The following is a 55,390-nucleotide window of genomic DNA, read 5'->3' on the forward strand; positions in this document are numbered from 1 at the left end:
GGAGGCGACGCGCTTGATCGATCCTGCCCGCACGTCGCCAACCGCGAACACGCCGTCGATGGTGGTCGCATAGGGCGAGGCGAGGGGGCGCCCCTCCGCATCCAGGCCGGTGGGCACGAAGCCGGCGGGATCGAGCGTCAGGCAGTCCGCCACCCATTCGGTATTGGGCGCCGCGCCGATCATCACGAACAGCCCGCGTACCTCGCGGGTTTCGGTCGTGTCGCTCGCGCGGTCGCGCCAGCGGAGCCGGGTGAGGAATGCGTCGCCTTCGACCGACGTCACCTCGCAGAAGGGGTGGAGCTGCACATTGGCGCTGTTGGCGATGCGCTGGACGAGATAGTCGGACATCGTCGCGGCGAGGCCCGGACCGCGGACCAGGATATGAACCTTGGCGCAGCTGCGCGACAGGAACATCGCCGCCTGGCCCGCCGAGTTGCCGCCGCCGACCACCACCACTTCGGCACCTGCGCAGAGCTGCGCTTCCATCGGCGTGGCTGCATAATAGATCCCCCGGCCCTCGAGCGCGGCATAGCCCGGCAGGTCGAGCCGCCGGTAGCGGGCGCCGGTGGCGATGACGACGGCGCGGGCGGATACCGTCTCGCCGCCCGCCAGCGCGATGCGGAAGGGGCGGGCGCCGCAATCGAGATGCTCGGCCCGGCGCGACACGCGCAGCACCGCGCCGAACTTGTGCGCCTGGGTGATCGCCCGGCCGGCCAGCGCCTGGCCGGAAATCCCGGTAGGGAAGCCGAGATAATTCTCGATCCGGCTGCTGGTGCCCGCCTGGCCGCCCGGCGCCTCCGCCTCGACGACGAAGGTGGAGAGACCTTCCGACGCGCCGTACACCGCCGCCGCCAGGCCCGCCGGGCCCGCGCCGACCACTACCAGATCATAGGTCTCGCCGCCGCCCGGTGCGGCGTTGAGACCGAGCAGGTCGGCGAGCTGCGCCGAGGTGGGGCGGGACAGGACCTTGCCCTCGGGCAGCAGCACCGCAGGCAGTTCGGCGGCCTCCAGCGTTTCGGGCGCGGCGGGATCGCGCAGGTCGACGAAGCGGTGCGGATGGGCGTTGCGGGTGAGGAACTCGCGGATCCGATGCGTCTCGGGGTCCTCCGCCGACCCGACCAGCGTGATGCCGCCGAAGCCGGTGGCGAGCAGGTCGACGCGGCGCAGGATGAAGGCGCGCATCACGATCTCGCCGATGTCCGGCTCGGCCGAGGCCATGCGACGGAAGGCGGCAGGCGCGAGGCGCAGCAGCCGCGTGCCGGCGGCGGCACGCCCGTCGAGCAGCGAGGCCCGGCCGCTGAACAAATGGAGCTCGCCGCTGAACTGGCCGGGCAGATAGCTGCGGACATAGCCGCCATCGGCATCGAACAGGTCGATCGCGCCGTCGAGCACGACGAAGAAGTCCGGCCCGCGATCGCCGCGGCCGAACAGCAGGGTGTCGGACGCCGGGGACTCCTCCGCGCCATAGGCGGCGATCCGCGCGATCAGCGGCGCGGCCAGGCGCGGGAAGATCTGCTCCTCGCGCGCATGGACCGGCGGCTCGGGGCGCAGCGGGGTGTCGACGTCCGACATCGGCTCAACCGAACACGTAGTGGTCGATGTCGATCGACACGACCAGCGGTTCGGGCACGCGCTGGCCGTCGGGCTGGCGCGGGTAGATGCGGCGGCGGGTGGGCAGGCGGATGCCGTCGACCTCGGTACAGTCGGTCAGATAATGCGCGCCCGGGGTGCCGCCGGCGATCTCGACGTCATAGTCGTGGCGGGCAATCAACCCCTCCTCGGTGACGTAGAGCGTCTGCACGCTGCTGTGGCTGACGATGTCGGACGGCAGCGTCACGCGCAGGCGGCGCCAGCGGTTGCCGTCTTCCTCCCAGTCGGCGAGCTGCTCGGTCTCCACCCCGTCCCAGGCGAGCAGGAACGGCATGTTGAAATAGGTCCACATCGCGCAGCCGGCGAAATAGGCGAGCTGCGGCGGGGTCCAGGGCGTCTCCAGCGTGTGGCCGGCGAAGCTGTCGCGCGGCTGGTCGAGTGCGGCGATCTCCGCGCCCTCGGCATCGAACAGCGCGACCCGGTCGGGGCGATAGTCCGAGCGGGCGGCGATGGTGCCGAACGGCGCATGGCCGGCGTGGATCTCGCGCAGGCTGACGGTGACGCTGGTATCGTCGAGCACGCCGCCCTGGCCCTTGAGCGGCCAGAGCACGCCGCCCTGGGTCAGGTGCGCGGTGAGGCTGTCGTGGCGCTTCCAGCGCTCCAGGCCGCCATGGGCGTCGATGATTTCTGCGGCAAGCTTGAACATGGTGTCGGTCCCTTCCGGTTTCCCCAAAGCTTAGGGGCGGGGGACCGAGGCGCCATCATACGCCGGTAGGAGCGGCGGCCCGCGGGGCGGGGGGCTCGTCGAACGGCATCGCCTGGGCGCGGCGCGGGCTGCGCGGCTGGGGGCTGTCGAGCAGGATGCGTACCGCCCAGGGGCGGCCGGCATTGCGGGCATAGTTGACGCGCATCGTTCGGTCTCCTCAAGTGTTGCACCCATAAGCCCCAGGCCGGGCGATCGCTCCATTCTACGCATGGCGTGGCGGCGCCATACGTGCGTTTAGGTTAGCGCGCCGGGGGGCGGTTTCCCGCGATCCATACCGCGGTGGAGGGGACGGGATACGCACGCCTGATGGCGGCCCGGCATGGCAGCACGCACAAGTACCTCGCTGATTTCCCGCCTACCAGAAGGACTTCGCCATGAAGGCTGCCATCCTCAACGCCAATGAAGGCCGCTTCGACATCGAGCAGGTCGCGATCGATACGCCCAAGGGCCATGAGGTCCTGGTGGACGTGAAGGCCGCCGGCCTCTGCCATTCCGACCTGCATCTGGCCGAGGCCAATTACGGCACGCCGCTGCCCGCCGTGCTCGGGCACGAGCTGGCCGGGGTGGTCAAGGCGCTGGGTTCGGACGTGACCGACTTCGAGGTCGGCGACCATGTCGTCGCATCGCTGGTGCAGTTCTGCGGCCATTGCTTCCCGTGCCTCGACGGTCGCACCTATCAGTGCGACCATCCCGAGGAGACGATGCGCCCGGCCGAGCAGGGCCAGCGGCTGACCCGCGCCGCCGACGGCGCGCCGGTCTATCCCGGCTTCGGCACCGCGGCCTTTGCAGAGATGGCGCTGATCCACCAGAACCAGCTGGTGAAGGTGCCCAAGGAACTTCCCTTCCCGCAGGCCTCGCTGCTCGGCTGCAGCGTGATCACCGGCGCGGGTGCGGCGATCAACACCGCGCAGGTCCGCCCCGGCGACAGCGTGGTGGTGATCGGCGCGGGCGGCGTGGGGCTGAACGCGATCGCCGGTGCCAAGCTGGCCGGCGCGGCACACATCATCGCCATCGACGCCCAGCCGCAGAAGGAGGCGCTTGCCCGCAAGTTCGGCGCGACCGACTTCATCGACGCGCACGCGACCAACGCGCTGGAGGCGGTGCGCACGCAATTCCCCGGCGGCGTCGACCATGCCTTCGAGATCATTGGGCTGGTGCCCACGTCCGAACAGGCGGTGGCGATGGTCCGCAAGGGCGGCGGCGCCTATCTGATCGGGCTGCACCGGCCGGGCGTGAACATGGCGGTTTCCGGGCTTGACCTGATCGTCCGCCAGGTGGAGCTGCGCGGCGTCTACATGGGATCGAGCAACATCAAGCGCGACATCCCGATGTTCGCCGAGCTGTACCTGCAGGGGCGCTACAATCTCGATGATCTGGTCTCGCGCGAGGTGAACATCGCCGAGATCAACGAAGCCTATGAGGATCTGAAGCACGGCGCCGTCGCGCGCACGGTGATCACTTCGTTCTGAAGGTTCGCGACGCGCTCCGGCGCGTCCGGCGCTTCGCCGCCCGGTGACGTTCCCCAGCTCGCATCCCACCCCCTGTTCCAAGCAGGAAAGCAGCGGGTTTCCAGGGAGCGGCCACCGGGCGGCGGAGATGCGGCGGCCTTCCGCCCGGTTTCTGCCATCGTCTTCCTGAAAGGCCCGCAGGCGAACGGCATCGCCTGCGGGCCTTTCTCGTGCGCGTGGGGTCACCGACCTGGGCTGCTATCGCTTGCGCAGAATCGGGTGAGGTTGTCGGGCGGCGGGGGGGCAGGGGGGCAATGCCGCCCGACCCCTTCTATGTACCGCGCCGCGCGGCGTGACGTCAGTATACGGAGGTATCCGCTAACCCATCCTGGGGTAAGTCGGCCCCATCCTTCAATGCGGGGGAAGTACCGCCTCGACACAGCCGAGCAACTCCATCGGATCGAACGGCTTGGCCAGGACGCAGCTAACGCCGAGGGCCTCGGCGCTTCGCCGGACCGAGTCGGTCGCATAGGCGGAGATCAGGATGATCGGCGTGGTCACCGCCTCCGAACGGAGATGGCGGGAAAGCTCGATGCCGGTCATGCCGGGCATCTGGATGTCGCTGACGATGCACTGGCACTTCTCGGCCACCGCCGCGCGCAGGAAATCGCCGGCGCAGCCAAAGGCGCGCGTGCGCAGGCCGCTGCTCTCGAAAAGGTCGGCCAACGCCTCGCGCACGCCGGCATCGTCGTCAACGATGGAGACGAGCGGGGCGTCATTCACGCGCAAGGCCTTCTTGCCGATAGTTCACTCCGTCACCTCTCGGTCCTTCCTGCTGCTGCACAAGCCATACTCGGGTATGCGGAGAAGGGTTCCTGCGCATCAAAGCGAACATGCCCCCTCTCCCCGTGTCCTTCGCATACTGGCGTAGGGCTACCCGCCGACCGGGCCGACGTACCAGATCGGGGCTCCCCGTTTCGATTTTTTTGGGAGCCTTCCAATGTCCGACATCGACCCCGCCGCCGCCCGCCACTTGCTGATCGACGGCAAGCTCGTGCCCGGCGATGCGCAGCTGGACGTCGTAGACCCCACTACCGGCGCGGTGTTCGCCCAGGCACCACGCGCCAGCGCCGCCCAGGCCGAGCAGGCGATCGCCGCCGCCAAGGCGGCCCAGCCGGCCTGGGAGGCGCTCGGCTATGACGGCCGCAAGCCCTATCTCCACGCGCTGGCCGACGCGATCGATGCGCGGGTGGACGAACTCGCCACGGTGCTGACCCGCGAGCGCGGCGGCCCGATCGCCGAATGCCGCCGCGAAGTGGGCATCGCCGCGGGCGCGATCCGCCACTTCGCCGACCAGCGGCTGGAGGACGAGGTCCGCCGCGATACCGAGGCGGAGCTGATCGTCGGCCAGCGCTATGCCCAGGGCGTGGTGGTGGCGATCACGCCGTGGAACCGGCCGATGACGCTGCTATCGTTCAAGCTCGGCCCGGCGCTGATCACCGGCAACACGGTCATCTCCAAGCCTGCGCCGACCACCCCGCTCGCCACGCTGCTGCTCGGCGAAATCGCCAGCACCATCCTGCCGCCGGGCGTGTTCCAGACGCTGACCGACGCCAATGATCTCGGCCCGCTGCTGACCAGCCATCCGGACGTCGCGCATGTCAGCTTCACCGGGTCGACGCCCACCGGCAAGAAGGTGCTGACCAGCGCGGCCGGCACGATGAAGCGATTCACCCTGGAGCTGGGCGGTAACGACGCCGCGATCATCCTCGACGATGCCGATCTCGACGTGGTGCTGCCGCGGATCTTCGCCGCCGCGATGATCAACGCGGGCCAGGTCTGCTATGCCGCCAAGCGCATCTATGCGCCGGCCGCGATGCTCGATGCGGTGAGCGAGGGGCTGGCGGCGCTTGCCCGTGCGGCAGTCCTGGGCGACGGGCTCGATCCCGTCACGACGATCGGCCCGGTGCAGAACAAGATGCAGTTCGAGAAGGTGCTGGGCTATATCGAGAGCGCGCGCGACGAGGGCGGCACGATCCTCAGCGGCGGCGAGGCGCTGGGCCGCGGCTATTTCATCGCGCCGACGATCGTGCGCGACCTAGCGCTTACCGCCAGGCTGGTGCGCGAGGAACAGTTCGGCCCGGCGCTGCCGGTGCTCGGCTACGAGACCGTGGAAGACGTGATCGCCGAGGCGAACAACAGCGAGTTCGGCCTGGGCGGATCGATCTGGACCGGCGACGTGGCGCGCGGAATCGCGGTCGCCTCGCGGATCCAGAGCGGCACGGTATGGGTCAACCGCCACATGTCGCTGCCCTATGACGTGCCGTTCGGCGGCGCGAAGGAATCCGGCCTGGGCCTGCAGAACGGGCAGGAGGGCATGGAAGACTTCACCCAGCTCCGCATCGTCAACGTCGCAAGGAGCTTTTGAGCAATGACCGAGACCCGTACGCCGGATGCACGCACGTCCGGCACCTTCGCGATCGGCGGCGACATGGAGGTCGTCCGCCTCGGTTACGGCGCGATGCGGATCGCCGGCCCGGGTGTATGGGGCCCGCCGCGCGACCGCGACGCGGTGCTCGCGACGCTCCGCCGCCTGCCCGAGCTGGGCGTGAACTTCATCGACACGGCCGATTCCTACGGGCCCGACGTGTCCGAGCCGCTGATCCGCGAGGCGCTGCATCCCTATGACGGGCTGTTCGTCGCGACCAAGGCCGGGCTCAAGCGGCCGGGGCCGGACCAATGGGCGCCGCATGGCGATCCCGACTATCTGGTATCGCAGGCACATCGTAGCCGCGCGCTGCTCGGGGTCGAGCGCATCGACCTCTGGCAGCTCCATCGCATCGATCCCAAGGTGCCGGCGGGCGAGCAGTTCGATGCGATCGCGCGGCTGCTGGCCGAGGGCGTGATCCGTCACGCTGGCCTTAGCCAGGTGACGGTCGAGGAGATCGAGGCGGCGCGCGCGGTGTTCCCGGTGGCGACGGTGCAGAACCGCTACAATCTGGGCGATCGCAGCAGCGAGGACGTGCTCGCCTATTGCGAGCGGGAGGGGATCGGCTTCATCCCCTGGTATCCGCTGTCGGCAGGGCGGCTGACCGAGAAGGGATCGGTGCTCGATCGCATCGCGCACGAACACGGCGCGACGCCGGGGCAGATCGCACTGGCCTGGCTGCTCCAGCGCAGCCCGGTGATGCTGCCGATCCCGGGGACGGGCCAGGTGCACCATCTGGAGGAAAATGTCGCCGCGGCCGGTATCCGGCTGAGCGACGACGCCTTTGCCGAGCTGGACGCTGCCGGCCGGGCATGAACGGCGGCGCCCCCCTCCCCGTGGGAAGGGGGCGCGTGGCGTATCATTCGTGGTCCGAATACGCATCCATCGCGCGCGTCGAATAGACCAGCGCCGCGCCCGCATTCAGGCTGATCGCCACGCCGAGCGCTTCGGCCAACTCCTCCGGGGTCGCGCCGGCCTTGCGCGCGGCATCGGTGTGGACGGTGATGCAGCCGTCGCAGCGCAGGCTGACGGCGCAGGCCACCGCGATCAGCTCGCGGGTCTTCTGGTCGAGATGCCCGGTCTTCGCGCCCGCGCCGCCCAGCGTGGCATAGCCGCGCACCGTGTCCGGCGTGAGCTTGCCGAGACCGCCGACGCCGGTCAGTACCTGCTCGCGATAGCCGTTCCAATCCATCATGTGCATGATTTTTCTCCAAATTTCTGCCCGTTGCGGGCGAGCAACGGTGTAGCAGGGGCGGGGGGCGGGGCCGTCCTAGACGGGGGTATGGCGGGAGGTGGCGGCGGCGCACCTACCCCGGTATAGGATGGTCCCAGCGATGGCTGTGCCAACGTCCCGGTGGGCAACCGCCCGAGCCACGAGCAGGAGCCATATGACCGCGAACGGGACCAGAGTGGCGCTGCGGACCGCCGCCGTCGCTTTGGCGGCCATGGTGTTCTGGTGCGATTCCATCGCCGAAATCGACGCGTCGATCGCCATCCTCTACCTTCTCGTGCCGATGCTCATCGCGTCGGCGGGCGACGAGGGAGAGATTTGGCTGGCGACAGGCGGCTGCATCGTGCTGGCGCTGCTCTCCTGGTGCCTCGTCCATGGCGCTGCGCCGGATTCCGGCAATGTCCTGCGCGTGCTGTTCGCCTGCGTAGCGATCGGCGTTACCGGTGCGCTGCTGGTCAGCCACCAGCGGCTGGCGGCCGTGCGCGAGGCGCTGGAGATCAGCCGGCGCGAGATGGAGCATTTCGCCGATTCGGTGCCGCAGATCCTATGGCGCTCGACGCCCGACGGCCGGATCGACTTCTTCAATCGGGCGTATGCAGACCTTACCGGCCGCAGCATTGCCGACGCCATTGCAACGCAGGACTGGACGCCCGATCTCTACCCCGAAGAGGCGCCGGCGTTCCTGGCCCATGTCGGCGCATGCTTCGAAGCCGGCGCGGACATCCGTGTTACCTACCGCCTGCGACACGCCAGTGGTCAATATCGCTGGATGCTGATTTCCGCTCGTGCGGTGCGGGACGCGAACGGACAGGTGCTCGCCTATTACGGCAGCAACACCGACGTGCACGATCAGGTGACGATGCAGGAGCAGGTGCGGGAGCTGAACGCGACGCTCGAAACCCTCGTTGCCGAGCGCACCGCCGCGCTGACCAAGGAGCAGGTGCGCAACTCCAGCCTGTTCGAGCTGAGCAGCATCAGCTTTGCCGAGATGGACTTCGGCGCGACCCTGCCGATCCTGGAGGACCTGCGCCGCGCCGGGGTGCGCGACCTGCGCGCCTATTTTGCCGACCATCCGGACGAACTCGCGCATTGCCTCGGCCTGATCCGCACCACCCGCGTCAACACGGCGCTGGCCAGGCTGATGGGCTATGCCGATCTCACCGAACTGGCCGCGAAGCCGCCGGCCGAGAATGCGGAGGACGGGCCGGAGGTGCAGCTCCAGCAGCTGGAGATGATCTATGCCGGCGAAACGACGCTGAACGGCCATACCGTGCTGATCGGCAAGGACGGGCTTCGGGTTCCCGTCTACTTCTCGGTCAGCACGCTGGGCGACGGGCTGCACCTGTCGAGCCTGGTCGATCTCACCGAGCGCGAGCGGATCGAGGAACTTCGCCGCGGGGCGCAGGCCGAGCTGGCACGCGCCAACCGTGCCGCGACTCTGGGCGCCTATTCCGCATCGATCGCGCATGAACTCAACCAGCCGGTCGCCTCGCTGCTGATGGACGCGCGCACCGGTCTGCGCACGCTGCAGGGGGACGCCCCTAACCCGGAACTCGCCGCACGGGTGCTGGAACGGATCAACCAGGCGGCCCAGCGCATCGCCGCGATCATCGCGCGCGCGCGGGACACCATCGTCGCGGGCGACCGGCCCGCCGAGCCCGTGGACCTCTGCGCGCTCGCGTCCGAACTGCGCGAACTGCTCGAGCGGCAGCTGCGCGCCGCGCGGGCGACGATCGAGGTGACCTGCGCGGAGGGGACGCCCCTGGTGCTCGCCGATCGGGTCAATCTGCAGCAGGTCCTCGTCAACCTCGTCAGCAACGCTGCCGATGCCCTGCGCGACAGCAATGGCGTGCGCCGCATCCTGGTGTCGGTCCAGCCCGTGGCGGAGGGCGTCGAAGTGTGCGTGGAGGATACCGGCCCGGGGATCGCCGAGGCCCATCTCGACAAGCTGTTCCAGCCCTTCTTCACCACCAAGGCGGGCGGGATCGGCATGGGCCTGCAGATCTGCCGATCGATCGTCGACGGCATGGGCGGGCGACTGGAGGCGGGGAACCGACCGGAAGGCGGGGCAAGGTTCCGCTTCGTCCTCGTCGCGGCGGACGAGGCGCAGGCGATCAGCGCAGGTTGAGCGCGCGAACCTTCTGGATCATGTCGGCGACGGTGGTCGCCTTGAGCTTCCGGAAGGCGCTGCTGCGGTGCATCTTCACGGTGATCTCGGCGATGCCGAGCTCATAGGCGATCTGCTTGTTGAGCAGGCCGCGGTCGACCGCCTTGAGCACGTCCAGCTCGCGCGGGGTGAGCCGCTCGGCGAGCTTGCGCAGCTCGGCAGTACCGGCATCGGCGGCGCGCTGCTCGGCATCGGTGCGCAGCGCCTCGGCCACGGCATCCAGAAGCTCCTGGTCGCGGAACGGCTTGGGCAGGAAGTTCACCGCCCCCAGTTTCATCGCGCGTACCGACATCGGTACGTCGGCATGGCCGGTGATGAAGATGATGGGGATTCGCAGGCCCTGGTCGTTCATGCGGCGCTGGAGATCGAGGCCGCTTTCCTCGGGCATCCGCACGTCGAGCACGAGGCAGCTCGGCACGTCGCGGCGCGGCGCGTCGAGAAAGGCGCGGGTGGAGGGGAAGGCTTCGGCGTGGAGCCCCACCGAGCCGAACAGATCGACCAGCGCCTCGCGGATCATCGCATCGTCGTCGACGACGAAGATCTGACTATCGGCCAGTACAGGTTCGGCGTGTTCTTCTCGCAATGCCAGCATTCCCATTCTCCTGCTGGAGCGAACCGAAGCGGCACGGCGCAGCAACGGACCGTAACATACCGCACGCGTCGCCATCCGTAAAATCCCACGCGCCCCTACCGGAGTATGGGGGGGCGGGCTTATTCGGCCCGCAGCTTGCCCACTTCCTTCGGTGCGATCTTGGACGGCATCGTGCCGAAGCGTGCGGTCACGTAATTGGCGACGGCGGCGATCTCGGTGTCGCTATAGCTGTGCGCGAAGCCGGGCATATAGGGCCGGCCGGCGGTCTGCGGGCCGGTGCCCTGCAGCACCATCAGCGCCACGTTCGCCGCGGTGGGATCGCTGACCGCCTTCTTGGCGGTGAGCTGGGCATCGGCGGTGAGCGAGCCCTTGCCGCTCCACGCATGGCAGCTGACGCAGGCCTGCTCGAACACCCGCTTGCCGATCGGATTGTCGGTCGGGCCCTGTGCGTGCGAGGCGGCTGCAAAGGCCGCGGGCGCCCCCAGGCGTGCGCTGTGGATCGGCGGGATGGTCTGCAGATAGGTGGCGATGGCGGCGATGTCGCCCTTGGTTAGCTTCGAGAAGCTGAGGTCGACCGCCTCGCGCATCGGGCCCGAGGCGACGCTGCGGCCATTCGCATGGCCCGTGGCGAGATAGGATTCGATCTCCGGCTTGCTCCACGCGCCGATGCCGGTCGTGCGATCGCTGGTGATGTTGTAGGCATTCCAGCCCTCGGCGACGCCGCCGGCGAACTTCTGGCGCGTGTTCATCGCCTGCGCCAGGGTGCGCGGGGTGTGGCACTCGCCGCAATGCGCCGGGCCTTCCACCAGATACGCGCCGCGATTCCATTCCGGGCTGCGCTCGGCGATCGCCTCGAAGCGCTTGTCCCTGTTGAAGAAATATCCCCAGAAGCCCATCAGCCAGCGCTGATTGTAGGGAAAGTGGAACGTGTTGGGCAGGTTGGCCTGTCGCACCGGCTGGAGCGAGAAGAGATAGGCCTTGATCGCCAGCACGTCCGCATCCGGCATCAGCGAGTAGGAGGCATAGGGGAAGGCCGGGTAGAGCCGCGTGCCGTCCGCCGAAATGCCCTGGTGCACGGCGCGGAGGAACTGCGCGTCGGTCCAGTTGCCGATGCCGGTTTCCTTGTCGGGCGTGATGTTGGGCGTGTAGAGCGTGCCGAAGGGCAGCTTGAACGGCCGGCCGCCCGCGAACGGCGTGCCGCCCTTGGTGGTGTGGCAGGCGCGGCAATCGGCCGCGTCGGTCAGGTAGCGGCCCTTCTCGATCAGGCTGGCATTGGCCAGCTCGGCCGGCACGCCGACGGGCGAGGGGCCCTTATAGTCTGCCAGCGCGACCTTGGTGCCGCCCGCGAAATCGAGCGGGCCGGGAAGGAACAGCATGCGGCCGGCGATGCCGCCGCCGCCGATCACCACGGCAGCGCCCACGAGCAGGGCGATGGTGCGGGTGCGGATCGCCATGTCAGGCCTTTCGTGCGATGAGAGTGGGGTCGATCGGCATGCGGGTCAGCTGCACGCCCGTCGCGGCATAGACCGCGTTGGCCACCGCCGGCTGCACGCTCACCGTGCCCGGCTCGCCGATGCCGCCCGGCGCCTCGGCGCTGGGGACCAGATGCACCTCGATCTGCGGCATCTCGTCGATGCGCAGCACGCGGTAATCGTGGAAGTTGCTCTGCTGCACGCGGCCCTTTTCCAGCGTGATCTGCTGGTGGAGCACGGCGGACAGGCCGAACACATGGCCGCCTTGGATCTGCGAGATCACCCCGTCCGGGTTGACGGTGACGCCGCAGTCCACCGCGGTCACCACGCGCTGCACCCGCACCGTCCCGTCATCCGCCACGGCGACCTCGGCGATCGTCGCGAGATAGCTGCCGAACGCAAATTGCAGGCAAATGCCGCGCCCCGAGCGCGCCGGCAGCGGCGTGCCCCAGCCGGCCTTCTCGGCGGCAAGATCGAGCACATGGCGTGCCCGGCCCTTGGGATCGGTGAGGCTGCGGCGATAGTCGAGTGGATCCTTGCCCGCCTTGTTCGCGAGCAGGTCGACGAAGCTCTCCGTGGAGAAGACGTTGTTGTTCGGCCCGACGCCACGCCAGAAGCAGGTCTGGACGCCCACCGGCTCGTGGCGGACATAGCTGACGGTCAGGTCGGGCAGGACATAGGGCGTCTCCGCCGCAGCGTCGATCGCGTCGATGTCGATGCCACCAGTGAAGGCGGGCGGCAGGAAGCGCGCGATCACCGCCGGACCGACGACCTTGTGCGACAGCGCCACGGGCATGCCCTTGTCGATCCGGGCGGCCATCCAGCTGCCATAGACCGAGCGATACATCGCCTTCTGGATGTCTTCCTCGCGGGTCCAGACGATCTTGACCGGCCCGTCCACCCTCTGCGCGACGCGCACGGCCTTCTCGACCATGTCGACCTCGAGCCGCCGGCCGAAGCCGCCGCCGATCAGGTGGTTGTTGACCGTTACCGCCTCGGGCGCGAGGCCGAGCACCTTGGCGGCGATGCGCTGCGCCATGGTGCTGACCTGGGTGCCGACCCACAGCTCGCAGGCGCCGGGCTTCACGTGCACGGTGCAGTTCATCGGCTCCATCGGCGCATGGGCGAGCATCGGGATCTCGTAGCGCGCGGAAATCACGTCGGCGGCGGTTGCGTCGACCGCCGTTCCCGGCTTGGCCGTCACGCCGGGCTGGGCGGCGGCGGCCTGCAGGCCCTGCCACAGCGTTTCGGTGGAGACGGCGGCGTTGGCCCCGTCGTTCCAGGTGATGGCGAGGGCATCGAGTCCCTGCTTGGCCGCCCACATATGGTCCCCGACCACCGCGACGATATCGTCGAGCACGATGATCTGGCGGACGCCCGGAAGCGCCTTTGCCTGGCTATCGTCGACATGCGCGACCTTGCCGCCCAGCACCGGGCTGGCGCAAAGCGTGGCAAACTTTACGCCCTCGGGCATCGCGTCGATGCCGTATTGCAGGCTGCCGTCGACCTTGTGCGGGGTGTCCAGCCGGTGGTGGGGCTTGCCGACCAGGCGGAACGCCTTCGGGTCCTTCAGCACCGGCTCGGCCGGTGGCTTGAGCCGGGCTGCAGCAGCGGCGACTGCGCCGTAGCCGATCGAACGGCCGCTGGCGGTATGGTGGACCTGCCCGTTCTCCGTGGTGCAGCTTGCCGGATCGACGCTCCAGCGGGCAGCGGCTGCCTGCACCAGCATCGCGCGTGCGGCCGCGCCGGCCTTGCGCATCGGCAGGAAATAGGCCCGCACCGAGGTGGAGCCGCCGGTCATCTGAACCTTGAAGATCGGGTTGCCGTAGAGCGCGTCGCTGGGCGGCGCCTCGGCAAGCGTCACCGTGGCGAGATCGACGTCCAGCTCCTCGGCGATCAGCATGGCGAGCGTGGTGTAGATGCCCTGGCCCATCTCGACCTGGGGCATGATCATCGTCGTCTTGCCGTCGGTGCCGATGCGGATGAAGGCGTCGGGCGCGAAGGCAGCGGCATGCGCTTCGTCACCCGCGACGGCGAGCTGTCCGCCGGCCAGGCCGACCGCGAGGACGAAGCCGCCTGCGGCCATGCCGCGCAGCAGCTGGCGGCGGGTAGGTGCCGCGGCGTTCATGCGTGGTGCTCCGCCGCGGCCTTCTTGATGCCCTCGCGGATGCGGACATAGGTGCCGCAGCGACAGATATTGCCTGCCATCGCCGCATCGATGTCCGCATCGGTGGGGGCGGGGGTGCTGGCGATCAGCGCCGCCGCGGACATGATCTGGCCGGACTGGCAATAGCCGCACTGGATCACGTCCAGGTCCAGCCATGCCTTCTGCACGGCGGCGCCGGCGGGCGTGGCGCCGACGCCTTCCACCGTGGTGATCTTGCGCGCGCCGACCAGGCCGACCGGCAGCTGGCACGAACGCACCGGCTGGCCGTCGAGATGGACGGTGCAGGCGCCGCACTGGGCGATGCCGCAGCCGAACTTGGTGCCGGTCATGCCCAGCACGTCGCGCAGGACCCAGAGGAGCGGCACATCCGCCGTCACGTCGGCGCTGTGCGCCTCGCCGTTGATCGATAGCTCGAGCATGCGCCCCTCGAAAATGCTGGTTTGATACGCGGCCGAACCTACCTGCGCGGGCCGCCATGCGCAGCCATACGGCCGTATGCCCCCGCTTGGCCGACCGTACGATTTCGGTGCGGCGCAAAGCGAGCGATCGTGCAGCTCCAGCAACCCGCAGCCGCAGCCGGAGGAGGCGCCCGATGATGCAGAGTCCGCAGCTTCGCTTCGAAGGCCATGCCGGCCCCTATGCCGAGGCGGTGGGCCTCGCCCTCGAGGGCATCGGGCAGGACCGCGACCGTTGCGGCTTCACCCCGCTCGAATGGCTCGCCATCGCGATCGGCCAGCAGGAAGGCATCGAGGCGCGCGGCGGCCTGTTCCGGCTGGGGGCACTGCTCCGCGGCCTGTTCGGCGGGCCCCGCGTCCGGCGCATGGCGGTCGACCGGCTCGAGGTGCTGAGCCGCATCGCCGCACGCGCCCAGATCGGCGGTGCGCGCCTGGCGGACGAGGACGTCACGCTGTTCCGCCGCGCCGGCTATTCCAACGGCCAGCTTCTGTTGCTGCTCGCCAGCCTGGAACAGGCGCGGCTGCGCCATCAAGAGGAGATACCGTGAAGCTCTACACCCATCCCGGCGCGAGTTCGCTGTCGGTCCATATCCTGCTGCGCGAGACCGGCCTGCCGTTCGAGCTGGAGGTGGTGAACGTCAGCGCCAAGACCCGCGCCGACGGCAGCGACTATCGCGGCGTCGCGCCGCGCGGCATGGTGCCGCTGCTCGAACTGGACGACGGCACCAGCCTCACCGAGAATATGGTGATCGCGCAGTATATCTGCGACCGCGCCGGCCGGCACGACCTGATGCCCGAGGCCGGAACGATGGCGCGCTACCGGGTGATGGAGTGGCAGAGCTTCGTCGCCGCGGAGCTGCACAAGGGCTATATCCCGCTGCGCTGGGCGCTTTCGCCGGAAGCGATGGCCTTCGCACGGGATCGCCTGTTCAAGCGCCTCGCCATCGCCGACGCGGCGTTGGACGGGCGGCGCTATCTGACCGGCGAGACCTTCACCGCCGCCGACGCCTATCTGTTCGTGATCGCCGGCTGGGCCTATTATTTCGAGTTCGAGGTGGCCGGACTGCCCCGGATCGAACGCTTCCTTGCCGTGGTCAACCAGCGCCCCGCCGTGCAGGCGGCGATGGCAGCCGAGGGCAAGGGCCTGGTGGTCATTCCGTCTCCCTGACCGCGCGCTCGCCGCTGCGGGCGAGGAGCGCGAGGAAGATGGCGAGCACCAATCCGCTGACGATCGCGCTCATCACCGCATCCTTGAACAGCGGATAGAGGAGCCAGGCGAGCAACGCGGCCACGCAGCCCAGCACCGCGATCCGTGCCACCAGCGCCCAGCGCTGCCGGCGCTCGCGCTGCTGGCGCAGGGTGCGGGCGGCACGCTGCCGCGCGGCGATGACGGTGCGTCGCATCATGGTCTCCAAGTGGGGCGTTCGCCCAAGGGAAAGCGGAGCCATGGGTGTGCCGCCACGGGGCGGGTCCGAACAACTATCCACCGGTATGCCGCACCCTGCGCGCGGGATGGTCGTGCCGGGGTGGGATGTCGCGATACCGGCGTATGGATCGGCAAGTGTCGGCCGCGACCGGTAGATCCGGGCCATGGACGGCACCCGGATGCCCGGCCGCCGGCGTTCAGGCGGCGATCGACATGGTCGGCCGCGCCGCGCGCCGGATCACCTGCGGCGGCTGGCCGAAGGCGCGCAGGAAGGCGCGGCGCATCCGGTCGCGATCGCCGAACCCGGTCTGTTGCGCGACCACGTCGATCGAGTGGTTGGAATCCTCCATCATCGCGCGCGCCGCCTCCAGCCGCAGATGCTCCACCGCCTTGGCGGGCGACTGGCCGGTCTCGGCCTGGAACGCCCGGCTGAACTGGCGCGGACTGAGATGCGCGACCTCCGCCAGATCCTCGACGCTCAGCCGCTGGGCGAGGTTGCGCTTGGCATAGGCGAGCGCGGTCTGGATGCGATCGGACTTGGGCTCCAGCTCCAGCAGCGCGGAGAATTGCGACTGGCCCCCCGTGCGGCGGTGGTACATCACCAGCTTGCGGGCGACGCCGCGCGCCGCCTCGATGCCGATATCCTCCTCGATCAGCGCGATCGCGAGATCGATGCCCGCCGTCATCCCCGCCGAGGTCCAGACATGGCCGTCGGCGATGAAGATGCGGTCTTCCTCCACCTTGATGGCGGGAAACCGTTCCTGCAGCTCGCGGGCGCGGGCCCAGTGCGTCGTCGCGCGGCGGCCGTCGAGCAGGCCGGCCTCCGCCAGCAGGAACGCACCGGTGCAGGTCGCCGCCACGCGGCGCGCCCGTTCCGCGACGCGGCGGACGAAGGCGATCGTCTCGGCGCTCGATTCCTCCATGCCGCCGCCGATCAGCAGCAGGTCATAGTCCTCGGAGTCGAGCGCCTCGGTCATCACCGGGAAGCCGACCGAGGTCCGCACCGGACCGCCGAGCTCGGACAGCATGTGCACCGCGTAGACCGGCGCCCCCGCCTGCAGATTGGCGATCTCGAACGCCGTCGCGACCGCGAATCCCATCGGCGAGAAGCCTGGGTGAATCAGAAAACCGACCTTGCGCATAACCGTCATCCAATGTCCGAATTTGCCGTGTTTATGACATTTCGGACGGAGAACGACAAGCCTAGATATGCGGCATGGCCAGCGCGGCCTTCCAAGGGAGATTGAACATGAACGCGAATTCCAAGGGCACCGCCGTCATCACCGGCGCATCGAGCGGCATCGGCGCGATCTATGCCGACCGGCTGGCGCGGCGCGGCTATGACCTGATCCTCGTCGCCCGCAACCAGGAGCGGCTGCAGGAGGTCGCCAGCAAGATCACCGACGAAACCGGCCGCTCGGTCAACGTCGTCGTCGCCGATCTGGGCGCCTCGCAGGACCTGCGCCGCGTCGAGGCGATCCTGCGCGACAATGCCAGTATCACGCTGCTGGTGAACAATGCCGGCTTCGGCTCGGTCACGCCGCTGCTCGGCAGCGACATCGACAAGATGGAAGCGATGATCGACCTCAACGTCACCGCGCTGACCCGACTGACCTATGCGGCGGTGCCCGGCTTCGTGGCACGCGGCGCGGGGGCGGTGATCAACATCTCCTCGATCGCCGCGATCGGACCGGAAATCCTCAACGGCGTCTATGGCGGCAGCAAGGCCTACGTCCTCGCCTTCTCGCAGAGCCTGCACCACGAGCTGGCCGACAAGGGCGTGCGCGTCCAGGCGGTGCTGCCCGGCGGCACGGCGACCGAGTTCTGGGACATCGCCGGCTTCGGTGCCTATGCCGAGAGCCCCAAGGTGATGGCGGCCACCGACATGGTCGATGCAGCCCTTGCCGGCTTCGACCTGGGCGAACTCGTCACCGTTCCGCCGCTCCAGCAGGACGGCCGCTGGGAAGCGCATGACGCCGAGCGTCGCGCCATCGCTGCCGACCTCGCCCATGCCGAGCCGGCGCCGCGCTACCGCGCCGCCGCGCTCGCCTGACCCGAATTTTCAGCTTCAAATCCAGATAGAAGGACCCATCCCATGCAGATGCAGGGCAATACCATCTTCATCACCGGCTCCACCTCCGGCATCGGCCGTGCGCTGGCCGAGGCGTTCCACAAGCTGGGCAACAAGGTGATCGTCTCGGGCCGCCGCCAGGCGCTGATCGACGAGATCGTCGCCGCCAATCCGGGCATGGCGGGCATCGCGCTCGACATCACCGATCCGGCCAGCATCCAGGCGGCCGCGAAGCAACTGCTCGCCGAGCATCCGGACGTCAACGTGCTGATCAACAATGCCGGCATCATGCCGTTCGACGATCCCGGCGCGCCGATCGCCGACGCGCTGGTCGACCGGATCTACACGACCAACTTCCTTGGGCCCATCCGCATGACCTCGGCGCTGATCGAGCATCTGAAGACCAAGCCCTATGCCGCGATCCTCAACAACACCTCGGTGCTGGCCTATGTGCCGATCGCGACCAACGGCGTCTATTCGGCGCTGAAGGCGGCGCTGCACTCCTACACCCTGTCGCAGCGGTTCCAGCTGCGGGGCACCAAGGTGCAGGTGCAGGAAATCGCGCCGCCCTGGGTCGACACCGACCTGATCCACAAGAGCGGCGACCCGCGCGCCATGCCGCTCGACGCCTTCATCGCCGAAACCATGTCGAAGCTGGGCGGTGACGCGCCGGAAGTGTTCGTCGATGCGATCCAGATGCTGCGCGACAATCCGGGCTCGGGCGAACACGCCTTCTTTGATGCCTTCAACCAGTCGATGGTCGAAAACCCGATCCCGGTCGGCGCCTGATCCTCTCGCAGCGGGGCGGCCGTGCACGGCTGCCCCGCTGCTTTTCCGTCTCTCCCCCCGGCAGGCGACCGCTTTCATGAATCCCGCAACCGCAACCGATCAGTATCTTGCCACGATCCCCGCCACCCGCGCGGCGCTGGCCACCGCCTATACCCAGGGCGGGCACTGGCTGGTGCTGTGGGGGTGGCTGTTCTCGATTCTCGTGCCGATCGTGATCCTGCGAACGGGCCTGATGCGGCGCATCGCCGCCAAGGCCGCGGGACCGAAGGACCGCAAGAACCGCGCCGTCTTCGCGGTGGCGGCCACCTTCTTCCTGCTCCACTGGGCGCTGCTGTTGCCGTGGAGCGCCTATGCCGATTGGTGGCGCGAGCGCAGCTACGGCATCACCCGCATCGCCGGCGGGGCATGGTTCGCGCAGTCGCTGATCAGCGCGATCTTCTCGGCGATCTCGGGCGGCATTTTCCTGGTGCTGCTCTACCTGCTGATTCGCAAGACCGGGCGGCGCTGGTGGCTCTGGGGGACCGGCATCTCGGCGATCGCGCTGTTCGCGGCGATCGTGCTCCAGCCGGTGCTGCTCGGCCCGGTGTTCCAGAAGTTCACGCCGCTGCCGCAAGGCCCGGTCCGCGAGACGGTCGTGGCGATCGCACACGAGACCGGCACCCCGGCCGAGCAGATCGTGGTGGCCCATGGCGGCGACGGCCCCAGCTACACCGCCCGCGTGGATGGTCTGGGCGGTTTCGCCCGCATCGTGCTGGGCGAGGGGATGGTGGCGACCCCGGTCGACACCGCCGCGCTCCGCGCCGTCGTCGGGCACGAGATCGGCCATTACAAGCACCAGCACCTGCTGTGGCTGACGCTGTTCATGACCGTGCTGGTCGCCGTCGCGCTGCTGGCGATCGACCGGCTGTTCGCCCCGGTCGCGCGACTGCTGGGGGCGGGCGACCGCACCCTGGCGGATCCCGCCGGCCTGCCGGTGCTGGTGGTGATCTTTTCCACCTTCGTGTTTCTCACCACCCCGCTGATCAACACCGCGCTGCGCACCGTGGAGCTCGATGCCGATCGCTATGGGCTGGAGCACGCCCGCGCGCCGGACGGTGCCGCCCGCGCGCTGCTCAAGACCGTCGATTATCGCGCGCCCTCGCCGGGGCGGCTCGAGGAAATCCTGTTCTACGAGCATCCGAGCATTCGTCACCGGCTGGAGAACGCGATGGCCTGGAAGGCCGCGCATCCGGCCGTCCGCCGCTGATTTCGCTGCATTTTTCTCCGTACTGAGGAGCTACGTCATGAATTTCGATCAGATCCTGCGTCTTGCCGCGAGCGGCAACTCCACCCGCATCGGTATCGCCAGCATGAAGATCGCCATCGCGATCATCTTCCTGTGGATCGGCGCGCTCAAGTTCGTGCCCTATGAGGCCGACAGCATCACCCCGTTCGTGGCGAACAGCCCGGTGATGTCGTTCTTCTACAAGGATCCCGCGGCCTATAAGCCGCACTTCACCCATGAGGGCGAGCTGAACGTTGCCAAGCGCGAATGGCAGGTGCAGAACCGCACCTACAGCTTCTCGCGCGGGCTCGGCACGGTGGAGCTGATCATCGGCTTCCTGACGCTGGCCGGGCTGGTCTCGGCGCGGGTAGGGCTGGTGGGGGCGATCCTCGCCTTCTGTACGCCGTTCGTGACCCTGTCCTTCCTGGTGACCACGCCCGAGGCCTGGGTGCCCGCGCTGGGCGATGCGCAGCACGGCTTTCCCTATCTCTCCGGCGCGGGCCGGCTGGTGCTGAAGGACGTCGCGCTGCTCGCCGGCGCCTGGCTGGTGATCGCGGACACCGCGCGGGTGCTGCTCGCCCGCCGTTCGGCCGCACCCGCCTCGTTCGCGCCGGAAGGCTATTGGGGCGCCCCGCGCGCCCGCTGACGCACCCCTCGAACCAGATGGACGTAGCAATGACTAGACATTGGCTGATCACCGGCAGCACCAAAGGGCTCGGACGCGCGATCGTGGAACATGTGCTCGCACAGGGCGACAAGGTCTTCGCCACCGGGCGCGACCTGGGGGCGCTCGAAGCGCTGGCGCAGGCCTATCCGGAGACGCTCAAGACCTTCCGGCTGGACGTGACCGATGCCGCGCAGGCGGCAGCGGCAGTGGAGGCGGCGATCGCCGCCTTCGGCCGGCTCGACGTGCTGGTCAACAATGCCGGCTATGCGCAGATCGCGCCGTTCGAGCAGACCGACCCGTCCGCCTTTCGCGACCAGATCGAGACCAACCTGTTCGGCGTGGTCAACCTTGTCCGCGCAGCCCTGCCGGCGATGCGGGCACAACGAGCGGGCACGATCGTCAACATCTCGTCGGTCGGCGGCCGGGTCGGCGCCCCCGGGCTCGGCGCCTACCAGGCCGCCAAATGGGCGGTCAGCGGCTTTACCGAGGCGGTGGCGCAGGAACTGGCGCCGTTCGGCGTGCGGATGATCTCGGTGGAGCCGGGCGGCATGCGCACCGAATGGGGCGCGACCGCCCACCGCGAGCCCGTCGACCTGTTGCCCGACTATCAGCCCACCGTTGGCGCGATGCTCGACATGATGGCGCGGTTCGTCGGCAACGAAGTCGGCGATCCGGCGAAAATCGCGCGGGTGATCTTCGACCTGTCGCGCAAGGAGACATTGCCGCCGCACCTGCTGCTCGGCAGCGATGCGCTGCACGTCTTCGAAAAGGCCGATGGCGCGCGGCAGCAGGCTGCAGCCGAATGGCTGGCGGTCAGCCGCTCGACCGATTTCGATGCGGGCGAGGCGGCGTATCTCTCCGGCTCGCAGTTCGCGTGAACCGGCCGGCATCACCTCACTCCGAACCTGCAGAAAGGCTGTTTGCCATGCGTGACGATTCCCTACAGGCCCTTACCAAGGTCTGCCCCGCCGCCGGCTTCGCCATCGAGCCGTTCGAAGGCGAGAAGCTCCATCGTACGGTGCCTGCCAGCTTCGATACCGTTGTCGCGCGCCTCTCGGCCGAACTGGGCCGCTTGAGCGCGGACGAGGTGAATGTCCTCGCTGCCGAGGCGGCCGATCATGCCGCGTTCGGCCGCGCCGTGCAGGCGCGGCTGGGCGCGAGCGGCTTCGTGGTGCTGGGGGTGATCGATCACGGCACCTGGCTCAAGCTGTTCGGCCATCCCGGACGGCTGGAGCGCTGGTTCGTCGGCAACCCGCTGATCGCGGAGACGATGATCGCCGAGGACCGGGTCGCCGGCCTGTTCGCGCCGGTAGAACTGCTGATCGACGAGGTGGGGCCGGCGCAGACCCGGATCACGCTGGTGCGCCCCTCGGCGCTGATCGGGCGCGGTCATTCGGAAGCGCTCGATCGCATCACCGCGATGCTCGACGCGAAGCTGCTGGCGCTGATCGAGCACGCGGGCTGACGCGCTAAAGGGCCGCCGCGCGCCGGGCGCGGCGGCCTCGCTGTTTCACACGCCGCGATAGACCAGCGTCGTGAACAGGGCGGGGCTGATGATCATCTGGCCCCACTTCGCATCGAACTGGGCGGTCGGCTGCGCGGCGATGGTCTGCTCCAGCGTCTTGCCTTGCTGCTTCAGCGCGGCGACGTTGGCGCGGATCGTCACGAGCATGTCGCGATATTCGACCAGCGTCGCGCGGGTGCCGAGCGGGCCGTGGCCGGGGACCACGATCGTGTTCTCGCCGGCCATCGCGATGTTGGCGTTGGCGGCGGCGATCATCCCGTCGATGCTGCCGCCCGCGACATAGTCGATGAACGGGTAGAGGCCGTTCCAATAGGTGTCGCCGGTCAGCAGCACGTCGGCCTTGGTGAAATAGGCCGAAAGGTCGCCATCGGTGTGCGAGGGCATATAGGCGCGCAGGCGCAGGACGTCGGTGCCATAGGGGAGCGACCTTTCCTGCGCGACCAGCATGGCGGCACGGCCGCCGGCGGGCAGCGGCGCGAAGGTGTGGCCCCATTCGACGACGCGGATCGTCTGGCCTAGATGCTTGGCGGTATTGGCCTGGGCGATGATCGTCGCACCGGCATCGTGGACCCAGACATTGCCGTCGCTATGGTCCCAGTGCCAGTGCGTATTGACCGCGTACTTGATGCCGCTCGGCTGGATCTCGTGCAGCTTGGCTTCCACCTTGGCCTTGGACAGCGCGATGCCGTCGTCGACCATCAGCAGCCCGTCCGGGCCCGGCATCGCGACCATGTTGCCGCCCGAGCCCTGGAGCAGCACCACGCCGCCGCGCAGCGGAGTGGTGGTGATCTCCGACGACGCGGCGGCGGCGTTGATCTGTTCGTAGGGCGTCTGCTGCGCGGCGGCGAGGCTCGGGGCCGCCAGCCCGGCGAGCAGGGCCGTGGCGGAGGCCAGCAGCCGGGGCAATGATGCGTTCTTCATGTCGCTCTCCCTGTTGGATCCTGGTGCAACGCCGGAGAGGCGCGCCGGGCGATCCTAAGGGCAGGGGGCGCTCGGTCGGTTCTATACGGGCGTATCGGCGGATACCTGCGCTGTGCTGGCACACCCGTGTCGAGGTTCGACATACGCACGTATGGATGCGAGCTGGTTGCGATTAGGCGATATTCCGAGCTGGCGTTGGACGCATGCAGAAGCGGGCGAGAAAACGACACATGAATTTGATGCCAAATAGATTGTGCATGTATATTGCATGCACTATGTATGGAAGCAGATGAGGCGACTCAGGAGCTTGGGTCATGACGGTATCTGCGAAGGCGGCGTTCCCCTGGATCCTTCGATGCGGTTGGAAGGGGCTGTGCCCGCGCTGCGGCAAGGGGCGGATGTTCCGTTCCTGGCTGAAGGTTGTCGACAAGTGCGAGGCATGCGGGCTCGACTATCGCTTCGCCTCGCCGGACGACGGCCCGGCCTTCTTCTCGCTGTGCATCGTCGTGTTCCCGCTCACCTTCGTGGTGGTGTGGGTGCAGGTGGCGTTCGATCCGCCCTTGTGGATCCACCTGTTCACCTCGCTGCCGCTGATGGTGTTGGGCAGCCTGTTGCCGCTGCGGCCGATCAAGGGCTGGCTGGTGGCCTCCCAATATGTGAACCGCGCCCGCGAGGCGGGCACCGAGCGGTTGTGGAACCGGCTCGACGGCCGCGCCGCCGGCAGCGACCTGTTCGAGGGGTGATCGCCGTGACCGCGCCCTTTGCTCAGGTCGAGGCCGCACGCGCGGCCGCCGCGGCGGTGCTCGTCGACATGGGGCGGCTGGCCGAGGCCGACATGGTCGCGCGCGGGCAGGGCGACGACTTCCTGGAGGTGCGCACCGCCCTGCTCGCGGTCCAGCGGGCGAGCGGCCGGGTCGCGCTGCTCGAACGGGCACTGCACTGCTATGCCGATCCGGACTTCTGGGACGCCGAGCCGTGCGAGGCGATGCTCGCCTATCACGACCGCGGCGACGTCGCCCGGGCCGCGCTGCGCGGCCGCGACGGCTTTGCGCAGCACCGGGATTGAGGGGTGGACATGCGCGCAACGTCTGTAATTTTGTATGGGATCGGCTAGGCCTCGAACCATGCAAGGCTGGAAACCCGACATCGCCGGAACCCTGGGTCCGAAGTACCTCGCCATCGCCGAGGCGATCGCGCGCGACATCGAGGCGGGGGCGCTGCAGCCCGGCGACCGGCTGCCGCCGCAGCGGATGCTGGCAGAGGCGCTGGGCGTGGACCTCACCACCGTCACCCGCGCGTACGGCGAGGCACAGCGGCTGGAGCTGATCGAGGGCGATGGCCGCCGCGGCAGCTTCGTGCGCAACAAGGCCGCCCAGCCCAGCGGCATTCCCTATACCGAGCCCGCCGATGCCGGGATGAATGCGCCCCCCGAAGCCGCGGACCGCCAGCTGGAAAAGGCGTTCGCCACCTCGGCGACGAACCTGCTCGGCCGCGCGGACGGACCCGCGCCGTTCCACTACCAGCCGCGCGGCGGCATGCCGCTGGCGCGCGCGGCAGGGGCTGCCCTGCTGCAGGGCCGCGGCGTCCCCGCCCAGGAAGATACCGTGCTGGTCAGCGCCGGCGGCCAGCACGCGCTACACGCGGTGATCAGCACCGAGCTGCGCCCCGGCGACGTGCTGGCGGTGGGCGCGTTCGTCTATCCGGGGCTGCTCGCGGTCGCGCGGCGATATGGCCTGACGCTACGGGTGATCGCGAGCGACGGGGAAGGCATGGTGCCCGAGGCGCTGGCGGAAGCCTGCGCGGACGGCGTTTCGGCGGCCTATGTCGTCCCGACCAATGACAACCCGACCACCGCAACAATGGGCCTGGCCCGGCGCGAGGCACTGGCGGCAGTGATCCGCCGCCAGGATCTGAAGCTGATCGAGGACGACGCCTATGGGCTGCTCCCCGAAGAGACTCTGCCGCCGCTCGCCGCGCTGGTGCCGGAGCGGTGCTGGCACATCGCCAGCGTTTCCAAGATACTGTCCCCCGGCCTGCGCGTCGCCTGGATCGCCGCGCCCGACATCGCGGCGGCATGGCGGCTCGCGGCCGACCTGCACGAAACCGCGGTGATGGCCCCGCCGCTCAACGTCGCCGTCGTCGCCGACTGGCTGCACAGCGGCAGCTTCGACACGCTGCGCGCCGCGGTGCGGGCGGAGGCCAAGGCACGCCAGGCGATCGCCCGCGCGGTGCTGCGCCCCGGCAGCTTCCAGTCGCAGGAGGAAGGCTACCATCTCTGGATGCCGCTTCCCGGCGGCGCCAATGCGGCGGAAATCGTCAACGCGCTTCGGCCGCAGGGCCTGGCCGTGGTGGCAGGCGACGCCTTCGCGGTGGCGCCGGCCAGCGCGCCGCCCGCGCTCAGAATTTCGATCGGCGGATCGACGCCACGCGACCGGCTGGAGCGTGCGCTGCGACTGCTCGATGCGCTTACTACGCCCGACGTGACGCGAAAAATCGCGCTGGTCTAGCGGTTCGACCGACCCTCCGCCTGCTACGGCAGGCTGCAACCCTTTTCGGGAGGTTTCCTGCCATGGGAGACGAAGCCCTTCTCCTCGCGCGCGCCCAGTTCGCGTTCACGGTGTCGTTCCATTTCATTTTCCCGGCCTTCTCGATCGGCACGGCCAGCTTCCTGATGGTGCTGGAGGCGCTATGGCTGAAGACCGGGCGCGGCGTGTACGCCAACCTCTATCGCTACTGGCTGAAGATCTTCGCGGTGGCGTTCGGCATGGGCGTCGTCTCGGGGCTGGTGATGGCCTATCAGTTCGGCACCAACTGGTCGGTCTTCTCGGACAAGGCGGGGCCGATCGTGGGCCCGCTGATGGCCTATGAGGTGATGACCGCCTTCTTCCTCGAGGCCGGCTTCCTGGGCGTGATGCTGTTCGGCATCAACAAGGTGGGGCCCAAGCTCCACTTCTTCGCCACCCTGATGGTCGCGACGGGCACGCTGATCTCCGCCACCTGGATCGTCAGCACCAACAGCTGGATGCAGACGCCGGCGGGCTTCGTGATCAGCGACAAGGGCCAGTTCGTGCCCGCCGGATCCTGGCTGCCGATCATCTTCAACCCCAGTTTCCCCTACCGCGTCGTCCATGTCGTGATCGCGGCCTATCTCACCACCTCGCTGGTGGTGGCGGGCGTGGGCGGCTGGCACCTGCTGCGCGACCGCAGCAATGTCGGCGCGCGCAAGATGTTCTCGATGGCGATGTGGATGGTGGCGATCGCCGCCCCGGCGCAGATCCTGGCGGGCGATCAGCACGGGCTCAACACGCTCGAGCACCAGCCGGTGAAGATCATGGCGATGGAGGGGCACTATCAAAGCCACCCACATGGTGCCCCGCTGATCCTGTTCGGTATCCCCGATCCGGCCGCCAAGCGCGTCGACTATGCGATCGAGATCCCCAAGATGTCGTCGCTGATCCTCAAGCACGATCTCAATGCGCCGCTGGGCGGGCTGGACAGCGTGCCCGCCGATCGCATCCCGCCGGTTCCGATCGTCTTCTGGAGCTTCCGCATCATGGTGGGCCTGGGCTTCGCGATGCTGGGGCTGGCGCTGTTCGGGCTGGCGATGCGGGTGCGGCGTAAGCTGTACGACGCGCCCTGGCTCCACCGCCTGGCCGTGCTGATGGGGCCGACCGGCTTCGTCGCGGTGATCGCGGGTTGGGTGACGACGGAGGTCGGGCGGCAGCCCTTCACCGTCTATGGCTTCCTGCGCACCGCCCAGTCGCATTCGCCGCTCCAGGCATCGGCGGTGGCGGCATCGCTTGCCAGCTTCGTCATCGTCTATTTCATCGTGTTCGGGTCGGGCACCTATTACCTGCTGCGCCTGATGGCCAAGCCCCCCGCGCCGCACGAAACCGAGCCGGCCGCCATCCCCCAGCGCGCCGCCGGCATCACCCCCGCACCCGCGTTCGAAGGAGTCAGCGGCGATGCTCACTAATCCCGATCTCGCCACCGTCTGGGCGTGCATCATCGCCTTCGCCATCTTCGCCTATGTCGTGATGGACGGGTTCGACCTGGGCATCGGCATCCTCTTCCCCACGCTGAAGGTGGGGGCGGAGCGCGACCAGGCGATGAACTCGATCGCGCCGGTATGGGACGGCAACGAAACCTGGCTGGTGATGGGCGGGGGCGGGCTGATGGCCGCATTCCCGCTCGCCTATGCGGTGATCCTGCCCGCCACCTATCCGCTGGTGATCGCGATGCTGCTCGGCCTCGTCTTTCGCGGCGTGGCGTTCGAATATCGCTGGCGCGACCCGCGCCAGCGCCCGGCCTGGGATCTCGCCTTCTGCATCGGCTCGGTCGTCGCAACCTTCGCACAGGGGGTGATGCTGGGTGCGGTGCTGCAGGGCATCCATGTCGTCGGGCGCGCCTATGCCGGCGGCAGCTTCGACTGGCTCACCCCGTTCAGCCTGCTGACCGGCGCGTCGCTGCTGATCGGCTATGCGATGCTGGGTGCCAGCTGGCTGATCGGCAAGACGCACGGTGCTACGCAGGCGCATGCCCGGCGCCTCGCGTTCACCCTCGGCATCCTCACGATCCTGGCCCTGTCGGCCGTGAGCCTGGCGACGCCCTTCCTGGCGATCGACTATTGGCACCGCTGGTTCCGCATGCCGGGCGTGCTGTTCACCGCGCAGGTGCCGCTGATGACGGCGATCGCGTCGTTCCTGTTCTTCTGGAGCCTCAAGCGCGGGCGCGAACGGCTGCCCTTCGTGATCGCGCTCGCGATGTTCGGCCTCGGCTTCCTCGGCCTGGGGATCAGCATGTTCCCCTATATCGTGCCGCGCGCGCTGACGATCTGGGACACCGCCGCCCCGCAGAGCAGCCAGATCTTCATGCTGGTCGGCGCGGTGTTCATCCTGCCGCTGATCCTCGCCTACACCGGCTGGGCCTATTACGTGTTCCGGGGGAAGACCGTGACCGAGGGGTATCATTGATGCCCGCCCGGCCGCTCGCGCCGCTGTGGCAGCGGCTGGGCTGGATGGTGCTGATCTGGGCCCTCAGCGTCTCCGCCCTCGGTATCGTCGCTACGGTGATCCGCTGGTGGCTGCATCCCTGAAGGTCTTGCAAGCCCCGTGCGCCGGCAGGGGCGCAGGTGTTGCCTCGGTTCGGCTCGGGCGCGGAAAGCCCGACGCAGTCCGGAAAAAGCGCCGGGCGCAGCCGCAAAGCGGTGCACCCGGCCTTGGCCCTCAGGCCTGACGGTAGCCCGACGCCACCCACCCCAAGATTAGCTCGGCATAGCGCGGCGCGGCGTCTTCCCAGACGAAATGGCCGCTATCCACCACCTCGTGCACGGAGTGCGGCAGCCGCTCTGCCAGGAAGTCGCCGTTCGAGGTCGGCACGAACGGATCCTCCTTGCCGGAGATGACGAGCACCGGCGTTTCGATGCCGCCCAGGATCGCGCCCAAGCGCGGCAGGTCGCTTGTATAGGCACGGACGAACGCCGCGGCGTCGTTCCAGCGGCTGCCCGCCGAGGCCTGGCGATAGTCTTCCAGCACTTCCTCTTCGATCGGCACGCGCGCGGCGGAGCGGATCAGGCCCACCACCTGCTCGCCGCCGTCGACGCCCGCGAAATCCGCATGGCTGCTCTCGACGATCTGACGAAGCGGTTCGCCCAGCAGTGGCAGGGAAACGCCGCCGCTGCCGCCGACGATGCTCTCGAAGCGGTCGGGGTGCCGCGCGACGGCGAACAGCGCCGCCAGCGTGCCGACATCGGGTACGATCGCATGCACCCGATCCAGCCCCAGCGCGTCGAGCAGCAAAGGCAGAAAGTCGCCCATCGCCTGGGGCGACATCAGGGGGGCGCTCTGGTCGGACAGGCCGAAGCCCGGCAGGTCGACGGCGACCAGCGGCCCGAGCGGCGCCAGCGCGTCCCACACCCTGTCGAAGGCGCGGACGCTCTGCGGGTAGGGTGCCGTGAGGAACAGCGGCGTGCCCTCGGTGCCGCCGCCCCTGCGCAGGCGGATGCGAATGCCGTCGACCGTGATGGTCTCCAGGGTCGGCGTGGTGGTGTTGGTCGTCGTCATCATGGAATGTCCTTCAGGCGGAGAGGAAGGCGTTCACGTCGCCGGCGAATTCGGCGTGGTGCTGGAACAGGAAGCCATGGCCGGCATCGGGGTAGATCTTCACCTGCGCCTGCGGGATCAGGCCGCCCATCAGGTGCGAGAGGCTGGGCGGGATCATCGCATCGGCATCGCCATTGGCGACGAAGGTCGGCTGGCGGATGCTCTGCAGCCGTTGCAGCTTGGCGTGATCCGCCACGCCCCAGGCACACACCGCGTCGTAATGGGCATCGCGGGTCTGCAGGCTGCTCGCCACGTCGCGATCCTGGGTCCGGGCGAGAAAGCGGCCCAGATATTCCCTGCCTGCCGCCTGGCTGGTCTCGGTGGGCTTGAAGAAGGTGTAGAGCAGCTCGGCCGCGCCGGGTTCGTCCTTGCGGACGGCATCGGCGATGTCCTTGCGCCAGCCATGCATGTTCGGCCCGCCCTGCGGGCCGGTCGCGGCAAGGATCAGCCGGCGGACGAGATCGGGCCGGATCAGCGCCACCTCCTGCGCGACGAAGCCGCCGAGCGAGAAGCCGAGCAGGTCGATATGGGTGAGCTTCAGCGCATCGATGAAGGCGAGCAGGTCGCGCGCCATCTCGACGATGGTCGCGGGCGTGGTTCCGCTGGTGCTGCTGACGCCGCGATTGTTGACGAGGATCAGCTCGCGTTCGTCGGCAAGCGCGTCGAGCAGCGCGGGATCCCAGGTATCGAGATCGCCGCGGAAGCGCGGCAGCAGCACGAGCGGGGTGCCGCCCGGCTTGCCGTAGCGCCGATAGGCATAGCGGACGCCGTTCTCCGCTGCGAGAAAGCGGGTAGGGGCGGTCAGGCTGGTTTCGGTGGCAGACATGGCAGACTCCAAGGCTCTGGAATGTCTTCGAGAATCCCCGTTCCGGCGATGCGGCGCCATCGGCCCGCGGCAGGGGGTGGCCGATGCCGGAGTATAAGGGACACGCGCGTCGGCACCGGGTAAACCACCAAGAAGTTCGGCCAACCGCCGTCGCCGGACGGCGGCCGATCGCATTTCTCGCCGCCATGGTGCGGATTGCCCGCAACGGCGACGTTTGATGCTTTGACGTCACTGCGTTACAAAAAGTCCGAATTCGGCCCGCTTGCCGCCCTGTTCCGGCGGTCTATATCGCTCGCACCCGCAGCAAAGAACGATAGGATGACCGCAACCACCCGCCCCCAAGGGCCCCGAGGCCCCAGTTTGCTCGCATCGATCCACGATGTCGGGCCCCGTTCCGAGGGCGCGGTGGACCAGCTTTCCGAGCTGTTCCTGCGGCATATCGGCGCGCCCCGCTACGCTATGCTGGTGGTGCCGGACCATTGGGGCTCGGCTCCGCTCGTCGCCGGCAGCCCGTTTGCGACGCGGCTGCGCGCCTGGGCCGATTCGGGCATCGAGATGTTCCTGCACGGCTGGTTCCACAAGGACGTGTCCGAGCACGCCTCGGCCAGCGCGCGCTTCAAGGCCAAGCACATGACCGCAGGCGAGGGCGAGTTCCTGGGCCTCGACTATGCGACCGCGCGCGATCGCATGACGCGCGGCCGGGCGCTGGTGGAGGACATCATCGGTCGCCCCGTCACCGGCTTCATCGCGCCGGCCTGGCTCTATGGCGACGGTGCCCGCGCGGCGCTGCGCGACCTCGGCTTCGCATTGGCCGAGGACCATTTCCGCGTCTGGGCGCCGCAGCAGCAGGATCGCGTGCTCGCCAAGGGCCCGGTGATTACCTGGGCCAGCCGCAGCAAGAGCCGGATCGCCTCGTCGCTGGCCGTCGCCGCGCTCGCCCGAACGTTGCTCCCGCGCCGCCCGGCGATGCGGCTCGGCGTGCATCCGGGGGACGTCACCGTGCCGGCCTTGCTCACGAGCATCGACAAGACGCTCGGTGCGCTCACCAAGGGCGGCCGCTTCGGCCAATATCGCGAACTGCTGGAGACGCATTGATGCGCATCCTCGACGTCTGCGCCTTCTACAGCCCCTATGGCGGCGGCGTGAAAACCTATGTCCGTCGCAAGATGGAACTCGGCGCCAAGCTGGGCCACGAGATCATCATCCTCGCCCCCGGCGAGCGCGAGGAGATCCTCGAGGAGCGCGACGGCGCGATCCTCGCGACCATCCCGGCACCGCTGCTGCCGCTCGACCGCCGCTACCGCTATTTCGACGACGAGCCCGCGCTGCACGCCGCGCTGAACCGCTGGCGGCCCGATTTCGTCGAGGCCTCGTCGCCGTGGCGCAGCGCCTCGATGGTCGCGCGCTGGCAGGGTTCGGCGGCGCGATCGCTGGTGATGCACGCCGATCCGCTGGCGGCTTATGCCTATCGCTGGTTCGGCACGATCGCCAACCGCGAGACGATTGACAAGGGATTCTCCTCCTTCTGGCAGCATCTCCGCCGGCTGGACGACGGGTTCGACCAGGTGGTGACGGCAGGGCGCGACCTTGCCCGGCGCCTGACCGAGGGCGGCCTCACCAAGGTGGTGACGATCCCGATGGGCGTGGAGCCCGGCTATTTCAGCCCGACGCTGCGCGACGAATCGCTGCGTGCCGAGCTGCTCGCCAGCTGCGGCCTGGGCCCCGAGGCGACGCTGCTGATCGGCGTCGGCCGGCTGGCGGCGGAGAAGCGCTGGCCGATGGTGATCGAGGCGGCCGAGGCGGCGGCGGGGCGGCACCCCATGGGGCTGATCCTGATCGGCACCGGCACCGCGCGCTCCAAGGTGATCACCGCGATCGGCCGCAACCCGCACGCCCAGTTGTTCGAGCCGACCAGCAACCGCCAGCAGCTCGCCCGCGTGCTGGCGAGCTCGGACGCGCTGGTTCATGGCTGCGAGGCGGAGACCTTCTGCATGGTCGCGGCCGAGGCGCGCGCGAGCGGCCTGCCGCTGATCGTGCCCGACGAAGGCGGTGCGGCGGACCAGTTCGTCGAGGGGCAGGGGATGCTGTACCGCGCGGCCGACCCGGTGTCCCTGCGCGATGCGCTGACCCAGTTCGTCGACACTACCCCGATGTTCCACCGCATGCGCGCGATCGCCGATGCGCCCAGCACGCGGACGATGGACCAGCATTTCGAGGAGCTTTTCGCCAGCTACCGGGCGATGGCGTACTCGCGGGCGGCGTGAGGCGGTCGAAGCAAGAAGTGCCGGCAGGTTCGCGCTGAGTCAGGGTTCGCTAAGCTAGCTCGAACCATTCCACTGCCTTTGGTGGCGTGTCGCCGGACCCGAGACTACAGCGGCCATCGGCGCGATACGCGAAAACGCTTTCCGGCCCGTAGATATACCATTGTTCGACGGTAGGGTCGTCGTCCGCCGGCCAGGTCTCGAGCTGCGCCCCGAGATCGAAGGTGAAACGCGAGGTGCCGGCTTGCGGGTCAAGCGATAGCCCGCTCAACTTCTGTCCGTCGAGCATCGCCGTCGCGCGGGCAATCATGTCCCGGATGTCCTCGCTCCAAGCCACGGGTTCGCCATGCGCGGTAAAGCGCCACGCGCAGCAGTAGATCCAGATGTGCCAGCGCCCGCGCACATAGGCCTGGCGTCGCAGCCCGTCGCTGCCTGATTGCCATTCCTTGACGATCAGTTTCGGCGCGTCGAACTCAAGGTCGAGGAAACTCCCATAGCCCTGTTTGGCCCCCCAGACGGGTTGGCCAATAAGAGGTGCTACGACGTCCCAAACAAGGATGGATAAGCTGTGTGGCGCGTCCATCCACGCGCTATCCCATGTCCGGAGCGTACCAGCAACGGCGGCGACACGATCGGGCTATTCTCCCGCGCGTCGCTTTCCTGAAGCGATCGCGGCATCCCAGCTTGGCCATGCGATCGCGCGCCCGGGATAGGCGACGGTTCGGAAAGGCCAGTCCCGCCCGATCCATGCCTGTACCCAGGCATAGAGTTCGGCATCGAAGCCGGCATCGTACTCGGCCTTGGTCACCCACAGCCTCACCACGGCGTCATGGCCCGCGATCGGGCTCGGCGACACATACACGCATCCTCGCTCCCGGCGGCCATCCGGCGTGAGCACGGCGTAGGCGAAGGACTGGCGGTTGCGGAAACGTGCCTGTTCGCTTTCCATGTCGCGCATCGCCTCGGCATCGGTGATCCCGGCATGCGGCCAGTCGGTGCTGCGGGTGAAGGTTTTCTGAAGGTGCTCGATCGACGACGTGTAGGCGTCGAAGTCGATCTTCACCAAGGCGGGCCCGAGCGGCACGAGCTTGAAGCCGTTCGCCTTCACCAGCGTCGGCGGCGCGAAATTGGTCGGCACGAACGGCGGGCGCTGCGCTTCCGCCACGGAAAGCTGCTGCGCCTGCGCCGCCGGCGAAGACGCCATGGCAAGCGAGGCCAATATCAGGATGCGAACCATTGCCGTCATGCGTGCGATCTCCGCACGCTGGATCGAGCGATGGGCCCGCCACGACAATGGGATGTTTACCCCATCTAGTCCCGCGCGCCCGGGCCGTGGTCGCGCGCCGGCGCCGTCGCAGTCGCCAGCCGATCGAGGAACTGCGGCAGCGGGCAGCGGTGCTCGGCGCCTTCGTCACAGCCCTTCAGGCGTAGCGGCGTCCACACCGTCCGATCCCGCGCGGCACGCATGTCGGCGGCGCCCTGGCTGCGGTACCAGAGGCGTACCGCCTGGCGGCCGTTCGGCGCCCGCACCAGCGCGATGGCGATGCCGCCGCCCGGCGACGGGTCGTTGGTCGCGAAGCCCGGTGCCTTGACCGATACGCCCAGCACCGCCGCCAGCGCCGCGACATTGGTGTCGTGGCCGACCAGCACGTCGATCTTGGGTGCCGTCGCGCTGGTAAGGTCCGCCGTGATGCGGTCGACGGTCGGTGCCATCTGGAAGGCGGCCATATAGGGCGGGCGGCTGAACACGTCGAACAGTGCGCCATGGACCGCGCCCAGCGCCTCCAGTCGCGCGGGCGTCGCGCGGCCCCAGCCGACCTGCGCGAGCGGCATGCCTTCGAGATACTGGAGCATCAGCACCTGCGCGGTGCCCGAGGCGGCGCGGACCGGGCCCTTGAGGTCGATCCCGTGGCCGTCCGCGCTGGCGCGGACCAAGGCGGGTTCCACCGGGCTGCACGGCGCGGCCGGGCAGGCGAGGACCTGCTCCAGCAGCGTGAGCCCTTCGGCATGGCGGCGGGTCAGCGCCTCGGCGCCACCGGTGTAGCGGTTGATCGATTCCACCGCGCGGCTCGCATCGAACGCGGCGGGATGGGCGCCAAGCGGCTCGAACATGGGATCGTTGGTGCCCTCGGGCCTGTGACCCACGGGAATCCGGCAGCCCGGCGCAAAGCCCGCCGCATAGGCCTCGCCGCTCGCGATCGTGCGCGGCGAGCTGTTGGTCCAGAGCCGGAGCGCCGCGGGATCGGGGCAGCCGTTCGCGGCGACCAGCCCGGCGGCGGCGAACCAGCGGCGATCCGCCTTGGCAAGCGCGCGCAGCGCCGCGGCACCATGCGGCGTCACCTGTTCGGCCGGCGCATTCCAGCGCGGCCAGGGCTGGCCGGTGCGCGTCGCGGGCGGCACCTCGCCGTCGAGCGGCGCGCGTACGCCGTGGCGCATCAGCAGCACCAGCCGCTCGACATGCGCGGGCTTCGCCGTCGTTGCCTGGGCAAGGGTGGGGAGCAGGGCAAGCGCGGTGACCGCGCCTATGCGCGCGAGAGAAGGGGTGATCATCGGCGCATGCTAGCCCGTCCGCATGAAAGCTGTGTGACGAAAAAGAATACCAATTTAATAATTGGTATTATCTCCACGATTTCTACGCTTTATGCCGCACTGCAGCAAATCTGTAATCTCAACGCATTGAAATTGCCGCTGACACTACGCTGAATTGCCCCCAGCCACGGCTAGCGGCGGCAGCGACCAGCAGGAACAGGCTGGCACCAATATCCAGCGAAGGACATAACCAATGGGACACTGGAACAAGCGCACCGCGCTGCTCCTGGGCGGGGGCATGGTCGCACTCATCGCACAGGGCCAGGCATGGGCCGCCACGCCGCGTGACGACACCGTCGCGGCTTCGGTATCGGATACCGACGATCAGACGCGCGAAGGCGACACGATCGTCGTCACCGGCCAGCGCGCCGCGATCAAGACGGTGCAGGAAGAGCAGGTGAAGAACGCCTCGCTCGTCACCATCGTCTCGGGCGAGGAACTGCGCGCGCAGCCGCAGCAGAACCTGGCCGATCTGCTCACCCGCCTGCCGGGCGTGAATTCCTCGGTCGACCAGTCGCGCAACGCTGCTTCGACCGGCGAGGCACAGTATCTCTCGATCCGCGGCCTCGACACTGCCTACAACGCCTATGAGCTCGACGGCGTTCGCCTGGCACAGACGGATGCGCGCACCCGCGCCATCTCGATGAACCTGCTGTCGCCCTTCGCGCTCTCCGAAGTCCGCGTCGACAAGGCGCCGACCGCGGCGCAGGACGGCGACGCCATCGCCGGCGTGATCGACCTGCGCACCGCTTCGCCGTTCGATTTCGGCGCGCACCATTTCCAGATCCGTGCGCAGGGCCAGATCGCCGGCCGCGCCGCCGCCCGCGACCAGGACCCCTGGGGCGGCACGATCGCGCTCGAAACCGCGCAGCAGTTCGGCAACTTCGGCGTCTATGCTTCGGGCTATTACGGCAAGAAGAACATCTTCAGCGAGTCGGTCGCGATCCACAAGGATTACACCAAGCAGAACGGCAATGTGCCGGGTGCGGTGCGCGACAACCTGGCCAATGCGGTGCCGGTGGGCGTCGAGTGGAACATCTTCCAGAACAAGATCGAGCGTTTCGGCGGCACGGTGAACCTGGAATGGAAGGGCGACAGCACTGATCTCTACGCCCGCACCACCTACGGCGAATACCGCCTGAAGAACTGGATGGACCAGACCGCCGCGCGCAGCGTGAGCCTCACCGCAGGTCAGACCAACCCGAATCCGTCCAACCCGCTCGGCTCCAACTATGACGCGGCGGGCTATCTGGCGCTGTACGGCCTTGGCGGCACCAATTACTTCCGCACCGAGCACAGCAACCAGCGGCTGTTCAGCACCAAGATCGGCGGCGAGAGCCGGCTGGGCGACCTGACGCTCGACTATAACGGCGCCTATTCGCGCGGCGCGACCAGCTATCCGCTGCGCATCCAGGCCAAGTGGGGCAGCCCGACCTATATCGGCACCAACGCGACCGGCCCGGCGACCTACAAGCTGATCACCGGCCTGGCCGACCGCACCAACCCCCAGGTGGTGCTGACCGACGACGCCCGCAACACGATCACCAATCTCGACAATTTCGCCCAGGCCTACACCACGGCGCAGTTCGAGGATTCATGGGAATCGAAGCTGGAGGGCCGGTTGGACGGTACCTGGAAGTTCGGTGATCGCGGGCTCTCCTCGATCCAGGCGGGCGGCAAGTACGAAGCCTCCAAGCGCTATTCGAACAGCCTCGGCGACGACGGCGCGCTCGAATATGACTTCACCGCCACCGACCCGAACATCACCAAGCTCACTGCGGTGCCGGGCAAGCGGCTGAACGGGTTCATGAACGACGTGCAGGTGCCGTTCTACATCCCCGATCACGCCTGGATCGAGGCGCAGAACGCCAAGCTGTCGCTGTCGAAGCTCGCCAGCATCGATCCGGTGCTGCTCGAACAGAACCGCCTCGACGGCAAGGAGCATCGCGCCAGCGGCTATGTGCTCGCCAACTTCGCGTTCGGCGGCCTGACGATCACCCCGGGCCTGCGCTACGAGCACAACTGGTTCCAGGGCCGCTACTGGCAGGACAATGGCAAGACGTCGGGCTTCACCACCAGCGCCCGCAGCTATGACGAGTGGCTGCCGAGCCTTGTCGCCTCCTATCGCCCGGGCGCAAACACCGTGTATCGCTTCTCGGTACGCAAGAGCTATTCGCGCCCGGCGTTCGACCTGCTGCTCGGGCCGACCAGCGTCTCGCGCGACGACAGCGGCAAGATCACCTCGATTTTCGTGCCGAACCCCAATCTCGACGCGGTCGAAGCGTGGAACGTCGATACCTCGATCGAGCACAAGGGCGCGGGCACCGATCTGTTCTCGGCCTCGCTCTACTACAAGCGCTTGAACCATGTGATGTTCTCGACCGGCTCGACCAACGCGACCGGCGATCTCAACGTATGGACCTCGCCGAACAGCCAGCTCTCGCCCGACGGCGTCGAGATCGAGACGCTCGACACCAGCGGCAAGGGCAGCGTCTACGGCGTCGAACTGTTCGCACGGTACAGCCTGAAGGGCCTGCCGGGCCTGTTCGACGGCCTGGGCTTCCAGGGCAATGTCACGCTGCAGCGGGCTGATGCGACGGTGTATGTCTCGAACGGCTATCGTCGCCAGCGCATGCCGCAGGCGCCGCAGGTGATGTTCAACACCGAGCTGTTCTGGGCGCATGGCGGCTTCAACGCCGCGCTGAACTACAACTATACCGGCAACAAGCTGTACGACCTGCGCTCGTCGCAGCCGGACACCTACGTCCAGCCGGTCTCCACGATGAACGCGATCCTCAGCTACACGGTGAACCAGCATCTCACCGCCGGCGTATCGGTGCAGAACCTGCTGAATTCGCACAGCTATTGGGCGACAGCGGGTGTCGGCAAGGCGCTGCTCTCGGTGGATCGCAAGGGCGGCTATGTCGAGGTGGGCCGCTCCTACATGCTCAACCTGTCCTACGCGTTCTGAACAAAAAGGCCGGTCCGCCAAGGGAGGGAAGCGGACCGGCCTGTCATGCGCAAGCAGTACTCTCACTCGGAAAACAAGTCGGCGCCCCACTGGGGGGATCGGTCGTGGAACGCCGACTTGTTCCAAAATGGCTGCGCCCTGCGTCAGTTCAGGGCTGGCCGATACGCTGTTACCGGCGAAGGGAGCGGGGGGAAGCGCTGCCGTTCGCATGCCCTCTAGATAGCCGCGCGGCCCGATCCCGGCCATTCGGGTGGAGTCCGATCCGGGTTTCTCCGTAACGCTTTCTCAACGATCCAATAGATTGCAGTCAGCCACCGCCGCCAGCACGGGCTGGGCCCATTCGCGCCGGCAGATCAGCAGATCGGGCACGCTGGTGCTCGCCTGGTTGTAGACGATGGGGCTGCCATCGATGCGCGAGGCGTGCAGCCCCGCCGCCAGCGCGACCGCGACCGGCGCGCAATTGTCCCACTGATGCTGGCCGCCCGAATGCAGATAGATCTCCGCCTCGCCGCGCACCACCGCCATCGCCTTGGCGCCCGCCGAGCCCATGCCGACATGCACCGCGCCGATCGAGCTGCCGACCTCGGCGCAGAGCTGGCTGGCGCGGGTGCGACTGACCAGCATGCGCGGTGGCTGCTGCGCGGGGGCGAGGGCTGGGGGCGTGTCGCTGGCAAGCGTCACCCCGAGCCGGGGCAGGGCGACGGCGCCCACCGCGGGCGTGCCGTCGATGGCGAGCGCGACATGCACCGCCCAGTCCTCGCGCCGCTCGGCGAACTCGCGGGTGCCGTCGAGCGGGTCGATGATCCACACCCGGCTGCGGCCGAGGCGGACGGGATCGTCGGCGGATTCTTCGGACAGGATCGCGTCGTCGGGCCGCGCCGCGCGCAGCCGGTCGAGGATCAGCGCATTCGCCTCCTCGTCGCCGCGCGCGCCGCCGGCGCACTCGCCCTGGATTCGGAGCAGCAGCATGCCGGCTTCCTCGGCGATGGCATGGGCGAGCTGGGCGTCGTTCACAGCATCGGGCTCCACACGCCCATGATCGCCTCGACGATCTGCTCGGCCGCCTCCTCGGGCGAGGTGCGGGTGGTGTCGATGCGGATCTCCGGCGCCAGCGGCGGCTCGTACGGGCTGGAGATGCCGGTGAAATTGGCGATCTCGCCGGCGCGTGCCTTCTTGTAGAGCCCCTTCACGTCGCGGCGCTCCGCCTCTTCGATCGGCGTATCGACGAAGATTTCGAAGAACTCGCCATCGGGCAGCAGCGCGCGCACCATCGCCCGTTCCGCGCGGAAGGGCGAGATGAAAGCAGTGAGCACGATCAGCCCGGCATCGGTCATCAGCTTTGCAACCTCGCCGATACGGCGAATATTTTCCACCCGGTCCTGATCGCTGAAGCCGAGGTCGCGGTTGAGCCCGTGGCGGATATTGTCGCCGTCGAGCAGGAAGCTGTGTTTGCCCAGCGCGTGCAGCTTCTTCTCGACCAGGTTGGCGATCGTCGACTTGCCCGAGCCCGACAGGCCGGTGAACCACAGCAGGCGCGGCTGCTGGCCCTTTTGCTGGGCATGGGCCTCGCGGGTGATCTCCACCGCCTGCCAATGGACGTTCTGCGCGCGGCGCAGCGCGAAATCGAGCATGCCGGCGCCGACCGTGGCGTTGGTCAGCTTGTCGATCAGGATGAAGCCGCCGAGATCGTGGCTCTCGGCATAGGGCTCGAACACGAGGCCGCGATCGGTGACGACCTCGGCCACGCCGATGTCGTTCAGCGCCAGCGTCTTGGCGGGCGCGCGCGCCATGGTGTTGACGTCGATCGCATATTCGGGCGCACGGATCACCGCGCTGACCGTCTGGGTGCCGAGCTTGAGCCAATAGGCGCGGCCGGGCAGCAGCTCGGCCGGGTCCATCCAAACGAGCGTCGCCTTGAACTGATCGGCAACCTGCGGCGGTGCATCGGCCGTGGCGATCACGTCGCCGCGCGAGCAATCGACTTCGTCCGCGAGGGTGAGGGTGACTGATTCCCCCGCGACCGCCAGCTCCTTGTCGCCGCCCATAGCGACGATGCGGGCGATGGTGCTGGTGCGTCCCGAGGGTAGGATGCGCACCGGATCGCCCGGCTTGATCGTGCCGCTGGCGATCATCCCGGCAAAGCCGCGAAAGTCGAGGTTCGGCCGGTTGACCCATTGCACCGGCATGCGGAACGGCTTGATGCGATCGATGTCGGCATCGACCTCGACGCTTTCGAGATGATCGAGCAACACCGGGCCGTCGAACCAGGGCATCGCATCGCTGCGCGTCGTGACATTGTCGCCCTGGAAGCCCGAGATCGGGATCGGCGTGAAATCCTGGATGCCGATCGACTGGGCGAATTCGGCATAGTCGTCGACGATGCGCTCGAACACCGCCTGGTCATAGTCGACCAGGTCCATCTTGTTCACCGCCACCACCAGGTGCCGGATGCCGAGCAGATGCGCGAGGAAGCTGTGCCGCCTGGTCTGGGTCAGCACACCCTTGCGCGCGTCGATCAGGATCACCGCGAGATCGGCGGTCGAGGCGCCGGTCACCATGTTGCGGGTATATTGTTCGTGGCCGGGCGTGTCGGCGACGATGAACTTGCGCTTCTCCGTCGCGAAGAAGCGATAGGCGACGTCGATGGTGATGCCCTGCTCGCGCTCGGCGGCGAGGCCGTCGACCAGCAGCGCGAAGTCGATCGCCTGGCCCTGGGTGCCGACGCGCTTGGAATCGTTCTCCAGCGCGGAGAGCTGATCCTCGAAGATCTGCTTCGAATCATAGAGCAGCCGGCCGATCAGCGTCGACTTGCCGTCGTCCACCGAGCCGCAGGTGAGGAAGCGCAGCAGCGACTTGTGCTGGTGCAGCTCGAGATAGGCGGAGATGTCGGAAGCGATCAGCGCGTCGGGGCGGTAGGCGGTCATCAGAAATACCCCTCCTGCTTCTTCTTCTCCATGCTGGCGGCCTGGTCGTGGTCGATCGCGCGGCCCTGGCGCTCGCTGGTGGTGGTGAGCAGCATTTCCTGGATCACCGTTTCCAGCGTGTCTGCCGTGCTCTCCACCGCGCCGGTGAGCGGGTAGCAGCCGAGCGTGCGGAAGCGGATCGAGCGTTCGACCGGCACTTCGCCGGGGTGCAGCCGGAAGCGCTCGTCATCGACCATCAGCAGCATGCCGTCGCGCTCCACCGTCAGGCGCGGCGCGGCGAAATAGAGCGGCACGATCTCGATGCCTTCGGCCAGGATATACTGCCAGATGTCGAGCTCGGTCCAATTGGAGAGCGGGAACACGCGGATGCTCTCGCCCTTGGCCTTGCGGGCATTGTAGAGCCGCCACAGCTCGGGCCGCTGGTTCTTCGGGTCCCAGCGATGGCTGGCGGTGCGGAAGCTGAAGATGCGCTCCTTGGCGCGGCTCTTCTCCTCGTCGCGCCGGGCGCCGCCAAAGGCCGCGTCGAAGCCATATTTGTCGAGCGCCTGCTTCAACCCTTCCGTCTTCCACAAGTCGGTGTGCAGCCCGCCATGGTCGAACGGATTGATCCCGCGCGCCTTGGCCTCCGGGTTCTGGTGGACGAGCAGTTCCATCCCCGCCGCCTTGGCCGAGCGCTCGCGGAGCTCGTACATCGCCTTGAACTTCCAGGTCGTGTCGACATGGAGCAGCGGGAAGGGCGGGGGGGCCGGGTAAAAGGCCTTGCGCGCGAGATGGAGCATCACCGCGCTGTCCTTGCCGATCGAATAGAGCATCACCGGGCGCTCGGCCTCGGCGACGACTTCGCGCAGGATGTGGATGCTCTCGGCCTCGAGCCGCTGGAGATGGGTCAGCGGGGCGGGCGACGCGGTCACGGAATCCATGGTGCTCGTTTGCAGCATGGAAGGGCATGTAAAAAGCCCTTGGGGCTCGTGCGATCTAGTAAATGTTTAGCGCGGCATACCCGCCCCCGGCCGATCCTGCGGCGGGGGCGGGTTAGCGGGTCAGTCGCGGCTCGGCTTGCCGACGCCGGTATACTGCAGGCCGGCGCGCTCGAGCTCGGCCGGCGGATAGATGTTGCGCAGATCGACCAGGACCGGCGCGTTGAGGCTGTTCTTGATGCGGGTAAGGTCGAGCGCGCGGAACGCGTCCCACTCGGTCACGATCACCAGCGCGTCGGAGCCTTCGGCCGCCGCATAGGGGTTCTCGACGAACTCGACGTTGGTCAGCATCTTGCTGGCCTGCTCGACGCCCTCGGGGTCATAGGCCTTCACCGTCGCGCCCGCATCCTGCAGCGCGGCGATGATCGAGAGGCTCGGCGCGTCACGCATGTCGTCGGTGTTCGGCTTGAAGGTCAGGCCGAGGATGCCGACGGTCTTGCCGCGGACGTCGCCGCCCATCGCCTTGATCACCTTGCGGCCCATGGCGCGCTTGCGGGCGTCGTTCACCTGCACCGTCGCCTCGACGATGCGCAGCGGCGTCTCGTTGTCGGCCGCGGTCTTCATCAGCGCCAGCGTGTCCTTGGGGAAGCACGAGCCGCCATAGCCGGGGCCTGCGTGAAGGAACTTGCCACCGATACGATTGTCCATGCCGATGCCGCGCGACACTTCCTGCACGTCCGCACCCACCTGCTCGCACAGGTCCGCGATCTCGTTGATGAAGGTGATCTTCACCGCCAGGAAGGCGTTGGCGGCGTACTTGATCAGCTCAGAGGTGCGGCGGCCGGTGAACAGGACGGGGGCCGACTGGTTGAGCGAGAGCGGGCGGTAGATCTCGCGCATCACCTGGCGGGCGAATTCGTCATCGGTGCCGACGACGACGCGGTCGGGGCGCTTGAAGTCCTCGATCGCCGCGCCCTCGCGCAGGAATTCGGGGTTCGAGACGACCTTGGCGCCGCTATCGGGTGCGACCTCGGCGATGATCCGCTCGACTTCGTCGCCGGTGCCCACCGGCACGGTGGACTTGGTGACGATCACGCTCGGCTTGGTCAGGTTCTCCGCAATCTCGCGCGCGGCGGCGAAAACGTAGGAAAGATCGGCATGGCCGTCGCCGCGGCGGCTGGGGGTGCCGACGGCGATGAACACCGCATCGGCATCCTTCACGCCCTCGGCGAGGTCGGTGGTGAAGGAAAGGCGGCCCGCCTTGACGTTGCTGGCGACCAGCGCGTCGAGCCCAGGCTCGTAGATGGGCATCACATTCTGGTGGAGCAGCTCGATCTTGCGCGCGTCCTTGTCCACGCAGATGACTTCATGGCCGAAGTCCGAGAAGCAGGCTCCAGATACCAGGCCCACATAGCCCGTGCCGATCATCGCAATGCGCACGATTTTCCCCTGTGCCGAGAGTGCTGTTTCCAGCGGTCAGCAAAGGCTCTTAACCGAACCTGCCGCGACCGCAACCCACCGCAGTGCAGCAATTGCGTCAGGGCGTTGGCCAGAAAAGAAAAAGGCCTGCGGGGGCAGGCCTTTTTCCTAGTTAATGTCGGCCGGCGACGTGGCGCCGCCAGCGTCCAAAGGATTGAATTCAGAGCGGGCGGATCTCGGTGCCGCCGACGCCATCACGGAAGAAGAGGGTGAAGAAGGTCATTTTTTTGGCTCCCATTTCTGCGCTGTTCCGCGCAAGTCATTTCGTTAATGAAAAATTTACTTTTCCGCAATCGGGGATTCTGCGGAGGGTGAGAGCTGCGCAGATATGCAAGTTCCTGTTTACCTTTTCTTCAATCACTTTTCGTAATCCTGTCTCTCCAACGGTTCGGGGCGCGTTCGCGAGGGGCAGGTCGGGGCCGGCAGGCAGCATAAATCACGAAAAATGCCGGTTTTTGGCTGGTTTCCGCATCAGCCAGTAGTTTTTCGCGAATCTGTCCTTTATTCGGTGTGTGGCCGAACAGGCGGCGGGAGGGCATTCGGTGAGCCAGGGCTTGAACGTGTCGGCGTTGTGCCGCGTGACCAATTTCGAGACAGCGCGCCGCATCCTCGGCAAAAATGGCCTGCATTTCGCTGCCGAGGCGCTGGCAGCACGAATCGTCGCGCAGGCTGCCGGTGTGCACCTCGTCGGCGTCGGCCGTGACCTCATCGAGTTTCATATTGCCGCAGCGGATCGCGAACAGGCCACGGCCCGCCTCCAGACGCTCCGTCGTGCGCTGGATACCCAACAGCGCGAGGCCCTGCCCGAGGTGCGGCTGGAATTCGCCATCGGCGCCGCCTGCGCCTCTACCGAGGAGGGCGACACGCTGCGGTTGCTCGAGGTCGCCGAAATCGCGCTGGAGCGTGCGGGCGAGGCGGGCGGTTTCGAGATGATCGATCTTTCGCTTGCCGATCACGCGATCGACCGCCTCACGCTCATCGCCGACCTGCCGCGCGCCATCGCGGCGAGCGAGCTGTTCCTCCACTATCAGCCCAAGATCAACGTCCGCCAGCAGCAGGTGTCGAGCGCCGAGGCGCTGATCCGCTGGCAGCATCCCGAGCGCGGCCTGGTGATGCCGGGCGACTTCATCGCCGCGGCGGAGGATTCGGGCCTGATCGGCCCACTGACGCTATGGACGCTGCGCCAGGTGATCGCCGATCAGCGCCGGCTTGCCGCGCTGGGGCACGACATCCCGCTGTTCCTTAATATCTCGGGCATGCTGCTCGCCAATGCGGGCTTCATCGACGAGGTCTGCGAGATCATCACCGCCAATCCGGCGGCGAAGCTCGGCTTCGAAATCACCGAGACCGCGGTGATCCGCGATCCGGAGAGCGCCATCCGCCACCTGCAGCGCTTCGCCGATCACGGCGTGGTGCTGGCCATCGACGATTATGGCGCGGGCCTGTCCTCGCTGGCCTATCTCAAGCAGCTCCCCGCCAAGGAGCTGAAGATCGACAAGATGTTCATCACCCAGCTCACCTCGAGCCACCGCGATCCGCTGATCGTGCGGTCGACGATCGATCTCGCCCATGCGCTCGAGATGGAGGTGACTGCAGAAGGCGTGGAGACGCCGGCGGCGCTTGCCCTGTTGAGCGTGATGGGCTGTGACCTCGTGCAGGGCTATCTGATCTCCCGTCCCGTGCCGTTCCCGGCGCTCTGCTCCTATCTCGGCGAGCAGGACCAGCTGGCCGAGACCATGGCCAGCCGTCCGGTGTTTCTCCGGTCGGGAAGTTCGTGGACCCGCGCGTGAACCGCATCGGGCACCTGCTCGCTCGTGCTGTTCCGCTACTCCTCATCGTCGCTGCCCCCACAACGTTACGCGCACAGCAGTTGCCGCGGGACGTTGCCGGGCTCGTGGCGCAAGCGCGGGATCGGATTGTCGATCAATCGGCGGATCCAAAGCCGCTGATCAATCGGATCAACGATGCAGCCGATCGAAGTCAGGACCCCGGCCAGCGTGCGCTCATCCGCGGCACGGCGCTGTGGCTTCGCGCGGAAATGCAGCTGCGCTTAGACGACGTGAATGCGGCGCGTATTTCGCTGGAGGAGGCGCAAAGGGCGGTTGCGCCGATAGCCGCACCGGTACGCGTGAAGGGCGACCTTCTGCTTTCGCTCGGCAACCTGTACATGATGCGCGACCAAGCAGCCGAGGCGCTGTCGGCGTTTCAGCGCGCCTATCGAATTTTCGAACAATTGCATGAGGTCCGCAGTCAGGCGCTGGCGCTTCAGTCGATCGGCTCCTTGTATGTGATCGCGCGTGATGATCACCGGGCCGAACGCTATTTCCGCCAGGCGTCTTTGCTCTACGGCGGGGACGACATCCTGTCGCTCAGCCTGCACAACAGCCGCGGCAACGTGCTGCTCGTCCTTGAACGCTACCGCGAAGCCGATGCCGAATATACCGAAGCTGTGCGCCTGGCGCGGAAGCTCGGCAAACCGGTTCTCGAAGCGCGAATTCTCGACAATTTGGCGCGGAGTCAGATCGAAGCGCGCGATCTGCGCAGTGCGCAGGCGACGCTCGATCGTGCCTTTGCGCTCGCCAAGGGGGGTGACGCGGGGGGCTTGGAGCGGCTGCTGAACGCGACCGCGGCCAAGCTGGCGAAGGACGAGGGCAATCTGCAGCGCGCGGCGGCATTGATTGGCGAGACATTCCAGGGTGTCGACCTGGCGACGACCACGCAGGATTATCGCACGCCGCATCTGTTCGCCTACCTCATCTACCGCAAGCTCGGCGAGGATCGGTTGGCGCTGCGGCACCTCGAGGCGCTCAAGCGGCTGAGCGACGAGGCGGCGAAGGTGGCGACCACCAATAGCGCCGCGCTGATGGCGGCCCGGTTCGACTATGCGAACCAGGAACTGACCATCCAGAGGCTCAAGACCGAGCAACTGCAAAAGGCCGCGCATTTCCAGCGCGTGCTCTTCCTCTCGCTCGGCGTCGCCACGCTGGTGGTGATCCTGTTGCTCAGCGTCGGGCTGTTCACCATCCGGCGCAGCCGCAACCAGGTGCGCGCGGCCAACCGCGTGCTCGCCTCCACCAATGCCGCGCTCGAAAAGGCGCTGCGTGCCAAGACCGAATTCCTGGCGACCACCAGCCATGAAATCCGCACGCCCCTGAACGGCATCCTCGGCATGACCCAGGTGATGCTGGCGGACGACGCCATCGCCGGGGACGTGCGGGAGCGGCTGGAAGTGGTGCAGGGCGCCGGGCTGACGATGCGGGCGCTGGTCGACGACATTCTCGATGTCGCCAAGATCGAGAGCGGCAATCTTAGCGTCGATCCCGTGCCGATGGATTTCCGCGCGCTCGCCGAGGAAGTCGCGCGGCTCTGGAGCGATCCGGCACAAGCCAAGGGGCTGGCCTTCGACGTCCAGCTGAAAGGCGCGCCCGGCTGGATCGTCAGCGATCCGAGCCGGCTGCGACAGCTGCTGTTCAACCTGCTGTCGAACGCGCTCAAATTTACCTCGGCCGGCGCGATCGGCTTGCGGGCAGATGTGGTGTCGGGCGAAGGTGACGCGGGCGAACGCCTGCGGATCGCGGTCTCCGATACCGGCATCGGCATCCCGGCCGACAAGCTGGGCGAGATTTTCGAGAGCTTCCGCCAGGCGGATTCGAGCACCACGCGCCAATATGGCGGCACCGGGCTGGGCCTCACTATCTGCCGCAACCTCGCCGAAGCGCTGGGCGGTGCGATCCTTGTGGCGAGCATGCCGGGCGAAGGCTCGACCTTCACGCTCGACCTGCCGCTCCTGCGCGCCGAGCCGCCGGCGGCGCTGCCGGACGCGGGCGAAGCGGGCACCGGCGTCCTGATTCTCGAGCGCAACCCGATCACCCGGGCGATGCTGCGGACTCTGTTCGAAGCCGAAGCCGACCGGGTCCGATTCGCGAAGGACCGCGATGAAGCCGTGCAGCTACTCGAATTGGAGCAGTTCGACGCGCTGGTGATTGACGAAGCGGCACTCGCGACCGCAACGCAAGATCTGGTGGAGGGGGTCGCTATCCTACGCAGTATACAGCCCGATCTATGCGCAACCTTGCTGTGGAGCGGCAAGAACGTTGAACAACGTTCGCAATTTCTGGACGCCGGCATAACACAGGTGATAGAAAAGCCTGTCGCTGGAACGGAATTGGTAGCAGCGGCACTGCCCGCGTCCGCGCGGAAAAAGAAGAAACTGGGGAACGACCCGCTTGTTTCGCAGGCGGCTTAGGGCGATAATACACCTGAACATGCACAACGTGGCCAGAACGCCGGTTTCTGCCCAGAAGGGCCAGCGTCGATGAACATCCTGTTCATCGAGGACGATCCGATGAATCGGCGCGTCGTGAAGGACATGCTCGACGTGGCCGGGGCGACGATGGCCGAGGCCGCCTGGGCCGAGGAGGGCCTCGCCCGGATCGACGACGAGACCTTCGACATCGTCCTGGTGGATCTGCGCATGCCCGGCACCGACGGGTTCGAGACGATTCGCCAGATCCGCGCGCGTCCCGATGCCAAGGCCGAACTGCCGATCATCGTCGTCACCGCCGATACCGCGCTCGACCTGCGCGAGCGCTGCCTGGCGACGGGCGCCGACGACGTGCTGTTCAAGCCGGTGGCGATGGACGCGCTGTTCGACGCGATCGGCCGGGTGCTCGCCAAGCGCGGCGGGGCGATCCTCGCCTGAGGCTCAGTCCTCGGCGATCCGGCTGTTGCGCGCGGTGTCGCGCATCGTCGCATAGGTGACGAGCGAGATGCCGATCATCGCGGTGACGTACCAGTAGAAGCCGCGCTCCCAGCCTTCCTGCTTGAACCACAGCGCCACCGAGGGCGCGGTGCCGCCGAAGATCGCGTTGGCCATGGCATAGGGCAGGGCGACGCCCAGCGTGCGGATATGTGCGGGGAACAGCTCCGCCTTCACCACTGCGTTGATCGCGGTATAGCCGGTGACGATGAGCAGCGCGGCGGTCATCAGCCAGAAGGCGGAGAGCCCGTCGCGCACGCCCTCCATCGCGACGAAGATCGGATAGGTGCAGCACACCCCCAGCACGCCGAAGCCGATCATCAGCGGCTTGCGGCCGATCCGGTCGGACAGCGCGCCCGCCAGCGGCTGGACCAGCATGAACACGAAGAGCGCGGCCGCATTCACCTGCGTGGCCGCCGCGTCGGAGAAGCCGGCGGTCTTCTTGAGGAAGGTGATCGGGTAGATGGTGTAGGCGTAGAAGGCGAGGGTGCCGCCGGCGGTGAGCAGCAGCACCAGCATCGCCTCGCGCGGATGCTGGCGGAACAGCGCGAAGGCACCCGAGGCGGCGGTCCGGTCGCGCTTGGCGAAGCTCTCGGTCTCGGCAAGGCGGCGGCGGAGCCAGTAGACGAGCAGCGCCAGCGCGCCGCCCAGCGCGAAGGGCAGGCGCCAGCCCCATTCGCGCAAGCTCCCCTCGGGCAGCACCGCCTGCAGCGCGAGCAGCGCCACCAGTGCGGTCAGCTGGCCCGAGATCAGCGTGACATATTGGAAGCTGGAGAAGAAACCGCGGTGCCGCCGTCCGGCCATCTCCGAGAGATAGGTGGCGCTGGCGCCATATTCGCCGCCGAGCGACAGACCCTGCAGCAGCCTTGCGATCACCAGCGCCGCCGTCGCCGGCCAGCCAATCGCGCTGTAGCTGGGCGTCGCCGCGATCAGCAGCGAACCGGCGCACATCAGCGTCACCGACAGGCTCAGCCCCGCCTTGCGGCCGTGGCGGTCGCCATAGACGCCCATCAGCCAGCCGCCGATCGGCCGCATGAAGAAGCCGATCGCGAAGACGATCCAGGCGTTCAGGTCCTGCGCGGTGCCGGGCGCGAAGAAGTGCGGGGCGAGATAGCTGGCCAGCGCCGCATAGGCATACCAGTCATACCATTCGACGAGGTTGCCGGCCGATCCGCCGAGGATCGAGCGAAGGCGCGTGCCGCGGTCGAGCGGAGCATCGGAAACATGGGCCATCGCGCCGATCTATAGCAAAGCGCCGCCAGCCGGAAAGGCGCATGCAGGGGGATGCTGCCCCTCGGCTGGCGGCGCAGATCGCGCGGTTGGCCTAGCGCGCGATCCCGATCACCGCGGTTGCGGTGTAGCCGGCGTCGATGCTGCCGCTCATCACGGGCGTCTGCTGGGCGATCTGGGCGGCGCTGTTGTCGCCGAAGACATTGTCCCGGGCGATCGACACGCCCGACAGATTGCTCTGGCTCGCGCTGTAGCCGGTTGCCGACGCGTAGACCGTGCCGCACGTTTCCGCCGGCATCGCCAGCTGTGAAATCAGCGTGGCGTAGCGGCCGCTCGTGGCGGTGGTGAGGCTCGAGAACACCTCGAAATGGATGTGCGGCCATCGGCCGGCATAGCAGCCCGGGAAGATGGTGGTGAAGCGCACCTGGCCATTGGCGTCGGTCACACCCACGCCGCGCAGATAGCTCTCGTTCGGCAGGTCGTAGAGCGAGTATTTTCCGTTCCGGTCGCAATGCCAGATGTACACCGCATAGCCCGCCAGCGGCGCACACCCCGTGTTCACGTCCACCACCGTCAGGGTAAGCTCCAGCTGGACGCCGGCAGCGACGGCCGTCGAGCTGCCGATGAAGCTCGGACGAATGTCGCTGCGGACGACGTTGTTCGCGGTCAGCGCATTCGAGGTCAGTCCCGAGGCGGTGTTGGTGCCGTCGGCCGGGTAGGGGCCGTTCGTCTCCGTCGGGTCCACGACGCAGCTGCCGCCGCTCGATGCGGACGGGGTCGGTGTGGGCGTGGGAGTCGGGGTGGGTGTCGGCGTGGGGGTGGCGCTGATGGTGGTCGTGCCCGCCGCGTTGGTGCCGCCGTCGCATGCCGCCAGCACCGCCGCCGTGCCCGCGCCGGTGAACCAGCGCAGCGCGCGGCGCCTGCTGGCAAGTGCATTCATGGCACGCAGATCCTGCGTGAGGCCGTGATCGTGTTGATCGGTATCGGTCAAAACCTGCCCTCCTGTCTGGCAGGATCAGGTGGACGGGCTGGATCTCATGCCGATTTCACGCTGGTTTCATTGTTGCTTCATGTTGCAAGCGGAAGACCTACCTCCACGCGTCGCGCCGGTGCGGTCCGGGCGTTGTTCGTGGGGTATCGCGCCACGGGGCGTTGGACGAGATTGATTGCGGATGCGGCCAGATGGACGTGTGCGGCAAAGCTCCGCCCGCCGGAAAGGCACGCACAGGGGGCGGCGTGCCGCTCGGCAGGCGGAGTTGCGACCGCGCGGAAAGCCGTACGCGCGACGCGGAGCCGCCGTTGGGGCTGCGGCTTGTGGGCACCGTGCGGCAGGAACGTCGCCGGACGATGTCGCGGCGTGACGGGGTGTTGCGATCAGGTTGCCAGCGGCAGCCGCACCCGCACCCGGCCACCGGCGCCGCTGGGCCGATTGGCGAGCATCACCTCGCCGCCATGGAGCTCGACGATCGATCGGACGATCGCCAGGCCCAGCCCGGTACCGCCCGTCGCGCGGTTGCGCGAGCTTTCGCCACGCACGAACGGCGCGAACAGATTCTCGGCGCGCGAAAGATCGAACCCCGGGCCTTCGTCGTCCACGTGGATCTCGCCATGCCCGTTCCGGATGCTCCAGCTGATCCGCGCGACATGGCCGTAGCGAACCGCATTCTCGATCAGGTTGCCGAACAGTCGCCGCAGCGCCTGCGCGTCGCCGATCAGCACCATGCGCGGTCCGGGCTCCACCGTCACCGGGGTGCCCGCCGTCGCCAGGTCGTCGGCCAGGCTGTCGATCAGCGTGCCGAGATCGAGCCGCACCATCTCGCCATGCGTGCGATCGTCGCGGGTGAAGCGCAGCGTCGCGGCGAGCATCGCGCGCATCTCGCCGATATCGGCGACGGCGCGCTCCCGGGCGGCTTCGGGCAGTTGCTCGATCCAGAAGGCGAGGCGGGAGAGCGGGGTGCCGAGGTCGTGCGCCATCGCCGCCAGCATCACGGTGCGGTTCTCCGCCTGCTGGAGGATGCGGGCCTGCATCGCCTCCATCGCGCGGCCGAGTTCGCGAATCTCGCGCGGACCGTCGAGCGGGATCGCCTCGGGGGCGCCGAGCCGGGCGCGCTTGGCCGCCTCCGCCAGCCGCCGGATGGGCCGGGAGATCCGCCGCGCCGCCGCCCAGGCGAGCAGCGACAGGATCACCAGCGTCAGCAACATCCACTGGAGGATCGCGACTCGCCAGCGGCCCAGCGTCGGCGCGCGGCTGACCGAGGCGACCAGCCAGCCCTTGTCGGTGCGGCGCCCGATCGTGAAGCTGCCATGGATGTCCTGGTCGGGATCGCTGGTCGGCCATTCATAATAGCCGCGCACGCTATCGGCCGGCACGGGAATCAGCGCGGCGATCGCGGAGTCGCGTTCCGGAAAGACGCGTTCTTCCGTTCGCCCGAAGCGATCGCTGTCGGCGTAATAGAGGTGGATCGCCTCGCCATGGATACGGACGGGGGCGCGGCCGGTGCGCAGCGCATCGGCGACGCGCGCGATCGGCACCGGGCCGAAGCCGGGCGGCGGACCATGGAACACCACCGCGAACTGCACCAGCATCACCACTGCCGCCGAGGTGATGGCGAACAGCATCATCGGCACCACGATCGACGCCGGGCGGCCGATCACTTGGTGGTCACCTCGGCGATGAACATATAGCCTTCGTTGCGGATGGTGCGGATCAGCTCGTCCGCGTCGGAACGGGCGAGCTTCTTGCGCAACCGGCTCATTTGCACGTCGATCGCGCGGTCGAAATGCTCGGCATGGGCGCCGCGCGAATAATCGAGCAGCGCGTCGCGGGTCAGCACCCGGCGCGGCCGCTCGACCAGCGCGAGCAGCAGCCGGAACTCGCCGTCCGACAGGTTGATCAGCACGCCTTCGGGATCATAGAGCTGCCGCCCGACCGGATCGAGCCGCCACCCGGCGAAGCGCAGATAGCTGCGCTCCAGCGTGCCCGTCGCCGCCGGCGTGGCGACGGCGCGGCGGAGAACCGACCGAATCCGCGCCAGCAATTCGCGCGGGTTGGCCGGCTTGGCGATATAATCGTCGGCGCCCATTTCGAGACCGACGATCCGATCGATGTCTTCGCTGAGCACCGAATGGAGAATCACTGCGGGACCGGCCTGCCGGTCCATCGTGCGCAGGATGGAAAGCCCGTCCTCGCCGGGCATCATCAGATCGAGCACCACCAGCGCATAGCTGTTTGCAGCGACGGCGGCGCGCATCGTGGTCGCGTCCTCGGCCGTATCGACGACATAGCCGTGCTGTGCCAGGAACGCGGCGGTAAGCTCGCGGATACCGGGATCGTCGTCGACGATGAGGATTCTGGTCTCTAGGTCCAACGCGGGGGCTGACTGCATCATGAAGTGGGTATTGCGACCCGATTCTATCGGCCGGGTTGCAGGACTGCAATCTGCTGTAATCCGCGTCGGCACGCGGCGGGACCGCTCTTCTACGGAAGCCGCTGCGCCCCGCACGCTTTTGCTTGAAGAATCGAACAGGCGCTGATAGGAGGCCCGTTCGACGCCGCACCTATGGTTTCGGCGGCCCCTTGCTATTGAGTTTGATCGGAGCTGTACGACTTTATGCAAATCATCGTTCGCGACAACAACGTCGACCAGGCGCTGCGGGCGCTCAAGAAGAAGCTGCAGCGTGAAGGCGTTTATCGTGAGATGAAGCTGCGCCGTCACTATGAGAAGCCGAGCGAGAAGCGCGCTCGCGAGCGTGCCGCCGCCGTGCGTCGCGCCCGCAAGCTGGAGCGCAAGCGCATGGAGCGCGACAGCGCCCGTTGAGGCCTGCCCGGCGCGCGTTATCCAGCGCGCGCCGTCGTTTCTGTTTCCTACATAAACGGGGATGCCTTCCCCGCCGGAGTCCGATCATGTCGGTGACCGCCGTTCCGCTCCAGCCCGTCAAGGGCAGCTACAAGCTCTGGATCTGGGTGGGGGTGCTGGCAGCGGCCGCTGTCGCCGCCGCGCTTGCCTGGACCGGCACCCGCACGCCCGCCGCGTCGCATCTCGATGCCGACGCGTTCATGGCGTGGCACAAGAACCAGTCGGGCATCCAGACCACCCCGTCGGGTCTCCAGTATCAGGTGATCGAGGCCGGAAGCGGCGCCAACCCTGCCGAGCAGGACGGCGTCGTCACCGAGATTCGCGGCGTTCTGCGCAGCGGCAAGGAATTCCAGCCCAAGACGCCGATGCGCTTCCAGATCGGCCAGCCGATGATCCCGGGCTTCACCGAAGGCGTGAAGCTGATGAAGAAGGGCGCCCACTACCGCTTCTGGCTCCCGCCGAAGCTGGGCTATGGCGCGGAGGGCGGCCAGCAGAACGAGCTGTCCGACCAGGTGCTGATCTTCGACGTCACCATGCAGGAACTGGTGCCGGCCGCGATCATCCGCCAGATGATGATGCAGCAGCAGCAGCAGCAGCAGGGCGGCATGCCGCAGGGCGCAGGCGAGGCCCCCGCCCAGTAAGCAGCTTCCGATTGCAACGTGTCGAAAAGCCCGCGAGCGACCCTCGCGGGCTTTTTCGCGTGCATCGAAGCGCTTCGGGAGGGTGAATCGCATTCGCCCCCCCGTCATCCCGGCGAAAGCCGGGATCCAGTGGGGCCTCCGTCGCGGTTCTTTCTGCAACGTAGCGGCGAATGTCCCGGCTTCCGCCGGGATGACGGCTTGGGAAGGTCGGACCTTGTTCAGGCGCCGGTGGCGAGGAAGCGGCGGTCGGCGCCGTCGAGGCACAGCGCGGTAAGGCGGCCGGTGGCGCTGGCGCCGGTGTCGATCGCGATTCGGTTCGGATGGATTTCGGGTTCGCCCACCACGGTGTGGCCATGGACGACCAGCACGCCATGATCGGCGGTGCTGCGCAGGAAGGGCGCGCGGATCCAGCGCAGGTCCTGCGGGTCCTGCGCGTCCAGCGCGACGCCGGGGCGGATGCCGGCATGGACGAACAGCACGTCGCCGATCCGGCTCGAGTCGGGCAGCGCACGAAGCAGCGCGGCATGCGCCTTCGGGATCGCCGCGCGGAGCAGCGCTGGCGCACCCACGGGATCGGCAAGCAGCGCGATCGGGTCGATACCGTAGCTGGCGGCGCATTCCTCGCCGCCGAAGTGCAGCCAGCTCTCGAGATCGCGCAGATTGCCGTCGAGCATCGCGACCAGCATCGCCTCGTGGTTGCCGCCAAGGATCGTCAGGCCGGTGTCCGTTGCCTGCCGTTCGAGCAGCAGGTCGAGCACGCCGCGCGAGTCCGGACCGCGATCGATCAGGTCGCCCAGCAGGATCAGATGCTCATGGGGACGGGGATCCGCTATCCGCTCCGCGTCGATCCGCGCCAGCAGCGCCGCAAGCAGGTCACGCCGGCCATGGACGTCGCCGATCGCATAGGCGCGGGTCCCCGCCGGCAGCGCATAGACCGGCGGCGCAGGCCTGCGGAACAGCGCGGTGAGCCTGTTCACCCGGCGAGGCGCAGGCCGGCGGCGATGCTCTCGGGGGCCGGCTGATCCGGCCAGATGCCGCGCGTGTCGTAGACCAGCTTGCCCGCGCGCTCGTCGAGCGGCACCGACTTGAACAGGTCGTGATCGACCAGCACGATGAAGATCGGGCAGCTTTCGATCGCGCTGTCGATATCGGTCAGTGTCGCGCCCGTCGCGGCGAGGGCAGGGGGGAGCGCCGGCGCATAGGGCTCGACGATGCGGACGCGGGGACCGTGCCGCTCGGCGATTGCCTGCGCGACCTTGAGCGCGGGGCTTTCGCGGAAATCGTCGATATTGGCCTTGAAGGCGAGGCCGAGGCAGGCGATCGGCGCGCCGGGCAGCCGCGCGATCAGCGCCTCTGCGCGTGCGATGCTGTGCGCGACCTTGCCGTCGTTCACTTCGCGCGCGGTGCGGATTAGCGGGCTCTGTTCGGGGTTCGAATGGACGAGGAACCAGGGGTCCACCGCGATACAGTGGCCGCCGACGCCGGGGCCCGGCGAGAGGATGTTGACGCGCGGGTGGCGGTTGGCGAGGCGGATCACTTCCCACACGTCGACGCCCATGCCCTCGGCCAGGATCGACAGTTCGTTCGCGAAGGCGATATTGACGTCGCGGAACGCATTCTCGGTGAGCTTGGTCATCTCCGCCGCGCGCGCGGTGGTGGTGACGCAGGCGCCGCGGACGAAGCGGCGGTAGAAGTGCAGTGCCTTGCGCGCGCAGCGCGGCGTGATGCCGCCGATCACCCGGTCGTTCTCGATCAGCTCGACCAGGATTCGACCGGGGAGCACCCGCTCGGGGCAA

General features: G+C 67.9%; 53 protein-coding genes (2 of these 53 only partly in view). 26 read left to right on the forward strand and 27 right to left on the reverse strand.

Translation table 11 applies throughout. From position 1 onward, the window contains the following. The 3 genes in view from ABIC65_RS16015 to ABIC65_RS16025 are tightly spaced (at most 55 nt apart) and all read right to left on the reverse strand, a layout consistent with a single transcriptional unit that may run on beyond the window. Positions 1–1,572, reverse strand: partial view of an FAD-dependent oxidoreductase gene (locus tag ABIC65_RS16015; RefSeq protein WP_354310096.1) — the 5' portion only. The gene continues 57 nt to the left of window position 1, outside the view; 1,572 of the gene's 1,629 nt are visible here — the first part of the coding sequence; its start codon is at positions 1,570–1,572; its stop codon lies off the left edge, out of view. A gap of 4 nt (positions 1,573–1,576) precedes the next feature. After that, positions 1,577–2,296, reverse strand: coding sequence for a hypothetical protein (locus ABIC65_RS16020; RefSeq protein ID WP_354310097.1), 720 nt, complete (start codon positions 2,294–2,296; stop codon positions 1,577–1,579). 55 nt (positions 2,297–2,351) lie between these two features. Continuing rightward, positions 2,352–2,501, reverse strand: a complete 150-nt coding sequence (locus tag ABIC65_RS16025; RefSeq protein WP_183049347.1) for a hypothetical protein — start codon at positions 2,499–2,501, stop codon at positions 2,352–2,354. 229 nt (positions 2,502–2,730) lie between these two features. Here ABIC65_RS16025 and ABIC65_RS16030 point away from each other — a divergent pair, with 229 nt between their 5' ends. Continuing rightward, positions 2,731–3,825 carry a Zn-dependent alcohol dehydrogenase gene (locus tag ABIC65_RS16030; protein WP_354310098.1) on the forward strand — a complete coding sequence of 365 codons (1,095 nt, stop codon included), beginning with the start codon at positions 2,731–2,733 and terminating at the stop codon, positions 3,823–3,825. A 390-nt stretch (positions 3,826–4,215) separates the two neighbouring features. Here ABIC65_RS16030 and ABIC65_RS16035 read toward each other — a convergent pair whose 3' ends face one another. Beyond that, positions 4,216–4,587 (reverse strand): response regulator transcription factor, encoded by a 372-nt coding sequence (locus tag ABIC65_RS16035; RefSeq protein ID WP_354310099.1) that lies wholly within the window; start codon positions 4,585–4,587, stop codon positions 4,216–4,218. A gap of 217 nt (positions 4,588–4,804) precedes the next feature. On the opposite strand from ABIC65_RS16035, the gene ABIC65_RS16040 reads away from it, so the two are divergent. Continuing rightward, positions 4,805–6,232: an aldehyde dehydrogenase family protein gene (locus ABIC65_RS16040; protein WP_354310100.1), complete on the forward strand. Its 1,428-nt coding sequence runs from the start codon at positions 4,805–4,807 to the stop codon at positions 6,230–6,232. Positions 6,233–6,235: 3 nt separating this feature from the next. Further along, complete coding sequence (locus tag ABIC65_RS16045) at positions 6,236–7,108, forward strand: aldo/keto reductase (RefSeq protein ID WP_354310101.1); 873 nt, start codon at positions 6,236–6,238, stop codon at positions 7,106–7,108. A gap of 43 nt (positions 7,109–7,151) precedes the next feature. Here ABIC65_RS16045 and ABIC65_RS16050 read toward each other — a convergent pair whose 3' ends face one another. Then, positions 7,152–7,493, reverse strand: coding sequence for a carboxymuconolactone decarboxylase family protein (locus ABIC65_RS16050; protein WP_354310102.1), 342 nt, complete (start codon positions 7,491–7,493; stop codon positions 7,152–7,154). 187 nt (positions 7,494–7,680) lie between these two features. Between ABIC65_RS16050 and ABIC65_RS16055 the strand changes: the two genes are divergently transcribed. Beyond that, a complete protein-coding gene (locus ABIC65_RS16055; RefSeq protein WP_354310103.1) occupies positions 7,681–9,651 on the forward strand; it encodes a sensor histidine kinase in 1,971 nt (656 codons plus the stop codon). Here ABIC65_RS16055 and ABIC65_RS16060 read toward each other — a convergent pair. The 4 genes from ABIC65_RS16060 to ABIC65_RS16075 all read right to left on the reverse strand — a co-directional run bounded on the left by ABIC65_RS16060 (position 9,638) and on the right by ABIC65_RS16075 (position 14,340). Beyond that, positions 9,638–10,282 (reverse strand): response regulator transcription factor, encoded by a 645-nt coding sequence (locus tag ABIC65_RS16060; protein WP_354310104.1) that lies wholly within the window; start codon positions 10,280–10,282, stop codon positions 9,638–9,640. The two genes, ABIC65_RS16055 and ABIC65_RS16060, sit on opposite strands and share 14 nt — an antisense overlap. Positions 10,283–10,401: 119 nt before the next feature. Next, positions 10,402–11,736 carry a c-type cytochrome gene (locus tag ABIC65_RS16065; RefSeq protein ID WP_354310105.1) on the reverse strand — a complete coding sequence of 445 codons (1,335 nt, stop codon included), beginning with the start codon at positions 11,734–11,736 and terminating at the stop codon, positions 10,402–10,404. Between the two features lies 1 nt (position 11,737). Then, a complete protein-coding gene (locus ABIC65_RS16070; RefSeq protein ID WP_354310106.1) occupies positions 11,738–13,882 on the reverse strand; it encodes a xanthine dehydrogenase family protein molybdopterin-binding subunit in 2,145 nt (714 codons plus the stop codon). Continuing rightward, positions 13,879–14,340 (reverse strand): (2Fe-2S)-binding protein, encoded by a 462-nt coding sequence (locus ABIC65_RS16075; protein WP_354310107.1) that lies wholly within the window; start codon positions 14,338–14,340, stop codon positions 13,879–13,881. Before ABIC65_RS16075 ends, ABIC65_RS16070 begins: the two co-directional genes overlap by 4 nt. A 173-nt stretch (positions 14,341–14,513) precedes the next feature. Between ABIC65_RS16075 and ABIC65_RS16080 the strand changes: the two genes are divergently transcribed. Continuing rightward, positions 14,514–14,924, forward strand: coding sequence for a hypothetical protein (locus ABIC65_RS16080; protein WP_354310108.1), 411 nt, complete (start codon positions 14,514–14,516; stop codon positions 14,922–14,924). After that, on the forward strand, positions 14,921–15,544 hold the full coding sequence (locus ABIC65_RS16085; RefSeq protein WP_354310109.1) for a glutathione S-transferase N-terminal domain-containing protein: 624 nt from the start codon (positions 14,921–14,923) through the stop codon (positions 15,542–15,544). Before ABIC65_RS16080 ends, ABIC65_RS16085 begins: the two co-directional genes overlap by 4 nt. On the opposite strand, the gene ABIC65_RS16090 is transcribed toward ABIC65_RS16085, so the two are convergent. Together ABIC65_RS16090 and ABIC65_RS16095 are read right to left on the reverse strand one after the other, a co-directional pair. Then, entirely contained in the window at positions 15,528–15,782 is a 255-nt protein-coding gene (locus ABIC65_RS16090; protein WP_354310110.1) for a hypothetical protein, read from the reverse strand. The genes ABIC65_RS16085 and ABIC65_RS16090 overlap by 17 nt on opposite strands. A 217-nt stretch (positions 15,783–15,999) precedes the next feature. After that, positions 16,000–16,953, reverse strand: coding sequence for a GlxA family transcriptional regulator (locus tag ABIC65_RS16095; protein WP_354310111.1), 954 nt, complete (start codon positions 16,951–16,953; stop codon positions 16,000–16,002). Between the two features lie 98 nt (positions 16,954–17,051). Here ABIC65_RS16095 and ABIC65_RS16100 point away from each other — a divergent pair, with 98 nt between their 5' ends. From ABIC65_RS16100 to ABIC65_RS16125, 6 genes are all read left to right on the forward strand, one after another. Continuing rightward, complete coding sequence (locus tag ABIC65_RS16100; protein WP_354310112.1) at positions 17,052–17,855, forward strand: SDR family NAD(P)-dependent oxidoreductase; 804 nt, start codon at positions 17,052–17,054, stop codon at positions 17,853–17,855. A gap of 42 nt (positions 17,856–17,897) precedes the next feature. Continuing rightward, entirely contained in the window at positions 17,898–18,662 is a 765-nt protein-coding gene (locus ABIC65_RS16105; RefSeq protein WP_354310113.1) for an SDR family oxidoreductase, read from the forward strand. A 76-nt stretch (positions 18,663–18,738) separates the two neighbouring features. Beyond that, on the forward strand, positions 18,739–19,908 hold the full coding sequence (locus tag ABIC65_RS16110; protein ID WP_354310114.1) for a M48 family metalloprotease: 1,170 nt from the start codon (positions 18,739–18,741) through the stop codon (positions 19,906–19,908). A 37-nt stretch (positions 19,909–19,945) separates the two neighbouring features. Next, positions 19,946–20,572, forward strand: coding sequence for a reactive chlorine resistance membrane protein RclC (gene rclC / locus ABIC65_RS16115; protein ID WP_354310115.1), 627 nt, complete (start codon positions 19,946–19,948; stop codon positions 20,570–20,572). Between the two features lie 29 nt (positions 20,573–20,601). Continuing rightward, positions 20,602–21,471, forward strand: a complete 870-nt coding sequence (locus ABIC65_RS16120; RefSeq protein WP_354310116.1) for an SDR family oxidoreductase — start codon at positions 20,602–20,604, stop codon at positions 21,469–21,471. Between the two features lie 47 nt (positions 21,472–21,518). Next, positions 21,519–22,058 carry a DUF302 domain-containing protein gene (locus ABIC65_RS16125; protein WP_354310117.1) on the forward strand — a complete coding sequence of 180 codons (540 nt, stop codon included), beginning with the start codon at positions 21,519–21,521 and terminating at the stop codon, positions 22,056–22,058. Between the two features lie 45 nt (positions 22,059–22,103). On the opposite strand, the gene ABIC65_RS16130 is transcribed toward ABIC65_RS16125, so the two are convergent. After that, positions 22,104–23,039, reverse strand: coding sequence for an MBL fold metallo-hydrolase (locus tag ABIC65_RS16130; RefSeq protein ID WP_354310118.1), 936 nt, complete (start codon positions 23,037–23,039; stop codon positions 22,104–22,106). A 314-nt stretch (positions 23,040–23,353) separates the two neighbouring features. Between ABIC65_RS16130 and ABIC65_RS16135 the strand changes: the two genes are divergently transcribed. The 6 genes from ABIC65_RS16135 (at position 23,354) to ABIC65_RS16160 (ending at position 28,134) form a co-directional block, all read left to right on the forward strand. Beyond that, complete coding sequence (locus ABIC65_RS16135; protein ID WP_354310119.1) at positions 23,354–23,782, forward strand: DUF983 domain-containing protein; 429 nt, start codon at positions 23,354–23,356, stop codon at positions 23,780–23,782. Positions 23,783–23,787: 5 nt separating this feature from the next. Next, entirely contained in the window at positions 23,788–24,105 is a 318-nt protein-coding gene (locus tag ABIC65_RS16140) for a hypothetical protein (RefSeq protein WP_354310120.1), read from the forward strand. Positions 24,106–24,163: 58 nt separating this feature from the next. Then, the gene (locus ABIC65_RS16145; protein ID WP_354310121.1) at positions 24,164–25,546 is read left to right on the forward strand and encodes a PLP-dependent aminotransferase family protein; all 1,383 of its coding nucleotides are present in this window, start codon (positions 24,164–24,166) and stop codon (positions 25,544–25,546) included. Between the two features lie 62 nt (positions 25,547–25,608). Beyond that, complete coding sequence (locus tag ABIC65_RS16150) at positions 25,609–27,015, forward strand: cytochrome ubiquinol oxidase subunit I (RefSeq protein ID WP_354310122.1); 1,407 nt, start codon at positions 25,609–25,611, stop codon at positions 27,013–27,015. Continuing rightward, a complete protein-coding gene (gene cydB, locus ABIC65_RS16155) occupies positions 27,005–28,012 on the forward strand; it encodes a cytochrome d ubiquinol oxidase subunit II (RefSeq protein ID WP_354310123.1) in 1,008 nt (335 codons plus the stop codon). Before ABIC65_RS16150 ends, cydB begins: the two co-directional genes overlap by 11 nt. Continuing rightward, positions 28,012–28,134, forward strand: coding sequence for a DUF2474 domain-containing protein (locus tag ABIC65_RS16160; RefSeq protein WP_354310400.1), 123 nt, complete (start codon positions 28,012–28,014; stop codon positions 28,132–28,134). The genes cydB and ABIC65_RS16160 overlap by 1 nt, the downstream gene beginning before the upstream one ends. Before the next feature lie 130 nt (positions 28,135–28,264). Here the strand turns inward: ABIC65_RS16160 and ABIC65_RS16165 are convergent, their stop codons facing one another. Both ABIC65_RS16165 and ABIC65_RS16170 read right to left on the reverse strand, forming a co-directional pair. Next, positions 28,265–29,104: an alpha/beta fold hydrolase gene (locus tag ABIC65_RS16165; protein ID WP_354310124.1), complete on the reverse strand. Its 840-nt coding sequence runs from the start codon at positions 29,102–29,104 to the stop codon at positions 28,265–28,267. Positions 29,105–29,114: 10 nt separating this feature from the next. Next, positions 29,115–29,966 carry an alpha/beta fold hydrolase gene (locus tag ABIC65_RS16170; RefSeq protein WP_354310125.1) on the reverse strand — a complete coding sequence of 284 codons (852 nt, stop codon included), beginning with the start codon at positions 29,964–29,966 and terminating at the stop codon, positions 29,115–29,117. 318 nt (positions 29,967–30,284) lie between these two features. On the opposite strand from ABIC65_RS16170, the gene ABIC65_RS16175 reads away from it, so the two are divergent. After that, positions 30,285–31,061 (forward strand): polysaccharide deacetylase family protein, encoded by a 777-nt coding sequence (locus tag ABIC65_RS16175; RefSeq protein WP_354310126.1) that lies wholly within the window; start codon positions 30,285–30,287, stop codon positions 31,059–31,061. Beyond that, positions 31,061–32,230 carry a glycosyltransferase gene (locus tag ABIC65_RS16180; protein WP_354310128.1) on the forward strand — a complete coding sequence of 390 codons (1,170 nt, stop codon included), beginning with the start codon at positions 31,061–31,063 and terminating at the stop codon, positions 32,228–32,230. Before ABIC65_RS16175 ends, ABIC65_RS16180 begins: the two co-directional genes overlap by 1 nt. Before the next feature lie 49 nt (positions 32,231–32,279). Here ABIC65_RS16180 and ABIC65_RS16185 read toward each other — a convergent pair whose 3' ends face one another. The 3 genes from ABIC65_RS16185 to ABIC65_RS16195 all read right to left on the reverse strand — a co-directional run bounded on the left by ABIC65_RS16185 (position 32,280) and on the right by ABIC65_RS16195 (position 34,777). After that, entirely contained in the window at positions 32,280–32,810 is a 531-nt protein-coding gene (locus tag ABIC65_RS16185; protein WP_354310130.1) for a hypothetical protein, read from the reverse strand. Positions 32,811–32,864: 54 nt separating this feature from the next. Further along, positions 32,865–33,464 (reverse strand): twin-arginine translocation pathway signal protein, encoded by a 600-nt coding sequence (locus ABIC65_RS16190; RefSeq protein WP_354310401.1) that lies wholly within the window; start codon positions 33,462–33,464, stop codon positions 32,865–32,867. 74 nt (positions 33,465–33,538) lie between these two features. Then, positions 33,539–34,777 (reverse strand): histidine-type phosphatase, encoded by a 1,239-nt coding sequence (locus ABIC65_RS16195; protein WP_354310131.1) that lies wholly within the window; start codon positions 34,775–34,777, stop codon positions 33,539–33,541. A gap of 232 nt (positions 34,778–35,009) precedes the next feature. On the opposite strand from ABIC65_RS16195, the gene ABIC65_RS16200 reads away from it, so the two are divergent. Then, entirely contained in the window at positions 35,010–37,787 is a 2,778-nt protein-coding gene (locus tag ABIC65_RS16200; RefSeq protein WP_354310133.1) for a TonB-dependent receptor, read from the forward strand. 285 nt (positions 37,788–38,072) lie between these two features. On the opposite strand, the gene ABIC65_RS16205 is transcribed toward ABIC65_RS16200, so the two are convergent. The 4 genes from ABIC65_RS16205 to ABIC65_RS16220 all read right to left on the reverse strand — a co-directional run bounded on the left by ABIC65_RS16205 (position 38,073) and on the right by ABIC65_RS16220 (position 43,068). Next, positions 38,073–38,756: a 3'(2'),5'-bisphosphate nucleotidase CysQ gene (locus tag ABIC65_RS16205; RefSeq protein ID WP_354310402.1), complete on the reverse strand. Its 684-nt coding sequence runs from the start codon at positions 38,754–38,756 to the stop codon at positions 38,073–38,075. Between the two features lie 41 nt (positions 38,757–38,797). Then, positions 38,798–40,711, reverse strand: coding sequence for a sulfate adenylyltransferase subunit CysN (gene cysN / locus ABIC65_RS16210; RefSeq protein ID WP_354310134.1), 1,914 nt, complete (start codon positions 40,709–40,711; stop codon positions 38,798–38,800). Further along, positions 40,711–41,631, reverse strand: coding sequence for a sulfate adenylyltransferase subunit CysD (gene cysD, locus ABIC65_RS16215; RefSeq protein ID WP_354310136.1), 921 nt, complete (start codon positions 41,629–41,631; stop codon positions 40,711–40,713). Before cysD ends, cysN begins: the two co-directional genes overlap by 1 nt. 120 nt (positions 41,632–41,751) lie before the next feature. Beyond that, on the reverse strand, positions 41,752–43,068 hold the full coding sequence (locus tag ABIC65_RS16220) for a UDP-glucose dehydrogenase family protein (RefSeq protein WP_354310137.1): 1,317 nt from the start codon (positions 43,066–43,068) through the stop codon (positions 41,752–41,754). A 581-nt stretch (positions 43,069–43,649) separates the two neighbouring features. Here ABIC65_RS16220 and ABIC65_RS16225 point away from each other — a divergent pair. The 3 genes from ABIC65_RS16225 to ABIC65_RS16235 all read left to right on the forward strand — a co-directional run bounded on the left by ABIC65_RS16225 (position 43,650) and on the right by ABIC65_RS16235 (position 47,809). Then, complete coding sequence (locus ABIC65_RS16225; protein ID WP_354310138.1) at positions 43,650–44,897, forward strand: putative bifunctional diguanylate cyclase/phosphodiesterase; 1,248 nt, start codon at positions 43,650–43,652, stop codon at positions 44,895–44,897. A 248-nt stretch (positions 44,898–45,145) separates the two neighbouring features. Continuing rightward, the gene (locus ABIC65_RS16230; RefSeq protein ID WP_354310140.1) at positions 45,146–47,353 is read left to right on the forward strand and encodes an ATP-binding protein; all 2,208 of its coding nucleotides are present in this window, start codon (positions 45,146–45,148) and stop codon (positions 47,351–47,353) included. A gap of 69 nt (positions 47,354–47,422) precedes the next feature. Further along, the gene (locus ABIC65_RS16235) at positions 47,423–47,809 is read left to right on the forward strand and encodes a response regulator (RefSeq protein ID WP_354310142.1); all 387 of its coding nucleotides are present in this window, start codon (positions 47,423–47,425) and stop codon (positions 47,807–47,809) included. Positions 47,810–47,812: 3 nt separating this feature from the next. On the opposite strand, the gene ABIC65_RS16240 is transcribed toward ABIC65_RS16235, so the two are convergent. The 4 genes from ABIC65_RS16240 to ABIC65_RS16255 all read right to left on the reverse strand — a co-directional run bounded on the left by ABIC65_RS16240 (position 47,813) and on the right by ABIC65_RS16255 (position 52,485). Then, the gene (locus tag ABIC65_RS16240; RefSeq protein WP_354310144.1) at positions 47,813–49,099 is read right to left on the reverse strand and encodes an MFS transporter; all 1,287 of its coding nucleotides are present in this window, start codon (positions 49,097–49,099) and stop codon (positions 47,813–47,815) included. Positions 49,100–49,190: 91 nt separating this feature from the next. Then, positions 49,191–50,036 (reverse strand): intradiol ring-cleavage dioxygenase, encoded by an 846-nt coding sequence (locus tag ABIC65_RS16245; protein ID WP_354310145.1) that lies wholly within the window; start codon positions 50,034–50,036, stop codon positions 49,191–49,193. Between the two features lie 434 nt (positions 50,037–50,470). Then, complete coding sequence (locus ABIC65_RS16250; protein WP_354310147.1) at positions 50,471–51,751, reverse strand: ATP-binding protein; 1,281 nt, start codon at positions 51,749–51,751, stop codon at positions 50,471–50,473. Next, entirely contained in the window at positions 51,748–52,485 is a 738-nt protein-coding gene (locus ABIC65_RS16255; RefSeq protein ID WP_354310148.1) for a response regulator transcription factor, read from the reverse strand. Before ABIC65_RS16255 ends, ABIC65_RS16250 begins: the two co-directional genes overlap by 4 nt. A 222-nt stretch (positions 52,486–52,707) precedes the next feature. On the opposite strand from ABIC65_RS16255, the gene rpsU reads away from it, so the two are divergent. Beyond that, positions 52,708–52,914: a 30S ribosomal protein S21 gene (gene rpsU, locus ABIC65_RS16260; RefSeq protein ID WP_010545388.1), complete on the forward strand. Its 207-nt coding sequence runs from the start codon at positions 52,708–52,710 to the stop codon at positions 52,912–52,914. 86 nt (positions 52,915–53,000) lie between these two features. Next, complete coding sequence (locus ABIC65_RS16265; protein ID WP_354310150.1) at positions 53,001–53,594, forward strand: FKBP-type peptidyl-prolyl cis-trans isomerase; 594 nt, start codon at positions 53,001–53,003, stop codon at positions 53,592–53,594. A 218-nt stretch (positions 53,595–53,812) separates the two neighbouring features. Here the strand turns inward: ABIC65_RS16265 and ABIC65_RS16270 are convergent, their stop codons facing one another. Further along, on the reverse strand, positions 53,813–54,571 hold the full coding sequence (locus ABIC65_RS16270; protein WP_354310152.1) for a metallophosphoesterase family protein: 759 nt from the start codon (positions 54,569–54,571) through the stop codon (positions 53,813–53,815). After that, positions 54,568–55,390, reverse strand: the 3' portion of a protein-coding gene (wecC, locus tag ABIC65_RS16275; RefSeq protein ID WP_354310153.1) for a UDP-N-acetyl-D-mannosamine dehydrogenase. It continues 476 nt past the right edge of the window; the window shows 823 of its 1,299 coding nt (coding positions 477–1,299); the start codon falls outside the window, past its right edge; its stop codon occupies positions 54,568–54,570. The genes ABIC65_RS16270 and wecC overlap by 4 nt, the downstream gene beginning before the upstream one ends.

The organism is Sphingomonas trueperi (genome assembly GCF_040545665.1).
GTDB classification, from domain to species: Bacteria; Pseudomonadota; Alphaproteobacteria; order Sphingomonadales; family Sphingomonadaceae; genus Sphingomonas; species Sphingomonas trueperi_B.

What these genes read in the sequence shown, in the direction of transcription:
- ABIC65_RS16020 (WP_354310097.1), bottom strand. Translation starts at nt 2,296, where the DNA reads ATGTTCAAGCTTGCCGCAGAAATCATCGACGCCCATGGCGGCCTGGAG.
- ABIC65_RS16025 (WP_183049347.1), bottom strand. Translation starts at nt 2,501, where the DNA reads ATGCGCGTCAACTATGCCCGCAATGCCGGCCGCCCCTGGGCGGTACGC.
- ABIC65_RS16030 (WP_354310098.1), top strand. Translation starts at nt 2,731, where the DNA reads ATGAAGGCTGCCATCCTCAACGCCAATGAAGGCCGCTTCGACATCGAG.
- ABIC65_RS16040 (WP_354310100.1), top strand. Translation starts at nt 4,805, where the DNA reads ATGTCCGACATCGACCCCGCCGCCGCCCGCCACTTGCTGATCGACGGC.
- ABIC65_RS16045 (WP_354310101.1), top strand. Translation starts at nt 6,236, where the DNA reads ATGACCGAGACCCGTACGCCGGATGCACGCACGTCCGGCACCTTCGCG.
- ABIC65_RS16050 (WP_354310102.1), bottom strand. Translation starts at nt 7,493, where the DNA reads ATGCACATGATGGATTGGAACGGCTATCGCGAGCAGGTACTGACCGGC.
- ABIC65_RS16055 (WP_354310103.1), top strand. Translation starts at nt 7,681, where the DNA reads ATGACCGCGAACGGGACCAGAGTGGCGCTGCGGACCGCCGCCGTCGCT.
- ABIC65_RS16060 (WP_354310104.1), bottom strand. Translation starts at nt 10,282, where the DNA reads ATGCTGGCATTGCGAGAAGAACACGCCGAACCTGTACTGGCCGATAGT.
- ABIC65_RS16065 (WP_354310105.1), bottom strand. Translation starts at nt 11,736, where the DNA reads ATGGCGATCCGCACCCGCACCATCGCCCTGCTCGTGGGCGCTGCCGTG.
- ABIC65_RS16070 (WP_354310106.1), bottom strand. Translation starts at nt 13,882, where the DNA reads ATGAACGCCGCGGCACCTACCCGCCGCCAGCTGCTGCGCGGCATGGCC.
- ABIC65_RS16075 (WP_354310107.1), bottom strand. Translation starts at nt 14,340, where the DNA reads ATGCTCGAGCTATCGATCAACGGCGAGGCGCACAGCGCCGACGTGACG.
- ABIC65_RS16080 (WP_354310108.1), top strand. Translation starts at nt 14,514, where the DNA reads ATGATGCAGAGTCCGCAGCTTCGCTTCGAAGGCCATGCCGGCCCCTAT.
- ABIC65_RS16090 (WP_354310110.1), bottom strand. Translation starts at nt 15,782, where the DNA reads ATGATGCGACGCACCGTCATCGCCGCGCGGCAGCGTGCCGCCCGCACC.
- ABIC65_RS16095 (WP_354310111.1), bottom strand. Translation starts at nt 16,953, where the DNA reads ATGACGGTTATGCGCAAGGTCGGTTTTCTGATTCACCCAGGCTTCTCG.
- ABIC65_RS16100 (WP_354310112.1), top strand. Translation starts at nt 17,052, where the DNA reads ATGAACGCGAATTCCAAGGGCACCGCCGTCATCACCGGCGCATCGAGC.
- ABIC65_RS16105 (WP_354310113.1), top strand. Translation starts at nt 17,898, where the DNA reads ATGCAGATGCAGGGCAATACCATCTTCATCACCGGCTCCACCTCCGGC.
- ABIC65_RS16110 (WP_354310114.1), top strand. Translation starts at nt 18,739, where the DNA reads ATGAATCCCGCAACCGCAACCGATCAGTATCTTGCCACGATCCCCGCC.
- rclC (WP_354310115.1), top strand. Translation starts at nt 19,946, where the DNA reads ATGAATTTCGATCAGATCCTGCGTCTTGCCGCGAGCGGCAACTCCACC.
- ABIC65_RS16120 (WP_354310116.1), top strand. Translation starts at nt 20,602, where the DNA reads ATGACTAGACATTGGCTGATCACCGGCAGCACCAAAGGGCTCGGACGC.
- ABIC65_RS16125 (WP_354310117.1), top strand. Translation starts at nt 21,519, where the DNA reads ATGCGTGACGATTCCCTACAGGCCCTTACCAAGGTCTGCCCCGCCGCC.
- ABIC65_RS16130 (WP_354310118.1), bottom strand. Translation starts at nt 23,039, where the DNA reads ATGAAGAACGCATCATTGCCCCGGCTGCTGGCCTCCGCCACGGCCCTG.
- ABIC65_RS16135 (WP_354310119.1), top strand. Translation starts at nt 23,354, where the DNA reads ATGACGGTATCTGCGAAGGCGGCGTTCCCCTGGATCCTTCGATGCGGT.
- ABIC65_RS16145 (WP_354310121.1), top strand. Translation starts at nt 24,164, where the DNA reads ATGCAAGGCTGGAAACCCGACATCGCCGGAACCCTGGGTCCGAAGTAC.
- ABIC65_RS16150 (WP_354310122.1), top strand. Translation starts at nt 25,609, where the DNA reads ATGGGAGACGAAGCCCTTCTCCTCGCGCGCGCCCAGTTCGCGTTCACG.
- cydB (WP_354310123.1), top strand. Translation starts at nt 27,005, where the DNA reads ATGCTCACTAATCCCGATCTCGCCACCGTCTGGGCGTGCATCATCGCC.
- ABIC65_RS16160 (WP_354310400.1), top strand. Translation starts at nt 28,012, where the DNA reads ATGCCCGCCCGGCCGCTCGCGCCGCTGTGGCAGCGGCTGGGCTGGATG.
- ABIC65_RS16165 (WP_354310124.1), bottom strand. Translation starts at nt 29,104, where the DNA reads ATGATGACGACGACCAACACCACCACGCCGACCCTGGAGACCATCACG.
- ABIC65_RS16170 (WP_354310125.1), bottom strand. Translation starts at nt 29,966, where the DNA reads ATGTCTGCCACCGAAACCAGCCTGACCGCCCCTACCCGCTTTCTCGCA.
- ABIC65_RS16175 (WP_354310126.1), top strand. Translation starts at nt 30,285, where the DNA reads ATGACCGCAACCACCCGCCCCCAAGGGCCCCGAGGCCCCAGTTTGCTC.
- ABIC65_RS16180 (WP_354310128.1), top strand. Translation starts at nt 31,061, where the DNA reads ATGCGCATCCTCGACGTCTGCGCCTTCTACAGCCCCTATGGCGGCGGC.
- ABIC65_RS16185 (WP_354310130.1), bottom strand. Translation starts at nt 32,810, where the DNA reads ATGGACGCGCCACACAGCTTATCCATCCTTGTTTGGGACGTCGTAGCA.
- ABIC65_RS16190 (WP_354310401.1), bottom strand. Translation starts at nt 33,464, where the DNA reads ATGGTTCGCATCCTGATATTGGCCTCGCTTGCCATGGCGTCTTCGCCG.
- ABIC65_RS16195 (WP_354310131.1), bottom strand. Translation starts at nt 34,777, where the DNA reads ATGATCACCCCTTCTCTCGCGCGCATAGGCGCGGTCACCGCGCTTGCC.
- ABIC65_RS16200 (WP_354310133.1), top strand. Translation starts at nt 35,010, where the DNA reads ATGGGACACTGGAACAAGCGCACCGCGCTGCTCCTGGGCGGGGGCATG.
- ABIC65_RS16205 (WP_354310402.1), bottom strand. Translation starts at nt 38,756, where the DNA reads ATGCTGCTGCTCCGAATCCAGGGCGAGTGCGCCGGCGGCGCGCGCGGC.
- cysN (WP_354310134.1), bottom strand. Translation starts at nt 40,711, where the DNA reads ATGACCGCCTACCGCCCCGACGCGCTGATCGCTTCCGACATCTCCGCC.
- cysD (WP_354310136.1), bottom strand. Translation starts at nt 41,631, where the DNA reads ATGGATTCCGTGACCGCGTCGCCCGCCCCGCTGACCCATCTCCAGCGG.
- ABIC65_RS16230 (WP_354310140.1), top strand. Translation starts at nt 45,146, where the DNA reads ATGCAGCTGCGCTTAGACGACGTGAATGCGGCGCGTATTTCGCTGGAG.
- ABIC65_RS16235 (WP_354310142.1), top strand. Translation starts at nt 47,423, where the DNA reads ATGAACATCCTGTTCATCGAGGACGATCCGATGAATCGGCGCGTCGTG.
- ABIC65_RS16240 (WP_354310144.1), bottom strand. Translation starts at nt 49,099, where the DNA reads ATGGCCCATGTTTCCGATGCTCCGCTCGACCGCGGCACGCGCCTTCGC.
- ABIC65_RS16245 (WP_354310145.1), bottom strand. Translation starts at nt 50,036, where the DNA reads ATGAATGCACTTGCCAGCAGGCGCCGCGCGCTGCGCTGGTTCACCGGC.
- ABIC65_RS16255 (WP_354310148.1), bottom strand. Translation starts at nt 52,485, where the DNA reads ATGATGCAGTCAGCCCCCGCGTTGGACCTAGAGACCAGAATCCTCATC.
- rpsU (WP_010545388.1), top strand. Translation starts at nt 52,708, where the DNA reads ATGCAAATCATCGTTCGCGACAACAACGTCGACCAGGCGCTGCGGGCG.
- ABIC65_RS16265 (WP_354310150.1), top strand. Translation starts at nt 53,001, where the DNA reads ATGTCGGTGACCGCCGTTCCGCTCCAGCCCGTCAAGGGCAGCTACAAG.